This is a genomic window from Winogradskyella sp. PC D3.3 (assembly GCF_054366245.1).
Window position 1 is genome coordinate 3307572 of record NZ_CM135962.1, and the last position, 57671, is coordinate 3365242.

Genomic DNA, 57671 nt, shown 5'->3' on the forward strand with positions numbered 1-57671 from the left:
TTCCTCTTCCAGACAAACGCTCTAATTTTAAAAATTTTACTTTAGGAGCAAAGTATTTGGTTTATGATCCGTATAAAAATGCAGGAGAAGAAAAACCTAATTTATATAGCTATCATGCTAACAATAAATTTAGATGGAAATCTTTAATACCAGCTGTTTCCGTTTATGTTGGTGCTAATTTTGACACGAAAAACAATCCTTACACAGCACCAGACATAGAGGGGTTTAGTCCCAAAGTAATGCTTGCGACTCAGAACAATTTTAATGGTGGTTGGGTCTTTGTAATGAATTTAATTAAAGATAGAATCGGAACAGATCAATCTGATTTTCAATATATCTTTACTTTAACCCATTCTTTTACTCCACAATGGGTGGTATTTGGAGAAGCACAAGGAATTAATAGTGATTTCTATGCTGATAATATTTTTAGATTTGGAGGTGCGTATCTTTGGACAAAAGATTTTCAATTAGACGCCAATATCGCATTTAACACCAAAGACACTCCTACCGTTTTTAACATAGCGTTTGGAGCTTCATATCGTTTAGATTTTCATCAAGATAAAAAGATAGATAATGGTAACGGCAGTGATGGTAATTTTAAGAAAAAGAAGAAAAAGAAAAAGGAAAAGAAAACAAATGATTTCGATTCTTAATTTATAGCTTTCCTAACTACATGATAACAATTAAAGAAGCCACATCAAAAAAGGAATTAAAAGCATTTGTTCAGTTCCCTTTTAAAATATACAAAGACTCTAAGTATTGGGTCCCTCCTATTATAAAACAAGAGTTAGAAACCTTTAATAAAGACAAAAACCCAATCTTTAAAGATGCAGAGGCTCGTTTTTTCTTAGCCTATAAATCTGGGGAGATTGTTGGTAGAATTGCTGCTATTATAAATTGGCTTGAAGTTGATAAACAAGGTATAAAGAAAATGCGTTTTGGTTGGTTTGATTTTATTGACGATTTAGAAGTCAGCAAAGCGTTATTAAACACCATTGAAGATATTGGAAGAGATCAGCAATTAAGTTATGCCGAAGGTCCTGTAGGTTTCTCAAATTTAGATAAAGTGGGTGTCATGACTGAAGGTTTTGACCAACTTGGCACCATGATTACATGGTATAACCACCCTTACTATATTGACCACTATAATGCTCATGGCTACAGCATTGAAAAAGAATACTCAGAAAACAAGTTTCCTTTTAAAAATGTAAAGCCCGAATTTTTTAAAAAAGCACAAGAACTCATTAAACGGCGCTACAAGCTACGGGCCTTAAAGCTTACTAAAACCGAAGAGGTAATGCCTTATGCCGATCGTATGTTCGATCTTTTTAATGAGAGTTATTCGTCTTTATCGTCATTTGTTGAAATAACAGATATTCAAAAAGACTATTTTAAGAAGAAATTCATCAGTTTTGTTAATCCAGAATACATCAAATTTGTGATTGATGAGCACGATAAACTTATTGGTTTTGCTGTTGTGATGCCTAGATTTGCTTTAGCATTACAAAAAGCTAATGGTAAATTATTCCCATTTGGATTTTCACATATTCTAAAAGCAAAAAAACACAGTAAGGACGTTATTTTCTATTTAATAGGGATACACCCAGACTATCAAAACAAAGGAGTTCATGCTGTAATATTTAATGAATATTATGAAACCTTTAAACAAAAAAGAATAGAAACCTGTTATAGAACACCAGAGTTAGAAGATAATATTGCCATAAAGCAAATCTGGAAACATTTTGATCCAAAGGTTTATATTAGAAGAAAAACATTACGAAAAGACTTATAAACTAAGATTTATAAACGTCAATAAATGAAAAACGGTCATCACATAAATTGCGATGACCGTTTTAATTTTTATCTTTTTCGAGCTATAAATTATTCACCCATAGCAGCAATTAACGCTGCAGACATTCTTTTATAAGTACCGTTAATTAAACGTTCTCTAATAGCGTCAAAAGCATCTAATGTTTCTTTTACATCTTCTAATGTATGTGTTGCTGTAGGAATCATTCTTAATAAAATAAGTCCTTTAGGAATCACAGGATAAACAACTATAGAACAGAATATTCCATAATTTTCTCGTAAGTCTCTTACTAAGGCCATCGCTTCTGGAATACTACCTTTTAAATACACAGGAGTTACACAACTTTGTGTTGTTCCAATATCAAAACCACGCTCTTTTAAACCGGATTGTAACGCATCAACAATGGTCCATAGATTTGCTTTAAGTTCTGGCATAGTACGTAACATGTCTAAACGCTTTAATGCACCAACTACGAGTTGCATCTGTAAAGACTTCGCAAACATTTGAGAACGTAAGTTGTATTTTAAGTAATCTATAATTTCTTTATCTGCTGCAATAAATGCACCTGTACTAGCCATTGCTTTCGCAAAAGTGGCGAAATACACATCAATTTCATCTTGAACTCCTTGTTCTTCACCTGTACCTGCACCTGTAGCACCTAAAGTTCCAAAACCATGAGCATCATCAACAAATAGTCTAAAATTGAATTTTTTCTTAAGATCAACAATCTCTTTTAAACGGCCTTGTTCTCCACGCATTCCAAAAACACCTTCAGAAATCACTAAGATTCCACCTCCAGTTTGTTCAGCCATTTTAGTAGCACGCTCAAGGTTCTTTTCTAAACTTGCGACATCATTATGCTTATAAGTAAAACGTTTACCCATATGTAAACGTACACCATCAATAATACAAGCGTGTGCATCAACATCATAAACTATAATATCATCTTTAGCAACTAAAGCATCAATTGTAGATAACATTCCTTGATACCCAAAGTTTAAAAGATAAGCCGCTTCTTTATTCACAAAAGCCGCAAGCTCTTCTTGTAATTTTTCGTGTAAATCGGTATGACCAGACATCATACGGGCCCCCATAGGATATGCAGAACCGTAAGCTGCAGCTGCTTCCGCATCTACTTTTCTTACTTCAGGATGATTAGACAATCCTAAATAATCATTTATACTCCAAGTGATTACTTCTTTGCCTTGAAACTTCATCCTATTAGAAATTTGCCCCTCAAGTTTTGGAAAAACAAAATAACCTTCAGCCTGAGCTGCCCATTTTCCAAGTGGTCCTTTATCTCTGTAAATCTTTGCAAATAAATCTTTCATTCATGCATACTTTGCTACTAACAGTTTTTTCTACGTTTAGGCCATAAAAATCCACTATTAATAATTGTTAATTCATCTAGTTAGTATCTGCAAAATTAGGTAATAATATTATGAATGCATAATTTATTTAATGAAGTATTCACAAGTTATAAACCACTTTATTCAACATATTTTTATGTGAAAATTCTGCAAAAAAAAGCCTATCACATGTAATGGTAATAGGCCGGTATTCTTTAAATGCTATTTTATTTTATATACTCTATTGCAGATTGAACAGCACGTTTGCTATCAAAAAAGCCTTGATCTTCCATCCACTTATCATTATAGACTTTACTCATATAACGTGATCCATGATCTGGAAAAACAACTACAATTTTATCTGTAGGTTTAAACTCACCTTCTTCTTGCAATTGTTTAATCGCTTGCATTGCCGCACCACTTGTATAACCAACAAAAAGGCCTTCTGTATTTGCAATTTCTCTTGCTGTATGGGCACTTTCTTCATCTGTAACTTTCACAAACTTGTCAATCACATCAAAATCAGTTGCCGTAGGAATTAAGTTTTTACCTAAACCTTCAATTCTGTATGGATAAATTTCTTTATCATCGAACACTCGTGTTTCGTGATAACTTTTTAAAACAGAACCATAAGCATCAACACCTATCACTTTTACGTTTGGGTTCTGCTCTTTCAAATATTTTGATATTCCAGAAATTGTTCCTCCTGTTCCACTACAAGCTATTAAGTGCGTAATTTCACCACTTGTCTGATCCCAAATCTCTGGTCCAGTAGAATTGTAATGGGCATCAATATTTAATTGGTTAAAATATTGGTTAATATATATAGAGCCTTTATTCTCTTCGTGTAAACGTTTTGCAACTTCATAATACGAACGCGGATCATCAGCTTTAACGTGTGCAGGACAAACGTAAACTTTTGCTCCCATAGACTTTAACATGTCTATCTTATCAGCTGAAGATTTAGAACTTACAGCCAAAATACACTCGTAGCCTTTAATAATACTAACCATAGCAATACTAAAACCGGTATTACCAGAGGTGGTTTCAATAATAGTATCTCCTGGTGTCAATATACCCTGACGTTCAGCTTCTTCAATAATATGTAATGCAATTCTGTCTTTTGAAGAATGACCCGGATTAAACGCTTCTACTTTAGCATAAAATTCACCATCAAAGTCAGCAGTCATTCTATTTAATTTGATAAGCGGAGTATTACCTATTAACTGTAATACATTATCAAATACATTTTTGTTTTGCTTCATAAAAAATATTTTTCAGTAACCTATTATATTATATTAGACACCTAAAACCCCGCAAAAGTAACATTTTTTTTTTAATTAGCTCGTAATTCCTTCTAAATCGAGAAGAAAAGCATACTCTTCAGCATCTTCCTTTAGACTCTCAAATCGGCCAGAAGCACCACCATGACCAGCATCCATATTTGTTTTTAAATATAATTTATTTGAGTCCGTTTTTAGATCTCTAAGTTTCGCTACCCATTTCGCTGGTTCCCAATATTGCACTTGTGAATCGTGAAGTCCTGTAGTAATTAACATATTGGGATAGGCTTTTGCCTCAACATTGTCATATGGCGAATACGATTTTATATAATCATAATAAAGTTTATCATTAGGATTTCCCCATTCATCATACTCACCTGTCGTTAATGGTATAGAATCGTCTAACATTGTAGTAATAACATCTACAAATGGTACCGCTGCAATAATACCGTTATACAATTCGGGTGCTTTATTCACTATCGCTCCCATTAACAACCCTCCTGCACTGCCTCCCATTGCATATAAATGTTGAGAAGACGTATAACGTTCTTTTATTAAATGAATAGAGCAAGCAATAAAATCTGAAAATGTATTTTTTTTATGCAACAATTTTCCATCTTCATACCAATGACGTCCTAAATATTCTCCGCCTCTTATATGCGCTATCACATAAATAAATCCACGATCTAACAAACTCAATCGTATAGTTGAAAAATAAGGATCCATTGTAGAACCATAACTTCCATAAGCGTATTGCAATAATGGATTAGTACCATCTTTTTTAATTCCTTTTTTATAAACTACAGACATTGGAATTTTAGTACCATCTTCTGCTGTGGCCCAAATACGTTCTGAAATGTAATTATCTTTGTTAAAATTCTTATCTAAAACCTCTTGCTCCTTTAATACGGTTTTAATTTTAGTACGCATATTAAATTCAATAACCGAAGATGGAGTCGTCATGGCATTATAACCATAGCGTAATATTTCCGTATCAAAATCTACATTGGTACCTGTATATGCGGTATACGTTTCGTTATCAAAAGGCAAATAGTAATCGGCACTTCCATCCCAACGTTTTATTCGTATTTCATTTAAGCCGTTTTTACGCTCACTAATAACCAAATAATCTTTAAAAATATCGATACCTTCTAATAACACATCATTTCTATGTGCAATGACTTCTGTCCAGTTTTCAACTTTAGTATTTGTCTCTAAAGTCTTCATCAGTTTAAAGTTGGTTGCTTTATCTTTATTGGTAAGTATATAAAAATGATTATCGTAATGCGATATACTATATTCTAAGCCTCTAATTCTTGGTTGAAAAACCTTAAATTTCCCTTCTGGATTATTAGCATCAAGAATATGATATTCATTTGTCAATGTACTGTAACATGCAATAATGATATATTTTCTAGATTTTGACTTATATACCGCAACTCCAAATGTATCATCACCTTCTTCAAAAACAAGTTCATCTTCAGAATTATCCCCTAAACGATGTTTATATATTTGAAACGCTCTAAGCGTAACCTCATCTTTTTTAGTATAAAATAGCGTTTCATTATCATTCGCCCAACTTGAAGATCCTGTCGTGTTTTTAACTCTATCTAAAGCTACTTTATGCGTTTCTAAATTCTTAATATGAATCGTATAGTTTCGTCTTCCTGTAGTATCAATTCCATAAGAAACTAATTTGTTATCTGGACTAATACTAATACCTACCAACTTAAAATAAGATTCACCTTCAGCCATTTTATTACAGTCAAACAACAATTCTTCAGGATTGTCTAGGCTCTCTTTTTTACGTGTGTAAATTGGATAATCTTTTCCTTTTTCAAATTTTGTGATATACCAATAACCATTATACTTATAAGGTACAGAAGAATCATCTTCTTTAATTCTGGCTTTCATTTCCTCAAACAAATCCTTTTGAAATGTTTTAGTATGTGCCATTTCGGTATCACAATAGTCATTTTCAGCATTAAGATAATCAATAACCTCTGGGAGCTCTCGGTCTTTCATCCAAAAATAATTATCAATACGAATATCACCATGTTTTTCTAATTGCTGTGGAATCTTCTTGGCTACTGGAGGTTTTATATCTATATTTTTTATCATTTGTTATGAATATTTAGTCTAAAAAGAGGCGCAATTTAGTAATTTTGCATCGTATAAATTTAAAACACAAGATTATGTTTGGAGATATGATGGGTATGATGGGCAAATTAAAAGAAGCTCAAAAAAAAGTTGAAGCAACTAAAGAACGTCTACATACCGTTTTAATTGATGAAACAAGTAACGACAACAAACTTAAAGTAACGATTACAGCTAACAGAACAATTAAATCTATTGACATTGCTGATGAGTTACTTCAAGACAAAGACATGTTAGAAGATTATTTAATCTTAACATTAAACAAAGCAATAGAAAAAGCCACCAACGTACATGAAACAGAAGTTGCTGCTGTTGCTAAAGAAGGCATGCCAAGTATTCCTGGCATGGATATGTTTAAATAGAATTTAATTCTGTTAAAAGCTTGTCATGCATTTGGTCTGTATAGTCCAAATGTGTGACCATGCGTAATTTATGGCTTCCCATTCCTATAATATGGATATGCTTTTCTTTTAATTTAGTTAAGAAATCCGCTTCATCTACATCATCATTCAATTCAAAAATGACAATATTGGTTTCTATTGCCTCTACTTTTTTGATTATAGATAAGCTTGAAAGCTCCGTGCCTATTTCTTTTGCTTTTTTATGGTCGTCCGCAAGGCGATCTATATGATGATCTAAAGCAAACAAACCTGCGGCTGCCAAATACCCCACTTGTCGCATGTTACCACCAAAGAGTTTTCTTAAACTCAGTGATTGCTTCATTATATCCTCATCACCTATTAATACAGATCCCACAGGACACCCTAAACCTTTACTTAAACACACTGAAATTGTATCGAATGTATTGCCGTATTGAAGTGTTGATTCATTTTTAGCCACCATCGCATTCCACAAGCGTGCTCCATCTAAATGAAAACCTAAATTATTGGTTTTACAGACTTGTTTAATCTTTTCAATTTCATTAAAATCCCAACAAGCTCCACCTCCTTTATTGGTCGTGTTTTCAACCTCAACTAAACTCGTTTGGCTATAATAATATTCCGAAGGATTAATAGCCTCTTCAACTTGCGCAGCAGTAAACATACCGCGATTTCCATCTATCAATTTACAAGATGCACCACTGTGAAAAGCGACACCACCCACTTCATAATTATAGATATGTGCATATTTATCGCAAATAACTTGCTCACCTGGATTAGTATGTAATTTTATAGCAATTTGATTTGCCATGCTGCCAGACGGAAAAAACAAAGCCTTCTGTTTCCCAAACATTTTAGCTAACCGTTCTTCCAATTCATTCACTGTTGGATCTTCTCTAAAAACATCATCTCCAACCTGTGCTGACATCATAGCGTCTAACATTTCTTTTGACGGCTTAGTAACCGTATCGCTTCGTAAATCTATAATCATTTGTATGGTATATTATATGATGATAAAATTACGGAATTTCCAAAAAACTGATTCAAAATTATGGCACTTTAACAACGCACCTTATATTTGTATAAAAATCTACTATTTATGATTACATCAGATCAAATAAAAGATCTTAATTCCCGTCTAGACGTACTTAGACAATATCTTTGACTTAGATGCTAAGCTCATAGAAATCGCTAACGAAGAAGAACAAACTTTCGACCCTAATTTTTGGAATGATTCTAAAGCTGCCGAATTGGTAATGAAATCTATTCGTGAGAAAAAAAGTTGGGTTAACGATTATAACAATGCTAAATCACTTTTTGAAGATTTAGAAGTCATTTATGAGTTCTACAAAGAAGGAGAAGCTCCCATGGAAAATGTTGAAGAACGTTTTGAAACCGCCGTTAATGCGATTGAAAAATTAGAATTCAAAAATATGCTTTCCGAAGAAGGAGATAGCCTGAGTGCTGTACTTCAAATTACTGCTGGTGCAGGTGGTACAGAATCTTGCGATTGGGCCAGTATGCTTATGCGCATGTATTTAATGTATGCCGAAAAAAGCGGTTACAAAGTTAAGGAACTCAACTTACAAGATGGTGACGTTGCTGGTATAAAAACAGTGACTTTAGAAATTGAAGGAGATTTTGCTTTCGGTTGGCTTAAAGGTGAAAACGGAGTACACCGCTTAGTACGAATCTCTCCTTTTGATAGTAACGCCAAGCGCCATACTAGTTTTGCTTCAGTATATGTCTATCCCTTGGTTGATGATACTATTGAAATTGACATTAATCCGGCAGATATTGAAATCACAACAGCTCGTTCTAGTGGTGCTGGTGGACAGAATGTAAACAAGGTTGAAACCAAAGTGCAATTATTACATAAGCCTTCTGGAATTCAAATTCAATGTTCTGAAACTCGTTCTCAACACGACAACAGAACTAGAGCTATGCAAATGCTGAAGTCGCAATTATATGAAATTGAATTACAAAAGCAAATGGCACAACGTGATGACATTGAAGCTGGTAAAATGAAAATTGAATGGGGAAGTCAAATAAGAAATTACGTGATGCATCCTTATAAATTAGTTAAAGATGTGCGTTCTGCTTATGAAACAGGAAATGTAGACGCCGTAATGGATGGAGATTTAGAACCCTTTTTAAAAGCGTATCTAATGATGATGGGCCAAAAAGATACAGTAGATAAATTGTAAAAAAATAAGAAGATATGATTAAAATATATCATAATCCAAGATGTTCAAAATCAAGACAAGGACTAGCTATTTTAGAAGCGTCAGGTAAAGATTTTGAAATTATAAAATATCTTGAGAACAACTTAACGGTTAAAGACTTAGAAGCTATAATTGCTAAATTAAACATTCAACCAATCGATTTAATTCGAAAGAATGAAGCGATTTGGAAATCTGACTTTAAAGGAAAAACACTTTCTAACAAAGCCATTATTGAAGCTATGGTTGCGCATCCCAAATTAATAGAACGCCCAATTGTAGTTAAAGATAATAGTGCCGTTGTTGGCAGACCGCCAGAATTAATTAAAGACTTTATTAAATAGTATAACAATGAAGAAAACAGTTATAATTCTTTTCGCTTTATTCTTAGGCTTAAATATCCATGCACAAAGCAGAAGAGGAAACATGAATGGTATTCCTCAAACCAACAGTGAACCAACCGAGCAAGAAATCGCAAAACGCCAACGCGAAATAGAAGAGCGTAAAGACGAATATATTTCTAATTTCCTTACCACTCTAGAGGCTGACGAATTTCAGAAACATATTATTAAACAATCTATAAATAGCTTTTTTGACAAAAAAATCGCCTTACTAAAAATAAGATACGACCATTATTTAGAACGTGATACAGCAATAAAAAATTTAGAAGACACACATTTCTTAGACTTAAAAGAACTTATTTCTGAAGAAGACATGACTAAAATAAAGGAACTCATAAAAGGTGACTTTAACGAAAAGGAAGTGGTAAAAAAGAAGAAGAAAAAGAGAAAACGAAATAAAAATTAAGGTTGTGTTAAAATCGCACTAATCGTGTTGCCTTTAACACAAGATTAACCAAATACATCACAAGTAAGTTTATTTTTGCAAACAAACTAAACCCTTGTGATGAAATTACATACTATAACCGCTTTATTTATCCTTTGTTTTCTTAATTTTTCTTTTGCTCAAAAAGACATAAAAATTGAAGGTACCGTTGTTGAAGAAGACACTAATATTCCACTTGAATATGCAACGGTTGTTGTTAAATCTAGTAAAGACGATAAAATTATTACTGGAGGTATTACCGATTCTAAAGGTAAATTCAAGGTAGAAGTTCCTGCAGGTCTTTATATTATATCTGTAGAATACATCTCCTATAAAACGAAAACGTTTCCAGAACAAAATATCACCAACAATATAAATTTAGGAACCATCAACCTTGCTTTAGATGTCTCTTCATTAAATGAAGTAATGGTTGTTGCCGAACGTACTACCGTAGAAATAAAGCTAGATAAAAAAGTTTATAACATTGGTAAAGATTTAACCACAGCAGGTGGAACTGTAAGTGATGCTCTTAACAATGTACCTTCTGTAACAGTAGATGTTGAAGGAGCTATTAGTCTTAGAGGCAATGAAAATGTACGCATTTTAATTAACGGAAAACCATCAGCAATGGCTGGTTTTGGTGACAGTAATATATTAAGTCAATTACCTGCAGAAGCTATTGAACGTGTAGAAGTTATCACCTCTCCTTCGGCTAGATATGATGCTGAAGGTACAGCTGGAATATTAAATATTATTTTAAGACAAAAAGAAACTCTTGGATTTAATGGATCGGTAACAGCAACTGCTGGTGATCCTGATAACCTTGGGCTTTCCGCAGCATTGAATTACCGTAAGGAAAAATACAACCTATTTTCTAATTTCGGGTGGCGCTATAATGACGCACCACGTAACACTTACACCGATGTTGATTACTTTGATACTACAGATGACGCTGATCAAATTTTAGAACCTACATACCGAAGAATTATTGAAACACAAAACGTTCAACGTTTAAATCGGAATTATAATGCGAATATAGGTATGGAGTACTTCTTAAATGAATCCTCTTCGCTAACAGGTAGTTTGTTTTATAATTTTGGAAACGATGCCGATACATCCATAAATTCTAGTGAACGTTTTAATAATAATACTATTATTGAAGAAACACTTAGAAAAGAAAAAGAAACCGAAAAAGACAACAGATTTCAAATTGCACTTAACTATGTAAAACGCTTTGGAGATGATAGCGACCATAAATTAACGGCTGACTTTCAATTTGAAAGAGATAACGAAGATGGTCTTACATACCTAGATGAAAATTATATTTTCACAAACCAAACTACACCTGAACCTTTCCAAATAGAACAAGAATTCACTTACGAAAAACAAAAAGAATACTTATTTCAAGCCGATTATGTGTTGCCATTAGGAGAAGATTCTCGTTTTGAAGCTGGATATCGAGGGAATTTTAAAAATAGTAATACTGATTACCAACTCGATCAGGAAGACACAGATACTGGAATCATTGCCATCAATGAAGAAATTTCAAACATTTTCGATTATACAGAAAATGTAAATGCTCTATACACACAATACGGTTCAAAACTTGGTAAGTTCTCTTTCCTATTAGGGTTAAGATTAGAAAACACACAATTAAAAGGAAAAATTGATTCACGCCTAACAGAGCAAGAATTAAATGAAGCTTTTGGTTTCCCTATTGATACAGACTTTGACAAGAATTATTTAGGTTTGTTCCCTACTGTAAATCTTATCTATAATCTTTCATCTGCTGATTCTGATGTTGAAGAAAGCATAACACTAGGCTATAACAGAAGAATTAACCGTCCTCGTGGTTGGTATATCAACCCCTTCCCTTCTCGCTCTAGTAGAACGAATATCTTTCAAGGAAACCCGAATTTAGACCCTGCTTTTTCTAGTACATTTGATTTAGGCTATCTAAAACGTTGGGAAAAATTTACACTAACGTCTTCTATTTATTACCAACACGAAACAGACTCATTTGAACGTGTTCAAGAAAATACAGGACAGCAAACTACAGATGGTATTGATATTATTAGAACCATCCCAATTAACCTTTCTACAAACCAACGTACAGGTGCTGAACTTGGTTTAATGTACAATCCTGAAAAATGGTTGCGATTAAACTCGAGCATTAATTTCTTTCAATTTGAAACCGATGGAGAATTTAACGGTGTAGATTACGGAGCAAAAAACACAAGTTGGTTCGCTCGATTTAGTTCTAAAGTCACTTTACCTTTAGCTATAGATTGGCAAACTAGTGCATTTTACAGAGGTGCAAGACAAGACGCCCAATCTGATACCGAAGGTATCTTCTCTTTAGATCTTGCATTTAGTAAAGAAATACTAAACAAAAAAGCAACGATATCTGTAAACGTTAGAGATTTACTTAACTCTAGAAAATACAAATCTGTTACCACGACAGACTTTTACAGTCGTTATAGCGAATTTCAATGGAGACAACGCCAAGTTAATGTATCATTTATCTACAGGTTTAACCAAAGATTAAACAGTAAAGACCGTTCTGGACAACGAGGAAATGGTGGTGACGACATGGAGTTTGAGGGCTAGAGATTGAGTTCTTAAATCATTATCATTACTATACATACACATCATAAAAAGGCGCATTCAATATTTGAATGTGCCTTTTTTACTTAGAATTAAAATATCTAAAGCGTTACATTACACTTTCATGCAACTTCACTTAATTTTTGATCTTTTGTATGAGTCTTAGGTTCTACTTCAAATTGGTTTGACGTATTATTTTCACCACTTGCTTTTAACGCTTTTTCACCTGCAAAAAATGTTTTATGATCATCACCAAGATCTGAACCTGCCATTCTTTGATGTTTTACACAAGACACGCTTTTACGAATTTCTTGTCGCTGTACACCTTTCACATAAGCCAACATCCCTTCTTCCCCAAAATACCCTTCAGTTAAATCGTTCATATGGAGTGCTGTAGTATGATACGTTGGCAACGTAATTAAGTGATGAAAAATACCAGCCTCCCTTGCACCATCTACTTGGAATGTTTTAATTTTCTCGTCTGCACGACGGCATAATTCAGAATGGTCATATTGTGCATCCATTAAATTATTTCTATTGTAAGCCTCCATGTTTTCACCTTCTGCAAGCATTTCATCAAAGACCTGATTACGGAAGTTTAAAGTCCAGTTGAATGATGGTGAGTTATTGTAAACCAATTTAGCATTTGGTACTACTTCTTTAATTCGGTTTACCATATGTGCAATCTGTTTTACATTTGGTGTTGGCGTTTCAATCCACAATAAATCGGCACCATTCTGAAGACTCGTTACACAATCTAAAACAACACGATCAATATTAGAGCCCTCTTTAAATTTATACAAACCATTTGCCAATCTAATTGGACGTACTAATTTGCCATCACGTTTCAATAAAACATCGTCTTCTTTAGCGTTTTCTATCTCCACTTCTTCTGCATCAACAAACGCTAAGTATTGCGAGGCCAAATCTCCTGGCTCTTGACTAACTGGTAGTTTTTGAGTTAACCCTGCACCTTCAGAATCTGTTCTTGCCACTATAATACCATCTTCTACACCTAACTCTAAAAAAGCATATCTCACCGCATTTAATTTTGCAATAAAATCTTCATGAGGCACGGTAACTTTTCCATCTTGATGTCCACATTGCTTCGCATCAGATACTTGATTTTCAATTTGAATAGCACAAGCTCCAGCCTGAATCATCTTTTTTGCTAGCAAATACGTCGCTTCTTCGTTTCCAAAACCTGCATCAATGTCTGCAATAATTGGAACGATATGTGTTTCAAAATTATCTATTTGATCTTGCACATCTTCTCCATTTTCTTGTCTTCTGAACAAATCATTTAATTCAATAGCATCTGCTTGACGTAAGAAATCATAAATCTCTTCAATAAGTCCTGAAACAGCAGTTTTCTCATGCATCGACTGGTCTGGTAAGGGTCCAAATTCTGAACGCAATGCAGCAACCATCCAACCTGAAAGGTATAAATATTTCTTATTGGTCGTCTTATGATGCTTTTTTACAGCAATCATTTTTTGCTGCGCCACAAATCCATGCCAGCACCCTAAAGATTGCGTGTATTGTGATGTATCCGCATCGTACTCAGCCATATCGTTTCGCATAATCGCTGCGGTGTATTTTGCAATATCTAATCCTGTTCTAAATTGATTTTGAGCAACCATTCTAGCTGCACTTTCCGGATTAATGGCATTCCAAGTTGGCCCATACTTTTCTTTAAGATCTCTTACTGTTTGTAACGCTGAACGATAGTTACTTTGTGCTAAATTTTTCATAATTTTGCTTTTGATTATTAAGGTTATTCCAAATTTTGATAATTAGGTCTCGTAGTCTATTCCAGTAGTTACGAGACATTTTTTTTAAATATATTGATAGGCTGAAAGTGTTAAAAACTCTTCAAATTCTTCTTGAGTTACTAAACGTTTAAAAAGTGCAATAGCTTCTGAAAATTTGGTGCTTTTAATATGGTCCTCGCCTACTTCTGTGATTAATTTTTCAACTTCATCATCAAACAAAGTGTCAAACAATTCTTTATTAAAAGTTCTTCCATCTTCTAAGAAAACTTCGTTTTTCAACCATTGCCAAACTTGAGTTCTAGATATTTCTGCAGTAGCTGCATCTTCCATTAAATTGTAAAGCGCCACAGCACCATGACCTCTTAACCACGCTTCGAGATATAAAATACCAACATTTATATTTTTTCTAACACCAGCTTCCGTAATCGTACCTTGTGGTAGTTCTACTAAATCTTCTTCAGTTACAACAACATCTTCGCGTTTATTAAAAATTTGATTTGGAGTTGGCATATATATATCAAATTCTTTCATAGCAACTTCTACTAATGCAGGATGCGCGACCCAAGTACCGTCGTGTCCATTTTTTGCTTCACGTTCTTTATCTATTCTTACTTTTTCGAGCGCAGCTTTATTGGCTTCTGGATTATTTTTAATCGGAATTTGAGCCGCCATTCCACCCATAGCATGAATACCACGTTTATGACAACGTTGTATTACCAAATTAGAATAGGATGCCATAAATGGTGTCGTCATTGTTACCTGATCGCGGTTTGGCACTATAAATCCTTTATGATTTCTAAACTTCTTGATATACGAAAAAATATAATCCCATCGGCCACAGTTTAAACCAACAATATGATCTTTGAGTTCGTAGATAAATTCATCTAACTGGAAACTCGCCGTAATGGTCTCTATTAATAATGTCGCCTTAAAGGTTCCATTCGGAATTTTGAGATAATTTTGTGCAAATTTAAAAACGTCATTCCACCAACGGGATTCTAAGTAATGTTCTAATTTTGGCAAATAAAAATAAGGTGCAGAACCGCTATCCATTAATGTTTTACTGTTATGAAAGACATATAAACCAAAATCAAATAAACTCCCAGAGATTTCTTCTCCATTAATTAATAGGTGGCGTTCGTTTAGATGCAAACCTCTTGGTCTCACCAATAACACCGCTGTTTCAGCGTTAAGTTTATAATGCTTCCCTCTCGCTTCATCCACCAATTCAATGGTTTTATTATTAGCATCGATTAAGTTTTGTTGACCTTCTAAGGTATTTTTCCAACTTGGCGCATTACTATCTTCAAAATCTGCCATAAACGTTTTGGCTCCTGAGTTTAAAGCATTAATTACCATTTTTCGATCTACAGGCCCAGTAATCTCAACCCGACGATCTAATAAATCGTTTGGAATTGATGCCGCTTCCCAATCTGATTCTCTAATAGATTTTGTTTCTGAAGGAAACGAAGGAAATTCGCCTCTATCGAAAACGCTTTGTTGACTCTCTCGACGATCTAATAGTGCTAAACGAGAAACATTAAATTTTTCTTGTAATGCCGTAAGAAACGCCAATGCCTCTTCTGTTAATAGTTTAGGATAAAAATTTGTTACCTCTGGAGCAAATTTCATTTTCTGTTGTGTTGTTTCTGTAATTTCCATGCTATAGTATTTTGATAAAGCAATGTTACAATCTATTTTTCAAAAAAACAAGCGAACGTTCGCTAAATATTATTTTTCGCTATTTATATAAGTTCGCAAATAGTAGTATATTTGTTATTATGGAACAAGATTATATTAAATTAATATTCGGATTAAAGCTAAAGCAAATCCGTACAAATAAAGAGCTTTCGTTATTTGGACTATCTAAATTATCTGGACTTTCAAAATCGTATCTCAACGAAATTGAAAAAGGAAAAAAATATCCTAAACCAGACAAAATAGCATTATTATCTGAACATTTAGAAGTCCCATACGATGAAATGGTTTCTCTAAAACTGGATAAAAACTTAGCTCCTATTGGTGAAATTTTACAATCTAAGCTACTAAAAGAGATTCCTTTAGAATTATTTGGAATTAAAGAAAGTACACTGATTGATATCATTTCAAACGCACCATCTAAGGTTACCGCCTTTATTAGTACCATTATTGAAATTGCTAAGAATTACAGTTTTAGTAAAGAAAGTTTTTATTTAGCATCGTTACGGTCTTTTCAAGAAGCCAACAATAATTATTTTGATCATTTAGAACAAGCCGTTATAGCCTTTTCAAAAACTTATCAGGTCGATTTAACGCAACCATTACAATCTAAAGAACTCGAAGATATTTTAGTAGAAGAATACGGGTACACAATTAACACCTCTGAATTAGCATCGCATACAGCATTAGACAATCTACGTTCCGTTTTTGTTCCTAAAACCAAAACACTTCTACTTGCAAAACATATTGATGATGCACAAAAAACATTTATTTTCGCAAAAGAAATCGCTTATAATTATTTAAAAATCAAAGAACGCCTCTATACCTTTTCTTGGATTAAATTTGAAAATTTTGATCAAGTCCTTAATAATTTTTATGCGTCTTATTTTGCTGGTGCTCTAATCATCCCAAGAGCCCGTTTGGTTGCTGATTTAAAGATCTTGTTCTCTAAGAAATCGTTTAAACCGAAATATTTTGAACATATCATCAATAATTACAACGCTTCACCTGAGTCCATCTATCAGCGTCTCACAAATATTTTACCTAAAGATTTTAACCTTAATAGTTTATTCTTTTTAAGATTCTCTCATCAAAAAGGTCGTAATGATTTTGAATTAAATAAAGAGCTACACTTATCTAAACAGCAATCTCCTCACGCTAATGAAACCGATGAACATTACTGTAGACGATGGGTATCTTTAAAAGTTTTAAACGACATTACCAAGACCAACAAACTGCATGAATTTGATATTCAAATCTCTAATTATCCAAATGAAGGAAAAAGCTATCTTGTGTTGTCTTCTGCAACCGCAGATCCTTTTGTATCGGGAAAATACAGAAGTGTAAATATTGGTATTCAAATTAATAATCAATTTAAACGAAAAGTAGCATTTGCCAATAGTAAATCGATCACAACAACCCAAGTTGGCGTAACATGTGAACGTTGTGCTATAAATGATTGTGAAGTAAGACAAGTCAAGCCTATAGTCATTTTATCGAAACTTAAAGATGAAAACATAGCCGATGTCGTGAAACAATTACAAGAAAAATTCAGCAAATAGCCTAAATAATATTCGCAATTTTAGAATAACTAATCTCGTTAAAACTAGAGACTACTTTATTGGCTAAGGTGTAATCTTGATGTGATGAATGCTCACTTTTAAATCCTACACAAAAGATACCAGCGGCGTTAGCTGCCTTTATACCATTAGTAGAATCTTCGATAACCATACATTCGGATGCCTTAAAACCTGTTGATTCAGCCGCTTTAATAAAAATCTCAGGATGTGGCTTAGACTGCTTTAAATCTGCACCACTAAATTTTGCACTAAAATAAGGGTTCAGCTCAAAGCGCTCAAAAATTTGATGTATTCCCATCATTGATGCTGAAGAAGCCACAACGAGTTTTACATCATTTGCGTGGTAATCTTTTATGCGTTCTAAAACACCATCAATTAATTCTAAACCTCCATTATCAAAAAACACTTTATAGTGCTTTCGTTTTAAGCTAACTAAATCTTCTGGAGTTTCATTTAAATTAAAGTGATTTACCAACCGTTTGCAAATATTTATTGTGGACTGTCCTGTAAATGACGCATATAAATCCTCGTTGACATCAATAGATACATCATCAAACATTTGGTGGTAAGCCTTTCGGTGTAATGGTTCAGTATCTACAATAACACCATCCATATCAAATAATACAGCTTTAAGCATAACATTTTTTAAATTTGAAGCGAAGATAAAAAAGTAAATAGCATTGTTAGCCCGAAGCTCTAACAATGCCATTATGTTTATATTAAATTATGCTTAGTTTTGCCTTTTCAAACACATTTAAGAAAGATGGCAAAAAAAGGACGCGAAAAAAACACTACAAACAAAGCCAAGCATAGCAGATTAATCGCTCAGAAAAAGAATAAACAAAAATCTAAATCTGAAGAACGCAAAGCGCGTCTGAAATCTATTGTTGCACGCGCTAAAGCACAAAAGGAAAAGGACGCTTAATTATACAACGTTATCCATTATCGCTTGAACTACTTCAGGATTCAATAATGTACTTGTATCTCCTAGTTGGTCCGTTTCATTACATGCTATTTTCCTTAATATTCTACGCATTATTTTTCCACTTCTAGTTTTTGGTAATCCTTCTGTAAACTGAATTTTATCGAGTTTTGCAATAGGCCCAATTCTATCGGTAATAAGCTGATTAATTTCCATTTTTAAATTATCATGATTTCTGCTCTCACCAACATCTTTTAAAGTAATGTAACCATATAATGCATTTCCTTTAACATCGTGTGGAAACCCTACAATAGCAGATTCTGAAACTGCCGGATGCTCGTTTATGGCATCTTCAATTGGAGCGGTACCTAAATTATGACCCGAAACAATAATGACATCATCTACTCTACCAGTAATTCTGTAATACCCTACTTCATCTCGCAAGGCTCCATCTCCTGTAAAGTACATATTTTCAAAAGCCGAAAAATACGTGTCTTTATAGCGTTGATGATTTCCCCAAATCGTTCGTGCCATAGATGGCCACGGAAATTTAATACACAATCGTCCTTCAACTTGATTGCCTTTTAGTTCTTCCCCATTTTCATCCATTAAAACAGGCTGAATACCGATAAACGGTAAGGTTGCATACGTTGGTTTTGTTGGTGTAGAAAATGGAATTGGAGTAATCATTATACCTCCTGTTTCGGTTTGCCACCAGGTATCTACAATTGGACTTTTCTTTTTTCCTACATTTTCATCATACCAGTGCCAAGCCTCTTCATTTATAGGTTCTCCTACAGACCCTAGTACTTTTAATGATGATAAATCATATTTTTCAACAAACTCAGCACCTTGTTTTGCTAAAGCTCTAATCGCTGTTGGAGCGGTGTAAAACTGTGTTATCTTATGTTTTTCAACAATATCCCAAAAACGCCCGTAATCAGGATAACTCGGCACTCCTTCAAACATTACAGAAGTTGCTCCATTTGCTAAAGGTCCATAAACAATATAGCTATGTCCTGTAATCCAACCAATATCAGCAGTACACCAATAGACATCATCATCGCGATATTGAAATACATTTTTAAACGTATAAGCCGTATAGACCATATAACCACCTATAGTATGAACCATACCTTTTGGTTTCCCTGTAGAACCAGATGTATAAAGGATAAACAATGGGTCTTCAGCATCCATAACCTCAGCAACACAATCGGCATACGCATCTTCTAAAAGAGGCTCTAACCAAAAATCACGACCAGGTTTCATCGTTATATCAGAATGAATACGTTTAACGACTAATACTGATTCAACTCCAGGTGTATCATTTAAGGCTTCATCTACAATTCCTTTTAAATCGATGGTTTTTGAACCACGATAAGACCCATCTGATGTAATTACCATCTTTGCATTACAATCATTTATTCGTGAAGACACTGCCTTAGAAGAAAATCCTGCGAATACAACAGAATGTATAGCACCGATTCTAGCACAAGCTAAAACTGAAATTGCTAATTCTGGAATCATAGGTAAATAGATACAAACAACATCTCCCTTTTTTATGCCTTTATCTTTTAAAACATTAGCAAACTTACACACACGAGCATGCAGTTGTTTATAAGTAATATGCTCTGCCTCTTCTTCTGGATTATTAGGTTCAAATAAAAGCGCGGTTTTATCGCCACTTGTATGCAGATGACGATCTATACAGTTTTCTGTAATATTAAGTTTAGCATCTTCAAACCATTTGAATTCTGATTTTGAATAGTCATAGCTTAAAACTTTAGACCATTTCTTTTTCCAAGTGAAATGTTCTTCTGCTATTTCTTCCCAAAATTGCTCTGGATTTCTGACTGATTTTCTATAAACTTGAAAGTATTCTTCAAACTGTTTTATATGATAATTACTCATTTTTTTAAATTTAATATTATTAATTAGATCTCAAACACCTTATATGCTTAGTGCGAGAATTCAATGTTATGTATTAGTACTCTTTATTTATAAATTCCAATGTTATGGTTTTGATACACTTGCTTTATCTCTTCAATAATAGCAATATCATCTATAGTTGATGGGATGTTATATTGTTGTTCATCTGCTATATTCCTCAATAATTTTCGAAGTGTTTTTCCGCTTCTTGTTTTTGGTAAACGCTCTACCACAAGTACCTCTCTAAAGGATGCTACCGCTCCAATTTCACGTCTTACATCTTGTATGATTTCTTTTTGAATCTGTTCATTATCAACATCACTATCTGTCTTTAGAACGATTAATCCTAACGGTTTTTGTCCTTTAATCTCACAATGCACTCCAAATACAGCACATTCTGCAACCATTTTGTGAGAGGCTACAATCTCTTCCATCTCTGCTGTAGACAAACGATGTCCTGCGACATTAATAATATCATCTACACGACCTGTAATAAACACATAACCATCTTCATCGATATAACCTCCATCTCCTGAAAAATAATAGCCTGGAAAACGATGCAAATAGCCATATTTAAAACGTTCAGGATCTCCCCAAAGATTACTTAGGGTACCAGGTGGTAAAGGTAATTTAAGAGCAACATAACCTTCAACACTTGCCTCAACCTCTTCTCCATCTTCATTTAAGATTTTAATATCATAACCACAAACTGGCAAACCTGCCGATCCTGGCATAATAGGCTGTAAAGCAACGCCAACCATATTCGCTAACATTGGCCAACCACTTTCGGTTTGCCACCAATGATCTATGACAGGAATCTCTAATTGTTTTTCTGCCCAATTCAATGTTGCGATATCACAACGCTCACCTGCTAAAAACAAATAGTTTAAGCATGATAAGTCGAAAGGTTTTAACATCATTCCATCAGGATCTTCTTTCTTTATGGCTCTAATCGCTGTTGGTGCCGTAAACATTGCCTTTACATTATGTTCATTTATAACCCGCCAAAACGTAGAAGCATCTGGTGTTTTAATTGGTTTACCTTCAAAAATGATACTCGTATTTCTATTTAATAATGGTCCATAAACGATAAAACTATGACCTACAACCCAACCGACATCACTTGCTGCCCAAAAAACCTCTCCTTCATTGACTCCATAAACAGAGGTCATTGAGAACTTTAAAGCCGTAGCATATCCACCTGTATCTCTAATAATACCTTTTGGAGTTCCTGTTGTTCCTGAAGTATATAGAATATATAAAGGATGTGTTGACTCCACTGAAACAGCTTTAACTGAAGGGGAATTTTCTACTAAAGTTTTATAATCTACATCATAATATCTCTTAGGAATTTCTACTCCTAATTGCCTATCAAAAACAATAACATGTTCTGGCTTATTTTCAGCTTTATCTATAGCTTCATCTACAAATGGTTTGTAAGGAATAATACGTTTAATCTCAACTCCATTAGAAGCTGTAATAATGGCTTTAGGTTTACAATCATCAATCCGAATAGCTAACTCATGTGGTGCAAAACCACCAAACACTACGGAGTGAATAATACCAAGCCTAGCGCAAGCCAACATCGCATATGCCGCTTGAGGAATCATAGGCATATAAATAATGCAAGTATCGCCTTTTTTAAGACCTAACTTTTGTAATCCTCCGGCTAACTTTGAAACTTCGTAATGTAATTGGTTAAATGTAATATGCTGTTTTGTATCGGTAACTGGCGAATCATAAATTAGTGCATTTTGCTCACCAAAACCATCATTTATATGCTTATCAATACACAAATAACTCATGTTGAGTTCCCCATCTTCAAACCATTGATTATAACCATATTTATCTTTAGATCGGATGGTTTGAGGCAATTTAAACCAATCAATTTGATTGGTTTGATTCTTCCAGAAGTGTTCGGGATTATCAATACTTTCGTTGTAAAGTTCTAAATATTTCATGACTTTTCTTTTTTAGAATTAAGTAAGCCAAACCAATTAGGATTAAGCACTTTGAGTTTGATAAGCGCCCAGATAATGACCACAAAACAAATTCCCATAACTAAAGAAAGCATAGGAGTTACGTTTGTAATATTTTCGTATTTAAACCTTAAAAAAAGCGTAGCTATAACATAGATACTTATGATAATATCGGACGCTAATGGGTTAATGTGAAATTTCATGTCTTTAAATTTTAATTAAACTTAGTTTGTTTGCACACAAAACCAATTTTAAAAAAGACCTAAAAGACTATTTCTAAGTCACAAGTTCCAATATTTCAGAAACTATTTTTTTTACTGAAAAAGGTTTGGTTAAATATTTATCCGCTCCAAGTTTTAAACCCTTTTCAATATCTGAAGCTTTATTTTTTGCCGTTAAAAACACCACTTTAATGTGTTTTAAACTTTCAGATTCTTTTATAAATGTTAACGTTTGATAACCATCTACATTAGGCATCATAATATCTAACAAAATAACGTTAGGTGTATGATGTTTTAATATCTCTAAAGCCTCACTTCCGTCTCTTGCAATAAACACTTCAAATCCTTGTTTTTTGAAAGTGTACTCTAACGACATGACAATATTTGGCTCATCGTCTACAATTAAAATTTTCTTCGTCATACTTTAGGGTTTCAATTTACTTAAAAGGGATTGTAAAAACAAGTGTTGCCCCCTTTTTTATCTCTTTTTTCGCCCAAATTTTTCCATTGTGCTTTTCTATAATCTGTTTTGTAATTGCCAAACCTAATCCACTCCCTTCAGGCTTTCTTGTATTTTGATTTTGAGATTGGTAAAATTTATCAAAAATATAAAGAAAATCTTCTTCTGGAATACCTTTACCGTTGTCTGCTACGGAGATTTCTATACATCCATTTCCTAACTTATAGTCAACTACAATCTTACCTGTTTTAACCTCACAAAACTTAATGGCATTAGACAATAAATTAGTTAACACTTGAAGAATACGGTCTTCATCATAACTAAGCACAAAAGAATGAACATTATTATTTACAATTTGAACTTCTTTTTTTACTGCAATTTGAGAAATACTCGCGATGGCTTTTGCTATTGTTTTTTGAATATCTTGCACTTGTAGGTCTAACAGTAAGCCACCTGTTTCTAACTTTTCAAAATCTAAAATATTATTAATTAAGCGCCCTAAACGGTCTGAATCTTGTAGAATATTCTTTAAAAACTGCGCTTTTATCTCTTTAGGCATATCTTCATCATCCATAATGACTTCAGTCGCTGCTCGTATGCCTGTTATTGGAGTCTTTAGCTCATGTGCCACAGTATCTAAAAATTCATCTTTCTGTCTGTCTTTACTAATTAACTCCTCGTTAGCGTCTTTTAAACGAGATGTTAATTGAGATAACTCGTTTGATTTTTCTAGAAGCACTTTATTGCTCACAATGTTTTCTTTAGATTCTTCCAAAATCTTTAAAACCTCAACCAAACTAATTTGCTCCTCCTTTACCACACTTGCAATTAGTATTTTTGCAGAAGCCGAACCAATGCTTCCTGTTAAGAGTTTTTCAGAAAAGTTAATTAAACGTGCATCTGCCAACTGTGTATCCTGAGCTAATTCATACTTTGTAAAAAAGATTCTCAGCGCCCGTGCCGCTCTTTGCTCTCCTAAAAATCGAGCTAAAACATTTTTAATATCTGTTACATAAGCTTCACCTTTCCATACCAAGGCACTATCTTGAAGATTTGTAAAATTCTTACTATCCACAAACATCTCTGCATAATTACGTTCTCTATAATTTCCTTTAGACATTAACGAAAACGTTAAATAACAGAATAAATTTAAAGTCATACTCCAGAAGAAAGCATGTGATGGCGGACTTAAAAAATCGATTCCAAATAAAGCATAAGGCTTTAATGCTTCAATACCCAACAATCCATATTGACGAAAATCATCCGTACCAGAATACACTTCTAATGTAAACGGTAACACCAAGGTATATATAGCAATACAAAACCCGACAATCATACCAATAATTGCTCCTTTTGAAGATCCACGATTCCAGTATAAACCAATAAAAAACGATGGTGCCAATTGAGACATAATCACAAATGAGATTAAACCAATAGAATATAACGATAAGGCTTTTGAAAACAAGACATAAAAGAAATACGCTGTAATAATGATTGTAAAAATAGAAATGCGACGAATGGTCTTAATGTATTTGGAGTTGCGTTCGGGTTGATTTTTAATAAATTTATCAAGAAAACCATAAGGAATCACCAAGTTATTACTCACCATCGTAGATAGTGCTAATGTTGAAACTACCACCATAGAAATCACAGCAGAAAAACCACCTAAAAACACAAGAGTTGCTAAAAATGTATTGCCGTGTTCTAAAGGCAACAATAAGGTGTAATATTCGGCATTTTCTGTAGAACCAAAAGTGAGCTTTCCGGCCCAAGCAATGAAGATGACAAAGCTATTAAACAACAATAAATACAATGGAAATAACCAAATCGCTTTCTTAAGATGCTTTTCTCTATTATTCTCTAAAACAGCAACTTGAAATTGCCTTGGTAATAAAAACACCACCAAAAATGATAGGGCAATCATGAAAAACCAATTAAAGCCATCTTCCACCTTACCGAGTGTCGTTAAGTCTTTAAAGTTATCTGATACAGAAATTTTTTCATAAATATCAGAAGTGCCATCAAACAAATAGAATGTAATATAAGCTCCGATGATTAGAAAGAAAATCAATTTCAATATAGATTCTAACGCCACCGTAGCAACAATTCCTTTATGTTTTTCAGAGGCATCTGTATTTTGAGTTCCAAAAAACGCAGCAAATATCGCCAGTAATAACGCCACATAAAATGTAGAATCATCTATAACTGCAGTTGCAATATAACTATTATCGCCAGATATAATTTCAAAAGTCTCTGAAACAGCTTTTAACTGTAAAGAAATATAAGGCAGAGTCCCAAATAAACAAATGATAGTCACTAAGGCGCCTAAAAATCTATTATTTCCATAGCGTAAAGAAATAAAATCAGCAATGGATGAAATTTTATGGTGTTTTGAAATTCTTATAATTTTCCGAAGCACCACAATCCATAGTGGCGCTGCGATTACAGGACCTATATAAATTGGCAAAAAATGGATTCCTGAATTTGCTGCAATACCAACACTCCCATAATACGTCCATGCCGAACAATAAACCGCTAATGACAAGGTGTAAACATAAGGATTATTAACCCACTTACTTTGTCGTTTTTTTTCAGCAAGGAATGCAATGTAAAATAACACTGCTAAATAAATGATGATTATAACAACTAAAGCATAACTATTCATAGTGACGCTTTAAAACAATGTATGAAATCACTATCGATATCAACCAAAACGTAAATAACGAAAAGTACAATGTAGGAATCCCCAAAATAGCTCCTTCAAAATTAAAAATGAGGACAAAAGGAATATTGAAAATAAAAAACAAAGCTAATGCTAATACAACTAGCTTTTGTTCATGTCGTTTTTTCATATTGGGTTGACTTGTTAGTTGATTCAACTAAATATCTACTAATATAAGAAATCAGTATTACAAAAATTGTAATACTGATTCTCTAACTAAATAAAATTTATAGACACTATGATCTAATGGTCTTGAGCCTCACCTGCTCCTGAAGGTATTCTAATACTTTCAACCATATCTTGAACTTCCTGAGGAGGCGGAACTGATAATCTTGAAATCACTACTGAGACCACAAAATTAACACACATAGCGATGGTTCCGAAGCCTTCAGGTGATGTTCCAAACCACCAATCTTCACTACCATTACTCCCACTAAACATATTCAGCTTAAAGCGCATCATGTAATACATCATCAATGTAATACCTACAATCATACCTGCAATAGCCCCTTCTTTATTCATTCGTTTATCGAAAATCCCTAAAATAATAGCAGGAAAAAAGGAGGCGGCGGCAAGTCCGAAGGCAAGTGCGACCACGGCGGCGACAAATCCTGGCGGATTAATTCCAAAGTAACCCGCAATTAAAATCGCTACAAAAATTGAAATTCTTGCTGCTCTTAACTCCCCTTTATCTGAAATGTTTGGTTTTAATTGTTTTTTAATTAAATCGTGAGAAATAGAAGTCGAAATCACTAATAGTAATCCTGCCGCTGTAGATAATGCTGCCGCTAATCCCCCTGCAGCCACCAAACCAATAACCCAGTTTGGTAGATTTGCAATTTCAGGATTTGCTAATACCATAATATCTCTATCCACGTATAATTCATTAACTTCATCACTATTATTAGTAACGATACGCTCACCATGCTCACCTCTTGCATCGGCATATTCGGGCTTACTGCTCGACAATGAATTTCCGGCAACATATTGAATTTTACCATCACCATTTTTATCAGACCAAGCAATTAATCCTGTATTTTCCCAGTTTTTAAACCATACAGGAATATCTGCATAACGCTTATTACTCACCGTTTCAATTAAGTTCGTTCTTGAAAAAACGGCTACAGCTGGAGCTGTTGTATAAAGAATAGCGATTAAGAATAAGGCATATCCGGCTGATTTACGTGCATCTTTTACTTTAGGCACGGTAAAAAACCGAACAATAACGTGCGGTAAGCCTGCCGTACCCGCCATTAATGCTAAAGTAATGGCGAAAACATCCCAAGTACTTTTAGTCCCACTTGTATATTCGTGAAAACCTAACTCTGTATGTAGCGCATCTAGTTTATCTAGTAAAAAAGCTCCACCTTCTACTTTACCCCCCATTCCGAATTGAGGAATGATATTACCTGTCATTTGCAAGGAAATAAAGAATGCTGGCACCATAAAGGCAAAGATTAACACACAATATTGTGCCACTTGTGTATATGTAATGCCTTTCATCCCACCTAATAGCGCAAATGCAAGAACCACGGTCATTCCAATAACAACACCTAAGTTAATATCCACTTGTAAGAATTGCGAAAATACAATTCCTACACCACGCATTTGACCTGCAACATAAGTAAATGATACAATTAAAGCACATATAACTGCAACTGTTCTTGCGGTATTTGAATAGTAACGATCTCCAATAAAATCGGGTACTGTAAACTTTCCAAACTTCCGTAAATAAGGTGCTAAGAGCAATGCTAACAGCACGTATCCACCTGTCCATCCCATAAGGTAAACCGAGCCATCATAACCTGCGAAAGAAATAATACCCGCCATACTAATAAAGGAGGCGGCACTCATCCAATCCGCTGCAGTTGCCATACCATTTGCCAATGGGGATACTCCTCCACCTGCAACATAAAATTCTTTTGTAGAGCCTGCTCTAGCCCATATTGCAATACCGAAATACAGCGCAAAAGTAATCCCGACTAATAACCATGTCCATGTTTGTACACTCATAATATTTTTATTTAATGTTGTTAGTTAAGGCTTACTCGTCGAAACCGTATTTTTTATCTAGTTTATTCATTAATCTTACGTAAACGAAAATCAAGACGACGAATACATATATAGACCCTTGTTGTGCAAACCAAAACCCAAGCTTAAAGCCTCCGAGTTTAAATTGGTTGAGCTGTTCTCTAAATAGAATGCCACATCCAAAGGATACAACAAACCATATGGTTAGAAGTATTGCTAAATACTTCACATTTTCTTTCCAGTACGCTGTAGCGTGTTCCTGTTTATTATTCATAGTTTTTAAATTTTTAAAGGTAAATCATAGCTTGAAGTGAAATCGTATTTGTATCCACTGCATCAAAACTTTGATTCATGTATTCTAAAGTTAATTTTGAATTGTGTCCACTCATATAAGCGTTGATACCAACACCTAATGTTGATCTATTATCGTCAACAGCATCGTAACTATGCGTTCCATAACTTAAGTAAGGTTGAAATCTTGTCTTTAGTTTATCTCCATTTAAAACATAACCGACATGACCATAGAGCATACTTCCTGTTCCATAAGCACTGTATAGATAATTTTTCCCGTAATCATTATTTTGATAGACTGCATATGCTGTAATGGAACTTCCATTTCCACCAATTGGTGTATCGTAAAAAGCATCTATCGCCACTATAGAGACATCCTCACCTTCAAGATTTGGAGTTATCACTGTACCTGTATCTATTACAGAACCTTCAGGATGTAAAAAGAAACCAACACCAATATTGAATACTTTCTTCTCTCCTAAATACGTTCCGACTTTATACGGTAAGAAGTTAGATTCTTGATCTAAAAAATGATAATCAAAATAACCAGCATAGGTCTTTCCTGCTGCTTTAGACCCAAGACTAGAACGACCATTATAAACCGCATCACCACCTGCAACAGCTGTACGAGCATCTAATGAAGCCACAGCGGCATCATTGATAGCAACGCGATACTGCAGTTTATTGAACTTCCCTTTCATAAAAACCCCTAAATGCCTAGCAAATTGGTCTGACAACCCAATAGTTGCCCACGACTGACGATTGTTGTCAAGTGTCATGATATTAAGAGTACTCTGATTATTTAATCTAGAAATTCCGTTAAAATAATGTAAACCACCACCAATAGTATGATCTTTCCCTAAATTGTATTGTGCCCAAACATCGTGAAAGAAGAGTTGAGAGCCGTCACCTTTTCCGGTTGGACTTAATGTAGTACTCGTTAAACTGTTTAACCCAAAATGAGTAAGAATTAAAAAGTCTTTGTTGATTTGAGCAAACATTAAAACTCTGGCACGTCGTAAATTGAAGTTTAATTTACTGTTTTCATTACCATTACTATCAAAGGTATCATCGGTATTGTAATTGGCTTGGACTTGTGCCCAAGAAATTAATCGGAGATATTTTGTGCCGTCTTCATTGAATTTGAATTTAAGGCCACCCGAATAATCAGGTGAGCCTTGGGCAATCATAAATTGAAAGAACATTACAAATAGTCCTATCAACAGAAAGGTTGACTTCTTCATGGTTTAAAAGATTAGTTAGTACTTAAAATTAGTTTTGTGTGCACCACTAAGCTCTTAAAAACATCTGTTTAATTAATAATTAATATACTTATTTGTTAATTTAGTATACTAATCTTTAAAACGCTCCCATTTAATCAGCATAAATTTATCGCCTAACTCTGTAACAATAACACCCGCACCTTTTATATTTTGTATTTCCGAAAAGTATCTACCTAGCTCTGTAGGGTTTAAAATTTTATAAGTTGGGTGATAATTAGAATTATAAGGACGTTTAATATTATATTTTTTCACCCAATTCATCACGCTTACGTGCGAAATTCCAAGTATGCGTTCAATTTCTCTATATGTAAGCCCCTCTAAATAGAGTTGCAGAGATTTATTAACGTAGTAGTCATCTATCTTCTTCCCCATCTTATTCACTGTAAAATAATAGTTGCATTTTTTACATTTAAAACGCTGCCTTTCTTTAACAATTCCGCTCTTAACGTACTGATCACTACCACAATTTGGACATAAATCTACTGTCATATATACTTATTTAGCATAAATATATCAAATTAGCAATAAAAATAATTAAGAATCGTTAAAATATTTCATTTTTATCAATATAAAATTAAAATCATTACACTATTCACTATAATTAGAATTAAAATTATGAAAATAAAAAAAAGCCCACATACATAGTATATGGGCTCATTAGATATATATTCTTAAAGTTATTCGACTTTCATATTAAAGTAAGCGTCCTCTTCTTCAGTTAGTAATCGTGAATGAATTAAAAACCTGAGTCCCAACGGGATCTCTAACGAAAAACTCGCTCCTCTACCTTCCGTAACGTCTACAGTTAAGTGAGTATGTTTCCAATATTCAAACTGATCTTGATTCATATAAAAACTAACCCCTTCAACTTCACCTAAAAGTATATCACTTTCATCTAGATACATGTCTCCTTTTGCAAAAATCATTGGTGCAGAGCCGTCACAACAACCTCCACTTTGATGAAAGATTAATTCTCCATGTTTCGCTTTTAATTGTCTTACAATCTCTGCAGCTTTATCTGTTATTTCTACGCGTTTCATAATTTATGGTATAAAAAAGGCTGAATTGCATCTATTAATCCAGCCTTAATCAGCTATTAATTAACTTCTAAAAGAAGCCTAATTTGTTCTTATCGTAAGAGATTAACATGTTTTTGGTTTGTCTGTAATGACTCATCATCATTAAATGGTTCTCTCTACCAAACCCAGATTTTTTATATCCTCCAAACGGTGCATGAGCAGGATAAGCATGGTAACAGTTTACCCAAACACGACCTGCTTTAATTGCTCTTGGTATTTGGTATAATTGGTGAGCATCGCGCGTCCACACTCCCGCTCCTAAGCCATAAAGCGTATCATTTGCAATTTCTATAGCTTCAGCTTCATCTTTAAACTTTGTCACACATACCACAGGTCCAAAAATTTCTTCTTGAAATACACGCATTTTATTATGCCCTTCTAAAATTGTAGGCTTAATATAATAACCGTTAGCCAAATCACCTTCTAATTTATTAGCTTCTCCACCTGTTAAAACTTTAGCTCCTTCTTCTCTTCCAATTTCAAAATAAGATTGTATTTTTTCATATTGATCATTAGACGCTTGTGCTCCAACCATAGAATTCACATCATAAGGACTTGTTTGCACAATAGCCTCTGTTCTTGCTACAACACGCTCCATAAACGCATCATAAATATCTTCTTGCACTAAAATTCTAGAAGGACACGTACAAACTTCACCCTGATTAAAGGCAAACAAAACAGCTCCTTCAATAGCTTTATCTAAAAAAGCATCATCTTCATCCATTACACTATTAAAGAATACATTTGGGGACTTTCCACCTAATTCCATGGTCACTGGATTTAAGTTTTTAGAAGCATATTGCATAATTAACTGTCCAGTTGTAGTTTCTCCTGTAAAAGCCACTTTATCCACTTTAGAACTCGACGCTAAAGGCTTTCCGGCTTCTGGTCCAAACCCATGAACAATATTTAAGACCCCTGGAGGAAACACATCGGCAATTTTCTCCATTAACAATGTTGCAGATGATGGAGTTTGTTCTGCAGGTTTTAAAACCACACAGTTCCCGTTGCTAAAGCAGGAGGTAATTTCCACGATAACATTAATAAAGGAAAATTCCACGGAATAATTTGACCAATAACACCCAATGGTTCTTTAATATTCATAGACAAGGTATTCTGATCTAATTCTGTAGCACTACCTTCTTCTGACCTAATACATGCTGCAAAATAACGCCAATGATCTACAGATAAAGGGATATCGGCGTTTAAGGTTTCACGGATTGGTTTCCCATTATCACATGTTTCAACAACAGCGAATTCCTCTAAATTAGCTTCAATAATATCGGCTACTTTATTTAAAAGCGTTGCTCGTTCTGCTGCAGAAGTATTTCCCCAAGCCTCTTTAGCTGCATTTGCTGCATCAACAGCATTCTCTACATCTTCTTTTTGCGACCTGGGATATTTTGCAATTAAAGTCCCATCTACAGGAGAGGTGTTTTCAAAATAATCTCCACCTACTGGCGGTACAAATTTTCCATTTATAAAATTGAAATACTTGTCTTTAAACTGTGGTTTAGAATAGCTCATACCTTAATTAGTTTTATTGTTAATTACTCATTTATTTAGCATAAATATTATCTATACTTTAATTTTGATAAAGTTATTTTATCAAATCCCAAACAAATTGAACATATTTATTATATTTTTGAACATATCTATTATTAACAAATTTTAAGACTATTTTTTTGTAATATTGAATATGAGCAACTTATTAACGCGACATAAAAGCCACAGAAAACTAACGACCTTAGTAGAAAATAGGACGACTTATAACGCGGAATATGCCGAGCTTAATATTTATGAAACACATGCCATTGCAGAGAAAGTGTCATTAACTTTCGATTTTCCTATTATCGCCAGTATGCTTACAGGAAAAAAAATAATGCACATAGATGGTTTTGATGCGTTTGACTTTTTTCCTGGAGAATCTGTTGTTATGCCCACAAACAAGGAAATGGTTATAGATTTCCCCATTGCCACAAAAAATCAACCCACACAATGCTTAGCCCTAGGTATTGATGCGTTCAAAATTTTAGAAGTTGTAGAAAAATTCAATCATAATGTTGCTATAGAAAATGAAAACAACAATTGGAATTTAGATGAAACAGCATCACATCTTATAAATAATGCTGATGTCAACCATTTAATCGAGCGACTAACCTACACTTTTACCAATAGTAATAAGTCTAAAGATGTCTTATTAGATTTAATGATTCAGGAATTAATTGTTAGATTACTTCAAACCAAAGCTAAATCTCTTATTACAAATGACACTCATGTTTTTAATGACACCCGCATTGGGACGGTCATTAAATTTATAAAAGACAACTTAACTAATAGAGATATCTCCGTAGATCAATTAGCAGAGAAAGCTTATATGAGCACCTCTCACTTTCATAAGCAATTTAAAAATACCCTAGGTATTTCACCAATCGATTATATAAATTCAGAAAAAATCAAATTTTCTAAAAAGCTCATCAAAACAGCACCAAATTTAAGAATGTCTGAAGTTGCGTTTCAGTCTGGCTTTAATAACACCAGCTACTTTAACAGACAATTCAGAAAGATGGAAATGATGACACCTCAACAATTTAAGGCTTCCATAAACAAAACAAGCCATAAATAAGCTTCCGTTTACCTCCTCATTATTATATATTATAACAATTACCTTTTAAAACAGAACTTGGTTAATTATATTAGCATCCTATACAGCCCCTTTATGACAAAACCGCTCCTTATTTTATCTTCTATTTTCTTGTTTATATCCACTTCTTATGCACAACGAAAAATAGAACCAGACGCCTATGATATTGCTAAAGCAAAACAACTAAAAGAAAAATTTGATCATAAAGACGACGAGATTGCTCTAGAAGAAAGCACGGATTATGTGCGCTTCGCTTTTGATAGTCGAAATAATAAAGTCACGGTTAATCATGATTTGAAAGAAAAAATGATAAACATGAGCACTCGTGCGGATATTCAGAAATATACATTCTACAACGATCAAACAACAATTGAGCAATTTGACATCTTATATAAAACTAATAAAAGTGCTGGATTCTATATTAAAGATGAAGCTTCTATAAGCAACGATTTGTTTCATGTTGATTCTCGGGTAAAATATACTCATGTCGATTTCCCTTTACAAGGTTATCGTTACAACACGCATATCGTTAAGTCGTACAAAGACATTAAATACTTCACAAAACTCTACTTTAATGACTCATATCCTATTGAAACAAAAGCGATTTCTGTTGAAATTCCTGATTGGCTAGATCTTGAATTAAAAGCGATAAATTTTGAAGGTTATGACATTGTAAAAACCGTAAAACCAAACCCTAAAAACAAATCTAAAATATACACCTATACACTAAAAAATGTATCGGCAATGCATAAAGTTTCCAATGCACCAGGCCCAACTTACATCTACCCACATTTATTAATTTTAGCAAAATCCTATACTATAAAAGGAAACACACAACCGATTTTCAACTCTACTCAAGACTTATACAATTGGTACAAATCCTTAGTTAATAGCTTAGAAAATGACAACACCGATCTAAAAGCGAAAGTTGCAGAATTGACTAAAGATGCTAAAACCGACAACGAAAAAATAAAAAACATCTATTATTGGGTACAAGACAATATTAGATATATCGCTTTTGAGGACGGTATCGCTGGTTTTAAACCCGATGAAGCGGCCAGTGTATTCAACAAAAGGTATGGAGATTGTAAAGGGATGGCTAATTTAACCAAGCAAATGCTAATAGAAGCAGGTTTTGATGCCCGACTGACATGGATTGGCACCAAACACATTGCTTACGATTATTCCACACCAAATTTATCGGTTGATAATCACATGATTTGCACCTTGTTTAAAGATGATACCATTGTCTTTTTAGATGGCACAGAAAAATTTAATGCCTTTGGCGAATATGCAGACCGCATACAAGGCAAACAGGTTTTAATTGAAGATAATGAAGGTTTTATTTTAAAACACGTCCCAACAAGTGAAGCGTCTTTTAATAAAGAATATTATAAATATCAGCTCACTTTAAATAACGAAATGCTAACAGGTACTGTTAAAAAAGAATTTAACGGAGAGAGTAGATCTGGACTATTGTATTATTTTGATCAATTAAAATCAGATAAAAAAGAAGAATTTTTAGACGCTTATTTAAGCAACTCAGATAGCAATAGAAAAGTATCTAACATTATTACATCAGATTTGTCTAACAGAGAACTCAACGTTACCATTTCTCATGATCTTACGGTAAGAAATGCGATTTCAACCTTTGACAATTCAATATATATAGATCTCGATTTAGACAAGGAATTCAGTGACTACAAATTAAAAGAGCGTGATGTAGACTATATATTTAGCTCAAAAAAATATTTAGAGTCAATTACCGAATTAAAAATTCCTAATGGTTATAGCGTTACTCACGTACCCAATGATATTAAAGTTTCTAGTGACAACTATGATTTATCGGTGAGCTTTAAAACAGAAAATAACACTTTGACTTACAAGAAACAATTTCATATTAAAAATGCAAAAATCGAAACTACTGATTTTGAAGAATGGAATACGTTTATAAATAACCTCAATACCCTATACCAAGAACAAATCATCCTTACTAAAGACTAAACACATGAAATTTAAAGGACTAACCGCTTTCCTATTATTATTTTCCATTTCCATTTTTTCGCAATCAAAAGAAGAACTCGAAGCTAAAGCGTTTTTCTGGGGTAACGATGATGCTTACAAAAATGTCACAGAAGTTCCTAAAAAATGGACTAATGAATCTGCTGTAATTTTATATAAAAACGAGAATTATGATTTTCACAAATTTGGAAAAAACGTAACTTATACAAGTTCTATAAGGCAACGTATAAAATTATTAGATAAAGCTGCTGTTGAAGATTTTTCAGAATTCGCGTTTAAAAAACGTTTTAGATCAGACAAAGGGCGTTACACTTGGAAAGAAAAAGGCAATAATTACATTGGTGTAAAAATTGTAAAACCAGATGGAAGCGAAATAGAAATTGATGTCGAAAAAGAATCTATAGAAGTAGATGGAGAAACCAAGTTGGCCATAGCTAACTTAGAAATCGGTGATATTATAGACTATTATTTTTACCGCTTAGAACCCTTTAAAACAACCTACGCTTTCGGATTTGATCCGGTTGAAACTTATTTAGGAGAAGAATATCCTGTCGTAGATTTTAAATTGTTTTTTGAAACTGAAAATGATTTCTTTATCAATTTTAATTCGTTTAATGATGCTCCTAAACTAATCGAAATACCAACTGAAAAACGAAGCATGAGACGGTACGAACTCGTTGCTTCCGATATAGAAAAGATTACATCTACACGTTGGTCTTACCCACTTTTAGAATTACCGTCTTACAAGTTTCAAGTGTACTTTGCACGATCTGGTAAGTTTGAAGACAGAGCATTAGCCTTTCTACCTGAAAAAGAAGACATCATTAAAACATCTGTATCTAAAGAGGAAGTTTTAGATTTATATGCTAACCGTTTTAAACCCGATGGAGATGTTGGAGATGTAAGACGCTTCTTTAAGAAGAAAACCTTTGCTAATGACACCGAAAAAGTAACAGAAGCTTATTATTTTATGCGTCACTATTACTTAACGCGTTTTGTTGAGGCCATGATTGTAAAAGAAGCCGAAATTATGTACAATCCATTTGGATATTATGGAGTCCCTGTATTTATTCAAAATCAAAAACAATTTGTACGTCATTTTACAGAATACTTAAAAAGTGAAAAAATTAAGTATGACATTGTTGTGGCCAAAAAACGCTACGATGGTTCTATTGACGATTTATTAATTGAAAGAAACGTTAACGTCTTAATTAAAGTTGAAACTGCTACACCGTTATATGCCGAATTATTTAGCATTCATACCAATATCAATGAATTTTCACCATTAATTGAAGGTACTGATGTTTACTTATTATCACCATCGAGAAATAGAATTGACATCATTACAAAAGGCAAACTCCCTGTATCTAGCCATTTAGACAATGAAACAAAAAAGGACATTACAGTAACTTTAAATGACGATTTCTCAGGTTTTAACCTAAGCGCCATAAATAGTTTTAAGGGGCTTTCTAAAAAAGATGAACAGTACGACCGTTTAATGTTTACAGATTACGTTACAGAAGATTATGCAAAATACGAGACCGCATCTTTTATTGAACTTATTAAACGTAAAAAAGACAAAATCCGATATAAGAAAGAACTTGATGCTGTTGCCGAAAAAATTAAAACCAATCAAATAGAACGTTTTGAAAATAGGGCTAAAGCAGAATTTCAAATTGAAGACATTGAAGACTACACTTATGAAATTAATAATACAGGACGTTACAGCTTAGAGTCTTACTTCACATTTACAGAACATTTTAATGCTAAAAACGCTTTAATTAAAAAAGCAGGCCCTAACTATATTATTGAAATTGGAAAACTGATCGGTGGTCAAATTGATCTTGAAGAAAAAGAGCGTGTTCGTAGCTCAAACATCTACATTGCCAATCCGAGAAGTTTTAACTATACTATTACCTTTAATATTCCAGAAGGCTATACAGTTGCTGGTTTAGATAAACTAAATACAACTGTAGATAATGAAACTGGAGCGTTTATCAGCTCTGCTGTAATAGAGGGGCATCAACTTATTATTAACACGTCTAAACAATACAAACACAACTTTGAACCCAATAGTAATTGGACTAAAATGATAGCTTTTTTAGACGAAGCAAATCAATTTACAAATGAAAAAATATTATTAAAGAAGAAGTAAGTTCTCAGTAGAAACACCTAACAACCTCTTATAATGTATTCTGAATTGTAAGCGGTTGTTTGTTTTAATTTTTCTCTTGTTTTAATTGGCTGGTATAGCGTTTTAGCTCTTTAATCACTTTTGGTGCTAAGATTAAAGTCGCCAACATTGTTGGAATTGCCATCAAAGCAAACACACCATCAATGAGATTAATCATCATACTTAAACTTGTTGTTGCACCAATTAAAATACTTAAAATGTAGAAGTAATTGTAGTAATGCTTTTTATCTGCTCCAAAGAGAAACGACATACATTTTGTTCCATAATATGAGTATGAAAACAAGGAACTCATACTAAAAACAGCAATACAAACTAACAGCAGATATTTACCATAATTAGGCATTACATCTGCGAAGGCAGAAGCCGTAAGACTAACTCCGTTATTAGATGTTGTTTCCCAAACACCAGTCACCAAAATAGCCAAAGCTGTCAGTGTACAAACAATTAAGGTATCTATTGCAGGTCCAAGCATTGCGACCAAACCCTCACGAATTGGCTCATCTGTTTTGGCTGCACCATGAGCCATTGGTGCTGTACCAATTCCAGCTTCATTAGAAAATGCTCCACGTTTAATTCCATGTAAAATTAGCGCCCCTAAAACACCTCCCAAAAAGGTATCGTCTTTTGGATAATAATTAGCAGCAAAGGCATCTGTAAATATCAGCTTAAGATAGTGCCCTAACACATCACTATGTGCTACAAGAATGATTATAACCAATACAAAATATAACGCCACCATACTAGGCACTAATCGCGATGCGACGTTTCCAATACGTTTAATACCTCCTAAAATCACCAATGATGTAATTCCAACCAATACAATGCCAATAATGAGATTAGATTTTAGACCAACTTCTACTCCATTTGGAACTAATAAAATATCATTTAAAGCTTGCGTGAGTTGGTTTACATTAAAAACTGGTAAGGCTCCTATTAGTCCACATAAACTAAAAAACACCGCCAAAGGCTTCCATGATTTACCTAAGCCCTCCATTATAAAATACATTGGACCTCCTTGGATTTCTCCGGCACTATCCTTACCTCTATACATTATAGACAAGGTAGACGTGAAAAATTTTGTAGACATCCCAACCACAGCGCTAATCCACATCCAGAATACAGCTCCAGGACCACCAATTGAAATAGCCACAGCAACACCTGCAATATTCCCCATACCAACAGTTGCAGATAATGCGGTGGTCAACGCTTGAAAATGAGAAATTTCACCAGGATCGTTAGGGTCATCATATTTACCACGAAGCACGTTTAAAGCATGACCTAAATACCGAAATGGCACAAAATGAGATCGTACTAATAAATATAAGCCTCCACCAATTAATAAAATAAGCAAAGGCAAACCCCAAGCTAATGATGAAAAGTCACTGAGTAATTGATTTATAAATTCCATAGATTATAAATGTAGTAAACGGTTTGAATGTACAGTATATATGTTTCTAATTAATTTATAAATAAAACCCTAACCTGCTGATTCTTATTTTGTTTTTTTTAATCCAACTTCGCTTTGCATTTGATAAATGAAGAATATATGAGCATATTTGCTACTTTTAATTTTGACTTTCAGTTGTAATCAAAATGATTTTTCTGATACCGAAATGTACTTCCAAACAGACAAAGCATCCTATAACATTAATAACACCTTTGAAATAACAGTTATAGTAACCCCTAAAAAAGGAGAAAAGAAAATCAGAATTAAAAAAAACTTTTAAAGGACTAATTTCAGAATCAAAAGAACACATTATTTTAGAAATACCTGAATTGAATATAATAATCGTGTAGTTAAATCAGAACTTCGTGTAGCCCCAAAAATAACTATAAAGGGAAATTTGCACACTGTTTTCAGCGTAAAAGAAGCATACGTTACACCAAAAGCTATTGAAATATTAATAGAATAAAAACCATAGTACAACATCATAATCAAAACGATAAGCACCCACCAAAAAATCGTGATATTATTTTATTCCAACTCTAAAATACTACATTTGCATACCAACCAATTACAACTTGAACGCAAACCGTTTATATTTTATAGATGCCGTAAGAGCATTTGCCATCCTAATGATGTTACAAGGTCATTTTATAGATACACTTTTAGACGTATCGTATAGAGACCAAAGCAATACTGCTTTTAAAGTTTGGGAATACTTTAGAGGGATCACTGCACCAACCTTTTTTACAATTTCAGGTCTCATTTTTTCATATTTACTAATAAGAGCTAAACAAAACGGCACAATAAAGAAACGTATGCACAAAGGCCTAGTCCGAGGATTTATGCTTATTGGTATTGGTTACCTATTACGAGCTCCAATTTTTGAATGGTTAATGGGGAAATTTTCCAGTTATTTTTTAGTTATAGATGTGCTGCAATGCATCGGTCTATCACTTATACTTATTGTATTTATTTATAGACTTACCTTAAAAAAAACCTTGCTCTTTTCAATCGTGATGTTACTTCTGGGTTTGTCTATTTTTATAACCGAACCACTATATCGCTATTTAGAATTACCAGAACTTCCTAAGTTCTTTTCTAATTATCTATCTAAGGCCAATGGTTCCATTTTCACCATCATACCATGGTTTGGTTATGTGGCATTTGGTGCGTTTATTGCCACGTTATTCTATAGGTACGTAGAACGACCAAAATTTAAAATGGCTATTGTTTCGGGATTTTTCGTTTTCGGAATTGCTCTTATTTTTGGATCATCGGACTTATTAATGCACCTCTATTTTACCTTAGACATTTCACTTTTTAAGGAGGTTGCCTATTACAATTATTTGTTCACTAGACTTGGCAATGTTTTGATTTTATTCTCTTTATTCTATTTAGCCGAAAACTATATTAAACAGCCTTTAATCCTAAAGATTGGTCAAAAAACTTTATCCATTTACGTTATCCACTTTATTATTATTTATGGTAGTTTTACGGGTATTGGGCTACATCAGCTTATTGGTAAAACTCTAGAGCCTTGGCAAGCTGTTATTGGTGCACTATCTTTTCTTTCTATCGTTTGCTTTATTTCGTTTTATTATGCAAAAACAAACGTATTTGTGTATTCTAATTTGCAAAAAATTATGGATAAGATTAAAAAATACACGCACTAATTTCATTATTTTTAGTCCTCTTAAATCATTTTATTATGAATCTATTCCGTTATATACCTCTGTTTATTGCTCTATGTCTATTATCTTGTAACCACATCGCTAATAAAACTAAAAAAGGTTTAAACAAAGGAGGTGAAATGGTTGGTGAAACTGCTACAGAATTCTTTGATGGTGTTTCAGAAGGCGTAGACAAAACCTTGGAATGCAAAATTAAATTATCTGATAGCTTGTTAAAGCATGGTTTAAAAACAGGAGCCTATAACATTGGTAAACAAAACCATAGCAACAACAATAAACTCACTTTATATTTAATTTTTGATGCCTCGTTTAACAAAGAAGTGGTCGCTAAAGCTTATAATAAATCTGGATTAGAAATCGGTAGAGCAAAAGCCACAATACAAGGTCAAAAAGGCGATGCTCGTTATTTTGATTTTGTATTTAACGAACAGACCGACATTAGTTTTAGAAATACAATTACTATAGAATAAAAAAGACATCTCGTCAAAGAGAAAATCATTTTCATTTTAAAATATAAATTAATAGCATTCTACTTACGTATTTTAGTTACTAATGACTTTATACATATTAAACCAATAATGACATGGAACAGATCATAGAAAAATTTTACAACGCCTTGAATAATGGAGACGGTCCAACAATGGCATCTTGTTACCATGATGATATTATTTTTAAGGATCCTGCTTTTGGAATTTTGAAAGGCGAACGTGCTAAAGCGATGTGGTTAATGTTATGCGAATCTCAAAACGGAAAAGGATTTAAAGTCGAATTTTCAAATATTAAAGCGAATGATACATCAGGTTCGGCACATTGGGAAGCTTTTTATAATTTCAGTAAAACAGGACGAAAAGTACACAATAAGATTAATGCTTCATTTGAGTTTAAAGATGGTTTAATTATTAAACATACGGATAAATTCAACCTACATCAATGGGCTAAACAAGCTATGGGCATTAAGGGTCTTATCTTTGGCGGTATGCCTTTCTTTAAAAACAAACTTCAGAGGCAGACCAACACGTTGTTAGATACGTTTTTGAGTACAAAAAAAGCTGTCTAAATAATTAAACAGCTTTTGTGACAATGTTTCTTTTTAGTGACTTGGAGTTTACTTTATGTTTCATTGTACTTATTTTAAAACAAATTACATGCCAAACAACTTGGTTTGCACATACATACAGCACTATTTATGATAGCTTAACTATAAGCCTTCACCTTACCTTCTACATCTTTAAAAAAAGCTTTCATGGCTTTAAGATCGGCTTCAATATTGTCTGTTGGATAAAACGGTTCTGATATTTTATTTTGTTTATTTTTAAAATCGAGCGTAAACATAATTATAGGCACATTAGCTGCTTTAGCGATATAATAAAATCCTGTTTTCCAGTTTTCTACTTTTTTTCTTGTACCCTCTGGTGCTAAAGTTAATCGAAATTCATCAGTGTCATTAAATAATTTTGCAATAGCTTCTACCTTATTTTGTCCAGAAGTTCTATCTAATGCGCGTCCACCAATCGCTCTAAAGTAATAGCCAAATGGCCATGTAAACAATTCTTTTTTAGCAACAAAATTAGTTTTTACGTTTGTAATTTTACGAAGTAATACTCCAATATAAAAGTCGTGCCAACTCGTATGTGGTACCGCTATAATCACGGCCTTTTTAATGGTGTCTTTTGAAAAATTAGTGTTACCCGCAATCTTCCACCCCATTAATTTAAAATATATGAATTTGGCTAACCAGCGCATATTACATTTTTTTGTAAAGCTCTAAAAGCTTTTCCCTAGTCATTATGGTCTTCCAGTTTTTTCCAATAGCATTTTCCCAAAGGGGTTCTAAACTCAATGCCACATTAATCATTGTATCAAACTGATCTTGATCTAAATTTGCACAAATTCCTTGTGGTAATTTAATATTATGTTTGGCTTTCATCTGTTTAAAAATGGCAACACCTTCAGGATAATATTCTTCTAAATGATCAAAAACAATACAATTTCCAATACCATGTTTTACTCCTAAAAGATAACCTAAACCATAACTCATAGCATGGGCAACACCAACTTGCGAATAAGCAATACTCATACCTCCATGCCAAGATGCCATCATTAATTTATCTTGTGATTCTTCAGGACTTAATGAATCTCCTAAAAATATTTCCTTACAAAGTTCATATGCTTTTTCGCCATAAGTCTGGCTAAATGCATTTAAATATGTTCCTGTAAGCGACTCAACACAATGCACAAAACAATCCATACCAGTGTAAAACCACTGATCTTTTGGAACATCTTTAGTTAATTCGGGGTCTAATATCACTTGGTAAAAAGGAGTATGATCACTGTTAATACCAAGTTTACGAACTGGACCAGTTAAAATTGTAGTCCTAGACACTTCTGCGCCTGTTCCTGAGATTGTTGGAATTCCGACATGATAAATGGCAGGATGTTTAATTAAATCCCAACCTTGATAGTCCTTAGACTCACCTTTATTGGTTAACATTAAAGACACGGCTTTTGCTATATCTAAAACCGTACCACCACCAATTCCAATAATCCCAGACGGCAACTCACTATATTCTAATATAATATCTTCTACCAACTGATCGATTTGATCTGTTCGCGGTTCTTCTTTGGTAGGTATATATATTATTTTATCCTTGTAGGATAACGTTATACGAGAGGTTAACCAATGATTGCCTTTAAAAACATCATCAACATAAAATATAAATGGCGCGTTTCTTCCTTTGCGCTTTGGGGCGAGAATCTCATCGAGTTGATTAAAACTTCCTCGTCCAAAAACCACTCTGGACACCATTGGAAAATTTTTGAATATCATTTACTTTATATCTTTAACAAAAATAATTACTTAGTTTATATTTAATAACTATTTAAATGAAATTGTAATTTTTCATTAAATAGCCCAATATGATAGCCATCTACCAAGGCATGATTAACACTGATAGCGACTTGCATTTCTTTTTTTGACCCTACACGTTCCATTTTACTAAACGCTAATTTGGGTATAGAGTCTTTATCTCCTTTAAACGGTTCTTTATGCCCTGTAAAATTGACCCATGGCAAAGACGAGCAATGCACACAATCCATTGAATTTACAGGTGGAAACAAGTCATTAGAACCAAATATTCTTTCTTTTTCTTTTAAAAAATTATTCTGAAATTTTAAAATATCTTTATCATAGTTTACAAACGAAAATCCAAAGGTTTTATTTGGCCTTAAAATTGTTGGAGAGGCATGAATGGTCTCAAACACCACAACCTCGTTAGATTCATTTATTCTGTATTTTAGATTTTCAACATCATTTATGGCCTGCATTGTGGCATGTAAATAGGTCACAAAAAATGATGTTGCATTATCATGTGAAAACTCATAAGCGTTTGTGACATCGACTTTAAATGTAACCGCAAAATAAGGATCTACAAACGTATTAAAGAACTCAAAATGAGCTTGCCTATTCCATGTATGCTTATCTAGTATTTTCAATTTTTTATTTAAAATATTTTAAAATATCGGTTAAACTATGCTCCGTTTCATATTCTGCCCCATTAGATTCGTGTTTAGATACTTTTTCATGCTCCCAAGTGGTATGAAAAGGCACATGAATCGCTTTTGAACCTATCTTTACCAGAGGTAAAATATCAGATTTTAATGAATTACCCACCATTAAAAATGCTTCGGGTTCAATATCCAATCGTTTTAATAGCTGTTTATAATTATGCTCTTGTTTTTCACTTAACACTTCAATATGATGGAAGTATTTTAACAATCCTGATTTCTCTAATTTCCGTTCTTGGTCTAATAAATCACCTTTTGTGGCAACAATTAATTTGTAATCTTTCGATAAGGTTTTAAGGACCTCTTCTACTCCATCTAACAGCTCAATAGGCTTATTAATCATATCCTTACCAATTTCTAATATTTCGGCTATTATAGTATTTGACACCTTACCATTAGACAACTCTACAGCCAATTCAATCATTGATAATATAAAGCCCTTAACTCCATAACCATAAATAGATAGATTTTTCATTTCCATCTTAAAAAGCTCTTGGTCTATTTTGTTTGGTGTTTCATAATGCGACAATAAGAGCCCAACGCTCTCTTCTGCTTCTCTAAAATAGGTTTCATTGACCCAAAGCGTATCATCGGCATCAAAACCAATTACCTTTATGTTACTGTAATTTACTTCCACAAACGTTTCGCTTTTTCTAAATCTTCAGGTGTATCTATTTCTACTCCTTGTATTTTAGTTTCTACCATTTTTATACGCTTACCATATTCTAGGTACCTGATACATTCAATCTTTTCAGAAGCTTCTAAAAATTGCATTGGTAAAACCGTAAAATCTAATAATGCTTGTTTTCTAAAGGCATAAACACCTTTGTGCTTAAAGTAACGCGCACCTACATTTTTATCTCTTGGAAATGGTATTGGACTTCGTGAAAAATACAAAGCGAAATTTTGCTGATCTACAATAACTTTAACGGTATTGGGATTATTAATTTCTTCTAAATCCTCAATTTCTACCATTAAAGAGGCTAAGTCAATTTCTTTATCCTTATCATCCTTAAAGACATCAATCACTTTTGCTAAACTTTCGCCCTCTGTAAACGGTTCATCACCTTGTACATTTATAACAATATCACAATCTATATTAGCAACAGCTTCGGCAATTCTATCACTTCCCGATTCGTGTTCTTTTAAACTCATCATGGCTTTTCCGCCATTATTTACAATCTCATTAAAAATAATATCACTATCCGTCACCACATAAACCTCACTAAAGAGTTGCGTGGCAACCGTAGCTTCATAAGTTCTTAGAATTACAGATTTTCCTGCTAAATTTTGCATCAATTTACCTGGAAAACGTGATGCACTATATCGTGCAGGAATCATGGAAATAATTTTCATTTAATAAGATGTATATAATGATAGTATTTAATTTCAAAAATAAGATTTAAAAGCTGATTTCGGTCAATTTGATCGTAACTTTTTATAGAGTTTAAATATCAAATAAAATATGAATACTACTAAAATTATAGCTAAAATGGGTAAAAAGATAGAGATTATAGACATTATAACCGAAGTCCCTGTTTCTATAGTTGATACCATTGGGTTTCCAAAACCAGCAGTAGATACAGTAGACCCCAAACGTGTTGCACTTGCAGAACTTTTAACAGCTGCTGCAGTACCTCCTCCTGCGATAATTGCCAAAGCCCAAGTAATTACCGGACTTAAATCTGCAACGGTTGATACCATAACTGCTGTCCCAGCAATGGTCGCTAACGGAATGGCAATACTATCTAATAAATTATCTACAACAGGAATATAGTACGCTACAATTTCAACTAACGTTGCTATACCCAATGTAATTACGGCTGCTGTACTACCAATCCATTGCCAAGATTCATTAAGCTCCCAAACATTAAAATAGGCTGCTAAACTCAACGCAAACAATGGTAAAAAAACTCTAAAGCCTACGGAAGCCGTAAGACCAATCCCTAAAAAAATACTTAAAATTGTTTCTGTCATTATAGTTTAGTTTGATTCGTTTTCTACAAACATCTCATCTTTAAAACCTATTAAATACAGTTTTTCTTTAGCCCTTGTTATGGCCGTATACAACCATCTAATATAATCTCTGTCCATACCATTAGGCAAGTAAGGTTGCTCTACAAAAATGGTATTCCATTGGCCACCTTGCGATTTATGACAGGTAATTGCATAAGAAAACTTTACTTGCAAGGCATTAAAATACTTATTGTTCTTAACCCCTAAAAAGCGTTTGTATTTTGTTTCTCCTTCATAATCTTTGGATACTTCTTGGTATAATCGGTTGGACTCTTCATAACTTAAAGATGCGCTTTCTACATCAATAGTATCTAAAAGCAATACGGTTTCAAACGGTTTCATATTAGGGTAATCTACCATTCGTAACTTAACTTCTGCAAATCTAAAACCGTATAATTCTTTGATGCTAAAAATTTCTAGCACTTCAATAATATCACCATTAGCAATAAAACCAGCTTCGGTATTAGGTTTTAACCAAAAATAATTATTCTTTACCACCATTAAATAATCGCCTGCTGAGAGTTCTGTTTCATTAAATAGAATACGCTGACGAATTTGTTGATTGTAAGCATTTGCACGCTTATTACTTCTAACAATAATGGCTGTTTCCTCGTAACCATCGGCACTATAAGCATCATTAATGGCGTCCATAATTTCGTAGCCATCTATTAAGCGCACACTATCTGTAAAGCCATTGAGGTTGAATTTAAAACTCTCATAAAAATTAGATTCTAAAACCGCTCTAAGTTCGGTTGCATTACTTAAAATCCCAGAACCTTGTTCTTGTCGTACCACTTCATCTAACTCAATTCCTACAACATCTTTATTATAGTTTAAACTGAGTCGGTTTTCATCTAAAGCAGGACTTAAATCGGACTTCACCGGAGGCAACTGTGCTTTATCTCCTATTAATAGTAATTTACAGTCGTGACCAGAATACACATATTGCATCAGATCATCGAGCAACGAACGACTATCAAACGATTTTGTGTCCGAAGGAGTATCTGGTATCATAGAAGCTTCATCAACAATAAAAATAGTATTGCGATGTTTATTGGGTTGCATAACAAAATTGACACCTCCTCCTTTATCTTTTTTAGGAAAATAAATCTTTTTATGAATGGTAAAAGCCTCCTTTTTAGAGTAATTTGAAATAACCTTAGCAGCTCGACCTGTAGGAGCTAATAAAACCGCACTTTTTTTTGCTTGCCACAAATTGGAAACAATGGTTCCAATTATGCTAGTTTTACCTGTACCTGCGTACCCTTTTAATAAGTAAATTGAATTTTTATTAGTGTCAAAAATAAATTGAGACAATTGCATTAACACCATGTCTTGCTTAGAAGTTGGTGCAAATGGAAATTTAGATTTTAATAACGAATAGAATGCAGAAGCATTAGAAATCATAGTGCATAGAAATATATAGCAAGATACTATTATTCTCTATTTTTAAAGCCCAATTTTTATTTAGTTCAATATTTTTACTGTTTTTTATTTTAGATAGTTTTAACCAACAAAAAAAAATTGTAGATTTGCGATAGACCTAATTAATAAAAACTAATATGAACGTAATTATAGCAATTGTAGTAATTATACTATTAACCTTTGGAATTGTATGGTTAATTGACAAATTTGTGCCTAGAAAAATTAAACCAATCATTAATATTTTACTTTGGATTTTAATTATTTTCTTAGGGTATATTACTTATATGTCTGTATATAGAGAAATCCAATTTAACCAATTAAAAGAGAAACGTTACGCTGTAGTTATTGATCGTCTAATTGACATTAGAGATTCGCAATTAGCATATAAAGATGTTAATGGAACTTATACTGATAGTTTTGATAAATTAATTGACTTTGTAGAAAATGGAAAAGTGCCAATTACACAAAGACGTGACACTTTAGTTTTGGATGAAGAAAGAACAAAACTTTTTGGTGGTGTAGAAACTATGAAAACCATAACATTAATTGACACCTTAAGCTTTTACTCTGTAAAAGACTCATTGTTCAAAGGTAGTGACCGTTATAAAACAATGATGAATGTTGGTATTGGTAAAGAAGGAGCTAAATTCACAATGAAAGCTGGTAGACTAGATGAGTTCCCTGTATTTGAAGTAAGTGTAGATAAGGCAGTTGTTTTGGATGACCAAGAGCCTTACTTAGTTGAAAAAGAAAAGCAAGTAATGTCGGTAGATGGCGTTAACGGACCAACCTTAAAAGTAGGTTCTATGGACGAAGTATTCACAAAAGGAAACTGGCCAAAAAGCTACACAAATAAAGAATAGTTTGAAAATAAATGATATTAAGGAACTGTCCATTCAAATTAATTTGAATGGGCTTTCTTTTTGTATTCTAAATAAAACTTTAAATACCATTGAGTTTCTCAAAACACTTCCTTTTGAGCAAAAAACAACTCCTGTTGCAGTTCTCAATCATTTAAAAGCAGAATTAAGTAGTAATACTGTTTTTTCTGAAGATTTTAATGCTGTTTTAGTAATTCACCAAAATGAATTGGCAACATTAGTCCCTGAAGAATTGTATGATGTTGAGCATAAAGCAGATTATTTAAAATTCAATTCAAAAATTCTTAGAAACGATTTTATCACAGAAGATGATATTTCTATAAATAAAAGCGTGAATGTTTACGTACCTTATGTAAATATTAATAATTACATTTTTGAAACTTTTGGCGAATTCGTTTATAAACACTCATCTAGTGTGCTTATTGATGCCTATCTACAACAGACAGAAACTAGTGAAACTCCAATAGTATACCTCAATATCAATGAAAACACAGTTGAAGTATTAGTGATAGAAAAAAACAAGCTTCAACTATTTAATGTTTTTGAATACCACAGTAAAGAAGACTTTATCTATTATATTTTATTTGTATTTGAACAATTAAAACTCAATGCAGAAACCACGCCTGTTGAATTAAGTGGTCATATTAACAAAGGTGATGATCTTATAATATACTTTACACCTACATAAGACATGTTGGTTTCATAAATAAAACTTATAACTTCTCGATAGCTCATACTATAGACAGACGTTATTTACATAAATACTTTTTAATTTTAAATTCCTTTTAATGCGTATTATTTCAGGTTTGTATAAAGGCAGACGAATTACAGCTCCTAAAAAATTACCTGTAAGACCAACAACAGATATGGCAAAGGAAGCCCTGTTCAATATTTTAAATAACCAATACTATCTAGATGATATTTCTGTATTAGATTTATTTTCGGGCACAGGAAATATCAGCTACGAATTTGCATCTAGAGGTACCGAAAAGATTACTGCTGTAGATGAAAACTACGGTTGTATTAAATTTATAACTGAAACCGCTGAAGCTTTTGAAATGACCATTAGCACCATTAAAAGTGATGTTTTTAAATTTCTTGAAAAAGCAAAACAAAAACATACCATTATTTTTGCTGATCCACCTTACGATTTTGATGTTGAAGCCTTTTCTAAAATTCCTGAGTTGGTTTTTAAAAATGAATTGTTAGAAGAAGAGGGCACCTTAATTGTAGAACATTCTAAACACACCGATTTAAGTCATTTAGAACACTACTCCCATTCTAAAGGTTATGGCGGTAATATGTTTAGTTTTTTTAATTACACATCCTAAGATGCTATACACCATAAAAACAAAGCTTCATGGTCTCCCATGAAGCTTGTTTGTTTAAGTAAATCTATAAGCCGAATTCTGTACTTTTACTTTTATCAGAAATTAAATTCTAAAAAAATCAAAGCCCTTATCATTTATCTACACTTACTGTTACCAGCAAGCTTTAGCTGCCTACCCTCTAACAATCGCGCGTGCACGCTCAAACGTTAGTATACATGACATTGCACCACATAGAGTTTACCTGGTTTCACTACAGCATTACCTGTACATACTTTCTGTTGCACTTTTCCTCACCTTTCGATGGATGGCTGTTAACCACTATGATTACACTATGGTGTTCGGACTTTCCTACCCTAAATAAATTTAGAATCGATAAGGCGATCTACTTGGCGCAAAAGTACACAAATTGTTAATAACTCATGTTAATTTTCAGTCCTTATAAAGTGCTTTTAATTGGTAATTCTTAAATTTGTAATGCTCAAAATTTGGTATTAAAAACCACCAAATTAAATTCAGCAATTAAAATGGAACATTTTGTAGTATCGGCTCGTAAATACAGACCCCAAACCTTTAAGGATGTTGTGGGGCAACAGGCTATTACAAATACATTGCTGAATGCTATTGAAAACAATCACTTAGCGCAAGCTTTATTATTTACAGGACCACGTGGAGTTGGCAAAACAACGTGTGCACGTATTTTGTCTAAAATGATTAACAGCGATGGCAATACTAGCGAAGATGAAGATTTTGCATTTAATATTTTCGAATTAGATGCGGCATCTAATAATTCTGTTGACGATATTAGAAGCTTAACGGATCAAGTTCGTATACCTCCACAAGTTGGAAAATACAAAGTATATATTATTGATGAGGTCCACATGTTATCTCAAGCGGCTTTTAATGCGTTTTTAAAGACATTAGAAGAGCCGCCAAAACATTGTATTTTCATTTTAGCAACGACTGAAAAGCATAAAATCATTCCGACCATATTATCGCGTTGTCAAATTTTCGATTTTAAACGCATTACTGTTTCCGATGCTAAAGCGTACTTAAAATATATAGCAAAAGAACAAGGAATTGATGCTGAAGATGATGCGCTGCATATTATTGCTCAGAAAGCAGATGGTGCTATGCGAGACGCCTTATCTATTTTTGATCGTGTTGTTAGTTTTTCTGGTAAAAACTTAACAAGACAAGCGGTCACAGAAAACTTAAATGTTCTCGATTACGAAACCTATTTTACAAGTACAGATTTAATTTTAGAGAATAAAATTCCTGAATTATTAATACAATTCAATACCATTCTTTCTAAAGGATTTGATGGTCATCATTATATTGCTGGTTTAGCCTCGCACTTTAGAGACTTAATGGTTTGTAAAAATCCGGCAACGATTCCTTTATTAGAAGTTGGTGAAGACACCAGTCTTAAATACATGGAGCAATCACAGAAAACAACACATAGTTTTTTAATGGAAGGGATTAGGCTGGCCAATGATTGTGATCTAAAATATAAAACCAGTAAAAATCAACGGTTACTCGTTGAGTTAACGCTTATGCAACTTGCCTCTATCACTTTTGATGGAGAAAAAAAAAATCTTAAGCACTTCATAATTCCTCCTTCCTATTTTAGAGCGAGAGGTATTACCCCAATTCCTGTTACAAAACCAAAAACGGATGTTAAAACACCCGAAAACAGAACAGTTACAAACCAAAAAACAGCACAAAAAGAACCTGTTTCTGTAGTTGAAAAAGCTATTAGTATTCCTAAAATATCCATAAATAAGCCTAAGAAGTCTACGTCGGGTTTATCCTTAAAAAGTATTAGAGAAAAGAAAGAGCATCAATTACGCCAAATGGAAGTGGTTATTGATGAAGAGAACCTCCCTAAAGAGCCTGTAACACAAGAAGCTTTAAGCGAAGCATGGAAACTCTATACCGATCAAATGGATCAAAAAGGAGAAAAAATCATGGCTTCTATTTTACAAATGGACCAGCCCAAATTAGAAGGCACTACCATTCATTTAACTTATTCTAACACTACCAATAAGATTGAATTAGAACGCGCTCAGTTTCCTTTAATGACTTTTTTAAAGAAAAAATTACTTAACTACGATCTTAAATTAGATATTACAGTCAACGAAGAGGTTGCTAAAAAATATGCTTTTACGCCTTTAGAAAAGTATGAAAAATTAAAACAAAAAAATCCAAATTTAGAAGTTTTACGACAGACATTTGGTTTAGATATTTAAGACTATGAAACACTTACTTGGATTAATAGTATTAGCAGTCGTAATTGGCTTTACAAGTTGTGAAGGTCGAACAACAAAAAGGCAAGCCTTATTAAAAAGCATTGAAGAATTTAAAAAGACCGTTAGTTTTGAAACTAACGTTTATATTCCTAAAACTTACACAGAACGTGAAGTTGATACCCTAATGAGTAACGGCTACCATGTAAAAATAAAGACATATTCAGACATGGCAAATAGTGTTTTATTTTCTAAAATAAAAGACACTATTAATCAGCAAACACATTACCGAAATTTCAATTTTGATATTCGCGTTGAAAAAGAAGGCCAATTAATTTATGAAGAACATTATGACAAACTAAAAGCCAATAAAGTATTAGGTTATAGTGAAAATTTTCATCCAGATTCACCACTTTACAACTTTGATAAATTAGCTATTTTAAAATCAATACAGGTCAATGAGGAACCTTCAGTAAAAAACAAGGTACTTATAGATATTATGTTTGCAATACCAGAAACAAATCGTACGGCCACTCATACATTATATATTAATGCTGATGGTACAATGCATATGGTACATGAAAAAATAAAATAATTATGTTAGGATTAAAATTACCAACAGATCCAAGATGGGTAAATATTGTTGAAAAGAACATTGAAGATATATTAACCGATCATGCCTATTGTGAACAAAAGGCCGCCAGCACAGCTATTTCGCTTATTGTTGGTTTCCCTGAATATACAGAGTTAGTACAAGAAATGATTGCATTGGCTAACGAAGAAATGAGCCATTTTAAAATGGTACATGATCGTATTTTAGAAAACGGCTGGACACTAGGCAGAGATCGCAAAGATGATTATGTTATTGCCTTACTTAAATTTTTCCCAAAAGGAGGAAGCAGAACAACACAGTTAGTGCACCGATTATTATACGCCGCATTAATTGAAGCACGAAGTTGTGAACGTTTTAGATTATTATCTGAAGAATTAGAGGATAAAAAACTAGCTAAATTCTACCGTAAATTAATGATTAGTGAAGCTGGTCATTACACTATGTTTTTAAACTTTGCTCGTAAATACGGAGACCGATCGGAGGTGGATCAAAAGTGGGAAGCTCTTTTAGATTTTGAAGCTGATATCATGAAAAACTTAGGTAACAAAGAAACTATTCACGGATAACACTATTTATACGTAAACACAAAAAAAGCCTCAACTTATGTTAAAGCTTTTTTTATAAAATATTATTTTGTACCTAAAGCTTTATTCCAAAACCAAATTGCATGACATGATTTTTAGCTTCATTATTAGTTAGGTCTTTATCTAAAATATTAGTTATGCCATAATAATATCTAATATCTAAAAAAAGCTCATCAGTTATCATATATTCTGCACCAGCCACTCCAGAGAATGCAAACGTCGCAAATCCATCCGTATCTTGCCATGTTTTCAAAGCTACTTGTGGTCCTACGCCCAACATAAGATCATTAGACACAGAAAACCTTAAGAGAATAGGTAATTTGATATAATCTGCCCTAATTTCTGGATCCTTACCACCTTCAGCTGACCATTGTAATTCGGTTAACAATGATAAGTCATCTGTAACGTTAAAATCTACAAAACCTCCAAAAGCAAAGCCATTTCTGTGCTTGTTTTCAAACCCTGTATTAGTTTCAAAGTCAAGATTAGACACATTTAAAGCCCCTCTAACACCATATAAAATATCTTGAGACATTCCTATAGAAGTAAAAGAAACGAACAATAAGGCAACTAAATATTTTTTCATAATTTTTCAATTTGAGATTACGAATATATATTAAATAATAATTTCCTATCAATTAATAGGTCTAGATAGAAAAAAATCGGACAAATGGATTATTATGTGTTAAAACTACACTACAACACTAGAAACCGTTTCATAATACATGCTCTTTATAATACCATCTGAGAGGCCTATTTTTGGCACATATATATCTTTTGCTCCACTCCACTTCATGGCCGACAAGTAAATTCGGGTTGCGGGAATAATCACATCTGCTCTATCTTGATTTAGATTCAACTTTGTTATACGTTCTTCATATGAGTAATTCTGAAGCATCTTATAATAGCTTGTTAAATAAAAATAGGTCAATGGCTTACCAATATCTTTTCCTGATATTTTAAAAATTTTATTAATATTACCACCAGAGCCTATCAATTCTATTTTATCATACCCTTTGGTGTTGTCTTTTATCCAGCGTTCTAACTCTAGCCAAGTTTCATTCTTTACAATATCATTCAACAATCTCACCGTTCCAATTTTAAACGATTTTGATTGTTTCTTCTCTCCATTATGAATAATTGAAAATTCAGTACTTCCACCACCTACATCGACATAGAGATATGTTTTATTCGGGTTTATAAAAGACTGCAAATCTGTGGCGGCAATAATCGCTGCCTCTTCCTCTCCGTCAATAGTTTCTATACTTATACCACAAGTTTCGAGAATTTTATCAGATAAAGGAGCACTGTTTTTAGCTTCTCTCATTGCTGACGTTGCGCACGCTTTATAACGCGTTACACCATGCGACTTTATAATAAGACTAAAAGCCTTCATAGTATCGATCATTCGCTCTTGGTTATACTCTGATATTTCACCTTTTAGAAATACATCTGCCCCCAATCGGATAGGCACACGAACTAATGAATTCTTTTTAAAAATAGGAGGTTCATTATCCTGTTCAATAATATTTGAAATTAATAATCTTACCGCATTTGAACCAATATCTATGGCTGCATATTTTTGAATCTTCAACATTATTATCCTTCTAATTTATTTAAGTAATACTTATACGTTTCAAATTGAGCTCTTACTTTAGGCTTGTCATTTCTACGATAACGATTATCTTGTTTTTCATCGATAATACGAGCTTTAACATTATCATTCCAACAAATATCAAATAAGTGTTGTAATTCTTGCTTAATATCTTCATCATAGATTGGACAACTAACCTCTACTCTAGTATCTATATTTCTAGTCATCCAATCTGCAGAAGAAATGTAGATTTTAGGATTATTTTGATTCGAAAATATATACAACCGTGTATGTTCTAAAAACTTGTCTATAATACTAATAATCTCAATATTTTCACTCATCCCTTTAACACCAGGCACCAAACAGCAAAGGCCTCTAACAATCATTTGGATTTTTACGCCAGCTCTACTTGCTTCATATAGCTTATCTATCATTTTATAGCTACTTATACTATTCATCTTAAGTTTAATATAAGCTGGTTTACCGTTTTTGGCACATTCAATTTCTTTATCTATTAAAGCAAATAATTTAGATTTGGTATAGTGTGGTGACGTAATAATATGTTTATATCTGTTAATTTTATAATTGACTTCAAAAAAGTCGAATACTTTATTGATTTCCTTTAATATTTTTGAATTAGCCGTCATTAAAGTAAAATCAGTATATATTTTTGCAGTAGACTCGTTAAAATTCCCCGTACTAATAAAACCATACCTTACTAATTTATCATTTTCTTCGCGCTCAATAACACACATTTTACAATGTACTTTTAATCCTGTAACACCAAAGAGCATATTTATGCCCTCGTCTTGCATTTGCTCAGCATAATTAATATTTGCTTCCTCATCAAAACGCGCTCTTAATTCTATAGAAACCGTTACCTTTTTACCATTTTTAGCCGCATTAATTAGAGAACTTGCAACATGAGAAATTTGCGCTAATCTATAAATTGTAATTTTTATAGTTTTTACTTTTGGATCTAATGCTGCCTCTCTAAGAAATTTAACGATGTACGAAAATGTATGGTAAGGCGTATAAACCATATAATCCTTTTTCGCAATAGTACTAAAAATACTTTCTTCTAAACTCAGCCCTTTTACAGGAAGTGGTTTAATTTTGTCGTAGAGTAAATCTGTTCTTCCCAAACTTGGGAAATTCATATAATCTCTACGGTTATGATATCGTCCGCCAGGAATGATACTCTCTTTTTCATCGATAGACATATGCTTAAGAAGAAAATCTAAAGTATCTTGTTCTATATTCATATCATAAACAAAACGCACAGGTGCTCCACTTTGTCTGTCTTTAACACTTTCTGAAAGCTTATCTATAAAACTTTTACTTAAATCACTATCAAATTCTAACTCCCCATCTCTAGTAATTTTAATCATATGAGCAGTAATACTATCGTATTTAAAGATATTAAAAATATCGTCTAAACAATATCTTAAAATATCATCAACCATAATAATATAGTTATTACCGTTTTTACTTGGTAATACTACAAACCGATCCATATCTGAAGAAATCTCTATTAACGCAACCTGGTCCTTTTCATCCTTATTGGTCATTCTCACAGTGAGATAAGCCGAAATATCCATTAGTTCTGGCAACGCAACATCTTCGTTAAGCATTATAACGACTAAAGCCGGACTAATTTCTTGATAGAAGTAGTTTTTAATAAACTCATGATGGTAGTCATCAATTTCAGTTTCATCAATAACATAAATATTCTCATTCTGAAGTTCAACATTAATCTCGTCCAAAATTTTCAAACTGTAACTTTGTTGTTTAATTACAATTTGAGTTATTTCTTCTAAAAGATCACCAGCTTTAATCCCTCCTAATTCTGATTTACCACCTTTTCCTGCTTCATAAATTCGTTTTACAGTAGCGTATCTTACTTTAAAAAACTCATCTAAATTGTTAGAAAAAATCCCAAGAAAACGCAATCTCTCAATTAACGGAACATCCTCATCTGCAGCTTCTTGCAATACACGCTCGTTAAATTTCAACCAACTTAATTCTCTATTTATATAAATGTTTTTATCTTTTGTCATGCTTTTAAATCCTTTGGGATTATAATAAATTCTGTAGTACCTTTTTCCACATCGTTCCAATCATTAACATCAAAATTCAGTTTCACTAAACCACTGGTAGGAAGATTATCTATAAATGTGTCCCCAAATATATTAGAAATTGACGTGAATGCATGATTGTGACCAAAAATCATAACTGCTTTCAAGTCATTTGGTAATGATTTTATAAAGTTGATGACATTACTTCCTTCAAAATCGTATAGATCTTCATCTACAATAATCTGATTATCTGAAAATTCAAACACCTTAGCAAAAATTTTACATGTGCTAAGTGCCCGATTTGCTGGACTTGAAAACAAAACCTTAGGGATGCTACTTTTCCGAATTAACGCTTTAGCAACCAGTTCCGAATCCGTCCTTCCCCTTGATTTTAAAGGCCTATCTCTATCGACCTCGTCAAATTCCCAAGATGACTTACCATGTCTAATAAGTATAATTTCCTTCATACTGTATCGATTAAATACGTTTTTTATCGATAAAATGTTGTATATTTCCGTTTTGACGAGTATATTGCCCCTTTAACACTAATATTTGGCTAATGTTTTAGTTATAAGTTATTTTGTATCGTAAAATTAATGTAAAAGCCTCCAAATTAAAAATATATTAATAAATCCATGTTTTGGTATTTATGTATCAAAAACCCTTCCCTCTAAATATTTTGATTGCCCCATTAAACATAACATATGTTTAACTAATAAATTGATGTATTTCATTATC

At 33.2% G+C, this 57671-nt stretch carries 50 protein-coding genes, 1 other RNA gene and 1 pseudogene (1 of these 52 only partly in view); 21 read left to right on the forward strand and 31 right to left on the reverse strand.

Going from position 1 to position 57671, the window contains the following annotated elements:
* Both ACXGSQ_RS14570 and ACXGSQ_RS14575 read left to right on the forward strand, forming a co-directional pair.
* Window positions 1-653: the 3' portion of a transporter gene (locus tag ACXGSQ_RS14570; RefSeq protein ID WP_458626880.1), read on the forward strand. It extends 310 nt beyond the left edge of the window; 653 of the gene's 963 nt are visible here — the last part of the coding sequence; its start codon lies beyond the left edge, outside the window; its stop codon occupies window positions 651-653.
* Between the two features lie 20 nt (window positions 654-673).
* Complete coding sequence (locus tag ACXGSQ_RS14575) at window positions 674-1792, forward strand: GTP cyclohydrolase (RefSeq protein ID WP_458626881.1); 1119 nt, start codon at window positions 674-676, stop codon at window positions 1790-1792.
* A gap of 89 nt (window positions 1793-1881) precedes the next feature.
* Here ACXGSQ_RS14575 and ACXGSQ_RS14580 read toward each other — a convergent pair whose 3' ends face one another.
* From ACXGSQ_RS14580 to ACXGSQ_RS14590, 3 genes are all read right to left on the reverse strand, one after another.
* Window positions 1882-3141 (reverse strand): aminotransferase class I/II-fold pyridoxal phosphate-dependent enzyme, encoded by a 1260-nt coding sequence (locus ACXGSQ_RS14580; RefSeq protein WP_458626882.1) that lies wholly within the window; start codon window positions 3139-3141, stop codon window positions 1882-1884.
* 245 nt (window positions 3142-3386) lie between these two features.
* Entirely contained in the window at window positions 3387-4424 is a 1038-nt protein-coding gene (locus ACXGSQ_RS14585; protein WP_458626883.1) for a PLP-dependent cysteine synthase family protein, read from the reverse strand.
* Between the two features lie 75 nt (window positions 4425-4499).
* The gene (locus ACXGSQ_RS14590; RefSeq protein WP_458626884.1) at window positions 4500-6563 is read right to left on the reverse strand and encodes a S9 family peptidase; all 2064 of its coding nucleotides are present in this window, start codon (window positions 6561-6563) and stop codon (window positions 4500-4502) included.
* Window positions 6564-6637: 74 nt separating this feature from the next.
* Here ACXGSQ_RS14590 and ACXGSQ_RS14595 point away from each other — a divergent pair, with 74 nt between their 5' ends.
* A complete protein-coding gene (locus ACXGSQ_RS14595) occupies window positions 6638-6961 on the forward strand; it encodes a YbaB/EbfC family nucleoid-associated protein (protein ID WP_458626885.1) in 324 nt (107 codons plus the stop codon).
* On the opposite strand, the gene ACXGSQ_RS14600 is transcribed toward ACXGSQ_RS14595, so the two are convergent.
* A complete protein-coding gene (locus ACXGSQ_RS14600) occupies window positions 6954-7970 on the reverse strand; it encodes a threonine aldolase family protein (protein ID WP_458626886.1) in 1017 nt (338 codons plus the stop codon). The genes ACXGSQ_RS14595 and ACXGSQ_RS14600 overlap by 8 nt on opposite strands.
* A 108-nt stretch (window positions 7971-8078) precedes the next feature.
* Between ACXGSQ_RS14600 and prfB the strand changes: the two genes are divergently transcribed.
* From prfB to ACXGSQ_RS14620, 4 genes are all read left to right on the forward strand, one after another.
* Window positions 8079-9186 (forward strand): peptide chain release factor 2 gene (prfB, locus tag ACXGSQ_RS14605; protein WP_458626887.1). Its coding sequence is split into 2 segments (ribosomal slippage): window positions 8079-8141 and window positions 8143-9186, totalling 1107 coding nucleotides; the frame shifts between segments, so codons are not numbered across the junction.
* A 14-nt stretch (window positions 9187-9200) separates the two neighbouring features.
* Window positions 9201-9545, forward strand: coding sequence for an arsenate reductase (glutaredoxin) (gene arsC, locus ACXGSQ_RS14610; protein ID WP_458626888.1), 345 nt, complete (start codon window positions 9201-9203; stop codon window positions 9543-9545).
* 7 nt (window positions 9546-9552) lie between these two features.
* Window positions 9553-10008 (forward strand): hypothetical protein, encoded by a 456-nt coding sequence (locus tag ACXGSQ_RS14615; protein ID WP_458626889.1) that lies wholly within the window; start codon window positions 9553-9555, stop codon window positions 10006-10008.
* A 99-nt stretch (window positions 10009-10107) separates the two neighbouring features.
* Window positions 10108-12636, forward strand: a complete 2529-nt coding sequence (locus tag ACXGSQ_RS14620) for a TonB-dependent receptor domain-containing protein (RefSeq protein ID WP_458626890.1) — start codon at window positions 10108-10110, stop codon at window positions 12634-12636.
* Window positions 12637-12755: 119 nt separating this feature from the next.
* On the opposite strand, the gene ACXGSQ_RS14625 is transcribed toward ACXGSQ_RS14620, so the two are convergent.
* Both ACXGSQ_RS14625 and aceB read right to left on the reverse strand, forming a co-directional pair.
* Entirely contained in the window at window positions 12756-14387 is a 1632-nt protein-coding gene (locus ACXGSQ_RS14625) for an isocitrate lyase (protein ID WP_458626891.1), read from the reverse strand.
* An 84-nt stretch (window positions 14388-14471) separates the two neighbouring features.
* Window positions 14472-16070: a malate synthase A gene (gene aceB / locus ACXGSQ_RS14630; protein WP_458626892.1), complete on the reverse strand. Its 1599-nt coding sequence runs from the start codon at window positions 16068-16070 to the stop codon at window positions 14472-14474.
* 119 nt (window positions 16071-16189) lie between these two features.
* On the opposite strand from aceB, the gene ACXGSQ_RS14635 reads away from it, so the two are divergent.
* Window positions 16190-17668, forward strand: coding sequence for a helix-turn-helix domain-containing protein (locus tag ACXGSQ_RS14635; protein ID WP_458626893.1), 1479 nt, complete (start codon window positions 16190-16192; stop codon window positions 17666-17668).
* A 1-nt stretch (window position 17669) separates the two neighbouring features.
* On the opposite strand, the gene ACXGSQ_RS14640 is transcribed toward ACXGSQ_RS14635, so the two are convergent.
* Window positions 17670-18323 carry an HAD family hydrolase gene (locus ACXGSQ_RS14640; RefSeq protein ID WP_458626894.1) on the reverse strand — a complete coding sequence of 218 codons (654 nt, stop codon included), beginning with the start codon at window positions 18321-18323 and terminating at the stop codon, window positions 17670-17672.
* 126 nt (window positions 18324-18449) lie between these two features.
* Here ACXGSQ_RS14640 and ACXGSQ_RS14645 point away from each other — a divergent pair, with 126 nt between their 5' ends.
* Window positions 18450-18611, forward strand: a complete 162-nt coding sequence (locus ACXGSQ_RS14645) for a hypothetical protein (RefSeq protein ID WP_458626895.1) — start codon at window positions 18450-18452, stop codon at window positions 18609-18611.
* Here ACXGSQ_RS14645 and acs read toward each other — a convergent pair whose 3' ends face one another.
* The 11 genes and pseudogenes from acs to ACXGSQ_RS14700 form a co-directional block, all read right to left on the reverse strand.
* Window positions 18612-20519, reverse strand: a complete 1908-nt coding sequence (gene acs / locus ACXGSQ_RS14650; RefSeq protein WP_458626896.1) for an acetate--CoA ligase — start codon at window positions 20517-20519, stop codon at window positions 18612-18614.
* Window positions 20520-20602: 83 nt separating this feature from the next.
* A complete protein-coding gene (locus ACXGSQ_RS14655) occupies window positions 20603-22498 on the reverse strand; it encodes an AMP-binding protein (protein ID WP_458626897.1) in 1896 nt (631 codons plus the stop codon).
* Complete coding sequence (locus ACXGSQ_RS14660) at window positions 22495-22719, reverse strand: hypothetical protein (protein WP_458626898.1); 225 nt, start codon at window positions 22717-22719, stop codon at window positions 22495-22497. The genes ACXGSQ_RS14655 and ACXGSQ_RS14660 overlap by 4 nt, the downstream gene beginning before the upstream one ends.
* A 73-nt stretch (window positions 22720-22792) precedes the next feature.
* Window positions 22793-23158 (reverse strand): response regulator, encoded by a 366-nt coding sequence (locus tag ACXGSQ_RS14665; protein ID WP_458626899.1) that lies wholly within the window; start codon window positions 23156-23158, stop codon window positions 22793-22795.
* A gap of 16 nt (window positions 23159-23174) precedes the next feature.
* Window positions 23175-25862 carry a sodium:solute symporter family transporter gene (locus tag ACXGSQ_RS14670; RefSeq protein ID WP_458626900.1) on the reverse strand — a complete coding sequence of 896 codons (2688 nt, stop codon included), beginning with the start codon at window positions 25860-25862 and terminating at the stop codon, window positions 23175-23177.
* Window positions 25863-26162: 300 nt separating this feature from the next.
* Window positions 26163-27932, reverse strand: a complete 1770-nt coding sequence (locus ACXGSQ_RS14675) for a sodium:solute symporter family protein (protein ID WP_458626901.1) — start codon at window positions 27930-27932, stop codon at window positions 26163-26165.
* A gap of 31 nt (window positions 27933-27963) precedes the next feature.
* Window positions 27964-28224 (reverse strand): DUF4212 domain-containing protein, encoded by a 261-nt coding sequence (locus tag ACXGSQ_RS14680; RefSeq protein WP_458626902.1) that lies wholly within the window; start codon window positions 28222-28224, stop codon window positions 27964-27966.
* A 13-nt stretch (window positions 28225-28237) separates the two neighbouring features.
* Window positions 28238-29485 (reverse strand): hypothetical protein, encoded by a 1248-nt coding sequence (locus ACXGSQ_RS14685; protein WP_458626903.1) that lies wholly within the window; start codon window positions 29483-29485, stop codon window positions 28238-28240.
* A 108-nt stretch (window positions 29486-29593) separates the two neighbouring features.
* Entirely contained in the window at window positions 29594-30013 is a 420-nt protein-coding gene (locus ACXGSQ_RS14690; protein ID WP_458626904.1) for a transposase-like zinc-binding domain-containing protein, read from the reverse strand.
* Window positions 30014-30201: 188 nt separating this feature from the next.
* Complete coding sequence (locus tag ACXGSQ_RS14695) at window positions 30202-30564, reverse strand: DUF779 domain-containing protein (RefSeq protein ID WP_458626905.1); 363 nt, start codon at window positions 30562-30564, stop codon at window positions 30202-30204.
* Between the two features lie 67 nt (window positions 30565-30631).
* Window positions 30632-32130, reverse strand: a pseudogene (locus ACXGSQ_RS14700) (aldehyde dehydrogenase family protein).
* 172 nt (window positions 32131-32302) lie between these two features.
* Here ACXGSQ_RS14700 and ACXGSQ_RS14705 point away from each other — a divergent pair.
* From ACXGSQ_RS14705 to ACXGSQ_RS14715, 3 genes are all read left to right on the forward strand, one after another.
* Window positions 32303-33229 (forward strand): AraC family transcriptional regulator, encoded by a 927-nt coding sequence (locus ACXGSQ_RS14705; protein ID WP_458626906.1) that lies wholly within the window; start codon window positions 32303-32305, stop codon window positions 33227-33229.
* Window positions 33230-33322: 93 nt separating this feature from the next.
* Window positions 33323-35251, forward strand: a complete 1929-nt coding sequence (locus ACXGSQ_RS14710; RefSeq protein WP_458626907.1) for a transglutaminase domain-containing protein — start codon at window positions 33323-33325, stop codon at window positions 35249-35251.
* Window positions 35252-35255: 4 nt separating this feature from the next.
* Window positions 35256-37424 carry a hypothetical protein gene (locus ACXGSQ_RS14715; RefSeq protein WP_458626908.1) on the forward strand — a complete coding sequence of 723 codons (2169 nt, stop codon included), beginning with the start codon at window positions 35256-35258 and terminating at the stop codon, window positions 37422-37424.
* Window positions 37425-37488: 64 nt separating this feature from the next.
* Here the strand turns inward: ACXGSQ_RS14715 and ACXGSQ_RS14720 are convergent, their stop codons facing one another.
* On the reverse strand, window positions 37489-38871 hold the full coding sequence (locus tag ACXGSQ_RS14720; protein WP_458626909.1) for an alanine/glycine:cation symporter family protein: 1383 nt from the start codon (window positions 38869-38871) through the stop codon (window positions 37489-37491).
* Between the two features lie 614 nt (window positions 38872-39485).
* Between ACXGSQ_RS14720 and ACXGSQ_RS14725 the strand changes: the two genes are divergently transcribed.
* From ACXGSQ_RS14725 to ACXGSQ_RS14735, 3 genes are all read left to right on the forward strand, one after another.
* The gene (locus ACXGSQ_RS14725; protein WP_458626910.1) at window positions 39486-40583 is read left to right on the forward strand and encodes a heparan-alpha-glucosaminide N-acetyltransferase domain-containing protein; all 1098 of its coding nucleotides are present in this window, start codon (window positions 39486-39488) and stop codon (window positions 40581-40583) included.
* 35 nt (window positions 40584-40618) lie between these two features.
* Complete coding sequence (locus ACXGSQ_RS14730) at window positions 40619-41071, forward strand: hypothetical protein (RefSeq protein WP_458626911.1); 453 nt, start codon at window positions 40619-40621, stop codon at window positions 41069-41071.
* A gap of 113 nt (window positions 41072-41184) precedes the next feature.
* Window positions 41185-41658, forward strand: coding sequence for a nuclear transport factor 2 family protein (locus ACXGSQ_RS14735; protein ID WP_458626912.1), 474 nt, complete (start codon window positions 41185-41187; stop codon window positions 41656-41658).
* A 137-nt stretch (window positions 41659-41795) separates the two neighbouring features.
* Here the strand turns inward: ACXGSQ_RS14735 and ACXGSQ_RS14740 are convergent, their stop codons facing one another.
* From ACXGSQ_RS14740 to ACXGSQ_RS14770, 7 genes are all read right to left on the reverse strand, one after another.
* Window positions 41796-42344 carry a 1-acyl-sn-glycerol-3-phosphate acyltransferase gene (locus tag ACXGSQ_RS14740; RefSeq protein ID WP_458626913.1) on the reverse strand — a complete coding sequence of 183 codons (549 nt, stop codon included), beginning with the start codon at window positions 42342-42344 and terminating at the stop codon, window positions 41796-41798.
* A gap of 1 nt (window position 42345) precedes the next feature.
* Window positions 42346-43428, reverse strand: a complete 1083-nt coding sequence (locus tag ACXGSQ_RS14745; RefSeq protein ID WP_458626914.1) for an iron-containing alcohol dehydrogenase family protein — start codon at window positions 43426-43428, stop codon at window positions 42346-42348.
* Window positions 43429-43469: 41 nt separating this feature from the next.
* A complete protein-coding gene (locus tag ACXGSQ_RS14750; protein ID WP_458626915.1) occupies window positions 43470-44093 on the reverse strand; it encodes a CatA-like O-acetyltransferase in 624 nt (207 codons plus the stop codon).
* Window positions 44094-44097: 4 nt separating this feature from the next.
* Window positions 44098-44802 (reverse strand): HAD family hydrolase, encoded by a 705-nt coding sequence (locus tag ACXGSQ_RS14755; protein WP_458626916.1) that lies wholly within the window; start codon window positions 44800-44802, stop codon window positions 44098-44100.
* The gene (gene kdsB, locus ACXGSQ_RS14760) at window positions 44793-45521 is read right to left on the reverse strand and encodes a 3-deoxy-manno-octulosonate cytidylyltransferase (RefSeq protein ID WP_458626917.1); all 729 of its coding nucleotides are present in this window, start codon (window positions 45519-45521) and stop codon (window positions 44793-44795) included. Before kdsB ends, ACXGSQ_RS14755 begins: the two co-directional genes overlap by 10 nt.
* A gap of 63 nt (window positions 45522-45584) precedes the next feature.
* Window positions 45585-46145, reverse strand: a complete 561-nt coding sequence (locus ACXGSQ_RS14765; RefSeq protein ID WP_458629369.1) for a DUF4126 domain-containing protein — start codon at window positions 46143-46145, stop codon at window positions 45585-45587.
* Between the two features lie 3 nt (window positions 46146-46148).
* Window positions 46149-47588, reverse strand: coding sequence for an ATP-dependent DNA helicase (locus ACXGSQ_RS14770; protein ID WP_458626918.1), 1440 nt, complete (start codon window positions 47586-47588; stop codon window positions 46149-46151).
* Window positions 47589-47743: 155 nt separating this feature from the next.
* Between ACXGSQ_RS14770 and ACXGSQ_RS14775 the strand changes: the two genes are divergently transcribed.
* From ACXGSQ_RS14775 to rsmD, 3 genes are all read left to right on the forward strand, one after another.
* On the forward strand, window positions 47744-48469 hold the full coding sequence (locus ACXGSQ_RS14775; RefSeq protein ID WP_458626919.1) for a hypothetical protein: 726 nt from the start codon (window positions 47744-47746) through the stop codon (window positions 48467-48469).
* Window position 48470: 1 nt separating this feature from the next.
* Entirely contained in the window at window positions 48471-49175 is a 705-nt protein-coding gene (locus ACXGSQ_RS14780; RefSeq protein ID WP_458626920.1) for a DUF3822 family protein, read from the forward strand.
* Between the two features lie 100 nt (window positions 49176-49275).
* Window positions 49276-49818 carry a 16S rRNA (guanine(966)-N(2))-methyltransferase RsmD gene (rsmD, locus tag ACXGSQ_RS14785; protein WP_458626921.1) on the forward strand — a complete coding sequence of 181 codons (543 nt, stop codon included), beginning with the start codon at window positions 49276-49278 and terminating at the stop codon, window positions 49816-49818.
* Between the two features lie 51 nt (window positions 49819-49869).
* Here the strand turns inward: rsmD and rnpB are convergent.
* Window positions 49870-50207, reverse strand: an RNA gene (rnpB, locus tag ACXGSQ_RS14790) — RNase P RNA component class A.
* A gap of 135 nt (window positions 50208-50342) precedes the next feature.
* Between rnpB and dnaX the strand changes: the two genes are divergently transcribed.
* Genes dnaX through miaE form a run of 3 tightly spaced genes read left to right on the forward strand, consistent with a single transcriptional unit; the run spans window position 50343 to window position 53243 of the window.
* Window positions 50343-52067 carry a DNA polymerase III subunit gamma/tau gene (gene dnaX / locus ACXGSQ_RS14795; protein WP_458626922.1) on the forward strand — a complete coding sequence of 575 codons (1725 nt, stop codon included), beginning with the start codon at window positions 50343-50345 and terminating at the stop codon, window positions 52065-52067.
* Between the two features lie 4 nt (window positions 52068-52071).
* Window positions 52072-52659: a hypothetical protein gene (locus tag ACXGSQ_RS14800; protein WP_458626923.1), complete on the forward strand. Its 588-nt coding sequence runs from the start codon at window positions 52072-52074 to the stop codon at window positions 52657-52659.
* Between the two features lie 2 nt (window positions 52660-52661).
* Window positions 52662-53243 carry a tRNA isopentenyl-2-thiomethyl-A-37 hydroxylase MiaE gene (gene miaE, locus ACXGSQ_RS14805; protein WP_458626924.1) on the forward strand — a complete coding sequence of 194 codons (582 nt, stop codon included), beginning with the start codon at window positions 52662-52664 and terminating at the stop codon, window positions 53241-53243.
* 73 nt (window positions 53244-53316) lie between these two features.
* Here miaE and ACXGSQ_RS14810 read toward each other — a convergent pair whose 3' ends face one another.
* From ACXGSQ_RS14810 to ACXGSQ_RS14825, 4 genes are all read right to left on the reverse strand, one after another.
* Entirely contained in the window at window positions 53317-53847 is a 531-nt protein-coding gene (locus tag ACXGSQ_RS14810; RefSeq protein ID WP_458626925.1) for a porin family protein, read from the reverse strand.
* Between the two features lie 105 nt (window positions 53848-53952).
* Window positions 53953-54858: a Ppx/GppA phosphatase family protein gene (locus tag ACXGSQ_RS14815; protein WP_458626926.1), complete on the reverse strand. Its 906-nt coding sequence runs from the start codon at window positions 54856-54858 to the stop codon at window positions 53953-53955.
* 2 nt (window positions 54859-54860) lie between these two features.
* Entirely contained in the window at window positions 54861-56915 is a 2055-nt protein-coding gene (gene ppk1, locus ACXGSQ_RS14820) for a polyphosphate kinase 1 (protein ID WP_458626927.1), read from the reverse strand.
* The gene (locus ACXGSQ_RS14825; RefSeq protein ID WP_458626928.1) at window positions 56912-57400 is read right to left on the reverse strand and encodes a SixA phosphatase family protein; all 489 of its coding nucleotides are present in this window, start codon (window positions 57398-57400) and stop codon (window positions 56912-56914) included. Before ACXGSQ_RS14825 ends, ppk1 begins: the two co-directional genes overlap by 4 nt.
* Between the last annotated feature and the right edge of the window lie 271 nt (window positions 57401-57671).

What these genes read in the sequence shown, in the direction of transcription:
- ACXGSQ_RS14645 (WP_458626895.1), top strand. Translation starts at nt 18,450, where the DNA reads ATGGCAAAAAAAGGACGCGAAAAAAACACTACAAACAAAGCCAAGCAT.
- aceB (WP_458626892.1), bottom strand. Translation starts at nt 16,070, where the DNA reads ATGGAAATTACAGAAACAACACAACAGAAAATGAAATTTGCTCCAGAG.
- ACXGSQ_RS14815 (WP_458626926.1), bottom strand. Translation starts at nt 54,858, where the DNA reads ATGTTGAAGATTCAAAAATATGCAGCCATAGATATTGGTTCAAATGCG.
- ACXGSQ_RS14745 (WP_458626914.1), bottom strand. Translation starts at nt 43,428, where the DNA reads ATGATATTCAAAAATTTTCCAATGGTGTCCAGAGTGGTTTTTGGACGA.
- ACXGSQ_RS14670 (WP_458626900.1), bottom strand. Translation starts at nt 25,862, where the DNA reads ATGAATAGTTATGCTTTAGTTGTTATAATCATCATTTATTTAGCAGTG.
- ACXGSQ_RS14615 (WP_458626889.1), top strand. Translation starts at nt 9,553, where the DNA reads ATGAAGAAAACAGTTATAATTCTTTTCGCTTTATTCTTAGGCTTAAAT.
- rsmD (WP_458626921.1), top strand. Translation starts at nt 49,276, where the DNA reads ATGCGTATTATTTCAGGTTTGTATAAAGGCAGACGAATTACAGCTCCT.
- ACXGSQ_RS14600 (WP_458626886.1), bottom strand. Translation starts at nt 7,970, where the DNA reads ATGATTATAGATTTACGAAGCGATACGGTTACTAAGCCGTCAAAAGAA.
- ACXGSQ_RS14625 (WP_458626891.1), bottom strand. Translation starts at nt 14,387, where the DNA reads ATGAAAAATTTAGCACAAAGTAACTATCGTTCAGCGTTACAAACAGTA.
- ACXGSQ_RS14620 (WP_458626890.1), top strand. Translation starts at nt 10,108, where the DNA reads ATGAAATTACATACTATAACCGCTTTATTTATCCTTTGTTTTCTTAAT.
- ACXGSQ_RS14705 (WP_458626906.1), top strand. Translation starts at nt 32,303, where the DNA reads ATGAGCAACTTATTAACGCGACATAAAAGCCACAGAAAACTAACGACC.
- ACXGSQ_RS14825 (WP_458626928.1), bottom strand. Translation starts at nt 57,400, where the DNA reads ATGAAGGAAATTATACTTATTAGACATGGTAAGTCATCTTGGGAATTT.
- ACXGSQ_RS14695 (WP_458626905.1), bottom strand. Translation starts at nt 30,564, where the DNA reads ATGAAACGCGTAGAAATAACAGATAAAGCTGCAGAGATTGTAAGACAA.
- ACXGSQ_RS14665 (WP_458626899.1), bottom strand. Translation starts at nt 23,158, where the DNA reads ATGACGAAGAAAATTTTAATTGTAGACGATGAGCCAAATATTGTCATG.
- ACXGSQ_RS14710 (WP_458626907.1), top strand. Translation starts at nt 33,323, where the DNA reads ATGACAAAACCGCTCCTTATTTTATCTTCTATTTTCTTGTTTATATCC.
- ACXGSQ_RS14595 (WP_458626885.1), top strand. Translation starts at nt 6,638, where the DNA reads ATGTTTGGAGATATGATGGGTATGATGGGCAAATTAAAAGAAGCTCAA.
- dnaX (WP_458626922.1), top strand. Translation starts at nt 50,343, where the DNA reads ATGGAACATTTTGTAGTATCGGCTCGTAAATACAGACCCCAAACCTTT.
- ACXGSQ_RS14720 (WP_458626909.1), bottom strand. Translation starts at nt 38,871, where the DNA reads ATGGAATTTATAAATCAATTACTCAGTGACTTTTCATCATTAGCTTGG.
- ACXGSQ_RS14575 (WP_458626881.1), top strand. Translation starts at nt 674, where the DNA reads ATGATAACAATTAAAGAAGCCACATCAAAAAAGGAATTAAAAGCATTT.
- ACXGSQ_RS14775 (WP_458626919.1), top strand. Translation starts at nt 47,744, where the DNA reads ATGAACGTAATTATAGCAATTGTAGTAATTATACTATTAACCTTTGGA.
- ACXGSQ_RS14800 (WP_458626923.1), top strand. Translation starts at nt 52,072, where the DNA reads ATGAAACACTTACTTGGATTAATAGTATTAGCAGTCGTAATTGGCTTT.
- ppk1 (WP_458626927.1), bottom strand. Translation starts at nt 56,915, where the DNA reads ATGACAAAAGATAAAAACATTTATATAAATAGAGAATTAAGTTGGTTG.
- ACXGSQ_RS14740 (WP_458626913.1), bottom strand. Translation starts at nt 42,344, where the DNA reads ATGCGCTGGTTAGCCAAATTCATATATTTTAAATTAATGGGGTGGAAG.
- kdsB (WP_458626917.1), bottom strand. Translation starts at nt 45,521, where the DNA reads ATGAAAATTATTTCCATGATTCCTGCACGATATAGTGCATCACGTTTT.
- ACXGSQ_RS14680 (WP_458626902.1), bottom strand. Translation starts at nt 28,224, where the DNA reads ATGAATAATAAACAGGAACACGCTACAGCGTACTGGAAAGAAAATGTG.
- ACXGSQ_RS14770 (WP_458626918.1), bottom strand. Translation starts at nt 47,588, where the DNA reads ATGATTTCTAATGCTTCTGCATTCTATTCGTTATTAAAATCTAAATTT.
- ACXGSQ_RS14660 (WP_458626898.1), bottom strand. Translation starts at nt 22,719, where the DNA reads ATGAAATTTCACATTAACCCATTAGCGTCCGATATTATCATAAGTATC.
- arsC (WP_458626888.1), top strand. Translation starts at nt 9,201, where the DNA reads ATGATTAAAATATATCATAATCCAAGATGTTCAAAATCAAGACAAGGA.
- ACXGSQ_RS14685 (WP_458626903.1), bottom strand. Translation starts at nt 29,485, where the DNA reads ATGAAGAAGTCAACCTTTCTGTTGATAGGACTATTTGTAATGTTCTTT.
- ACXGSQ_RS14585 (WP_458626883.1), bottom strand. Translation starts at nt 4,424, where the DNA reads ATGAAGCAAAACAAAAATGTATTTGATAATGTATTACAGTTAATAGGT.
- miaE (WP_458626924.1), top strand. Translation starts at nt 52,662, where the DNA reads ATGTTAGGATTAAAATTACCAACAGATCCAAGATGGGTAAATATTGTT.
- ACXGSQ_RS14640 (WP_458626894.1), bottom strand. Translation starts at nt 18,323, where the DNA reads ATGCTTAAAGCTGTATTATTTGATATGGATGGTGTTATTGTAGATACT.
- ACXGSQ_RS14735 (WP_458626912.1), top strand. Translation starts at nt 41,185, where the DNA reads ATGGAACAGATCATAGAAAAATTTTACAACGCCTTGAATAATGGAGAC.
- ACXGSQ_RS14810 (WP_458626925.1), bottom strand. Translation starts at nt 53,847, where the DNA reads ATGAAAAAATATTTAGTTGCCTTATTGTTCGTTTCTTTTACTTCTATA.
- ACXGSQ_RS14580 (WP_458626882.1), bottom strand. Translation starts at nt 3,141, where the DNA reads ATGAAAGATTTATTTGCAAAGATTTACAGAGATAAAGGACCACTTGGA.
- ACXGSQ_RS14635 (WP_458626893.1), top strand. Translation starts at nt 16,190, where the DNA reads ATGGAACAAGATTATATTAAATTAATATTCGGATTAAAGCTAAAGCAA.
- ACXGSQ_RS14590 (WP_458626884.1), bottom strand. Translation starts at nt 6,563, where the DNA reads ATGATAAAAAATATAGATATAAAACCTCCAGTAGCCAAGAAGATTCCA.
- ACXGSQ_RS14675 (WP_458626901.1), bottom strand. Translation starts at nt 27,932, where the DNA reads ATGAGTGTACAAACATGGACATGGTTATTAGTCGGGATTACTTTTGCG.
- ACXGSQ_RS14715 (WP_458626908.1), top strand. Translation starts at nt 35,256, where the DNA reads ATGAAATTTAAAGGACTAACCGCTTTCCTATTATTATTTTCCATTTCC.
- ACXGSQ_RS14730 (WP_458626911.1), top strand. Translation starts at nt 40,619, where the DNA reads ATGAATCTATTCCGTTATATACCTCTGTTTATTGCTCTATGTCTATTA.
- ACXGSQ_RS14655 (WP_458626897.1), bottom strand. Translation starts at nt 22,498, where the DNA reads ATGAAATATTTAGAACTTTACAACGAAAGTATTGATAATCCCGAACAC.
- ACXGSQ_RS14690 (WP_458626904.1), bottom strand. Translation starts at nt 30,013, where the DNA reads ATGACAGTAGATTTATGTCCAAATTGTGGTAGTGATCAGTACGTTAAG.
- acs (WP_458626896.1), bottom strand. Translation starts at nt 20,519, where the DNA reads ATGAGTAATTATCATATAAAACAGTTTGAAGAATACTTTCAAGTTTAT.